The following is a 57334-nucleotide window of genomic DNA, read 5'->3' on the forward strand; positions in this document are numbered from 1 at the left end:
TAGGACGACCATCGTCGGATCCACGCCGAGGCTTCCGGCGGCGCTAGACCTTCAGATGCTCGATGAGGCGGCAAACGCAGAGGCGGGAAACCCAGCAAGGTTGCTCGTCCACAGTGCAAGGGTGCTACGGCCGGCCCTGCGGGAGCATCTCGGCTGGGTCGCGGGTGGCCGTGAGATCACATTGATGCCGGAGAACGCGATCGGCGGGTGGTGGTAGGCGTGCCAGTCAACTTCTCTCCGATGGAGCAGCCCTCCCCCGGTAGCCGGATGCTCTTCATCTCAGCGAGCATTCCCGACCCCTCGCGATGGTCCGGGTCTTTTGATGCGCTGGAGATCACGAACGCGGTGGTCGCTCTTGCCCGCGCGTGTCTTACCCGCGGCTATGGAGTCGTGACCGCCGCTCACCCCACAATTGCGCCCCTTCTTCTCTACGTCGCCGCGGAGTTCCCTCCGGCGGATCGTGGCGGGCGCGTGCGCGTATATCAGTCGATGCTCTTCGAGGATGTACTACCGGCCGCCACTCGACGATTCGAGGCCGACGGCATCGGGAATGTGATCTGGACCGAGGCTGCTGACGGAGAGTCACCGGAACCAGGGGAGTGGGATGGGAGCCTTCGGCGCATGAGGGAACAGATGCTGCGAGAAACCGAGCCCGCAGCCGCAGTCTTCATCGGGGGGATGGAAGGAATCCCGGCGGAACTCGACCTGTTCTCGAGCATCTTCCCTGATCGGCCGACCTATGCCGCGGGCCGACCCGGTGGTGAGGCTCGCGACCTTGTCACTCACTCGCCGGAGCACCTGCAGAGTCGCCTGCGTGAGAGTGGGGCCTATCCGGCCTTGTGGTGGGCCGTTCTTGACGACCTTGACGGCCGTGACGGGTGAGCCGGACTAACTCGTCCGAAACTCTTCAAGCATTCGGCCGCTCTCCGACTGATTACGGTGACGGTGGCCTGAGAACATCGCGCTGTGAATGAAGCAGAGGAGCCGAACGGTGCACCTGCCCCAAGGCCGCTGACCAAGGACCAACGAAAACACCTCGACTTCATCCAGGCCGTCATCTCCCGGATCGCCTCGTCCTCTGCAGCCGCTAAGGGATGGGGCCTGACGGTGGCCATCGCCTTATTCGGTTTCTCAACGACGAAGGCGACCCCCGAGCTGGCGGGACTCGGCCTCGTGGTCGTCATCTTGTTCGGACTCCTCGACTCCCACTACCTCCGCGACGAACGACTATTCAGGATGCTGTTCGAAGACGCGAGGAGAGGCCGAGTCGAGGTCTACTCGATGGACAAGAATGCCTACTCTGAAGGGTGCAGCCGGTGGGACGTGCTCCGCTCCTGGTCGGTGGTTGGCTTCTACGCCCCCCTCATACTGGTAGGTGCTGCCGCGCTTGTATGGGCCATCGCGTGCTGATCTCAGGATCGGAACTCTCGACGTAGAGCTTCCCACGCGTCGTCCTTGTCGTCTTCTGAGTAGTGAGTCTCGGGGGGCCAGATGCGACCTACCGCATCGCCTTTCCACCGAGGTACGACGTGGACATGCAGGTGCATGACCGTCTGAGTCGCGGCCGCCCCATTGCTCTGAATCACGTTGAGACCGTCCGGCCTCATAGCCCGCCTCACGGCCCCAGCCAGCGTCACGGTCGCGCGCCCCAGTTCGGATGCCAGGTCCGGACTGACGTCCCAGATGTCGCGGGCGTGGGTGCGCGGGATCAGCAGTGTGTGCCCCAGCGTCGCGGGCTCCGGAGGGAAGAACGCCACAACCGATTCAGTGCGGAAGACCTCGCGCGTGTCCTCCTCCCCCCGAGCAGCGATCTTGCAGAACGGGCAGTCGAGTTCAGTGGGCGGCGTCGTAGGCACTGTCGACCCAGGTACCCAGGTTGTTGTAGCCGTCGTTGTTCACCCAGTCGTAGGTCGGGTAGCCAGCGGGCAATGGGTTGGTCCCCTTGTAGTCGGTGTTCCCAGCAAAGTCCTTGATGCCGTGAATGTAGATGCCGAGTAACCCGTTTCCGCGCTCAATGCTTTTGTCGATCTCGTACTTCACCCAGCGACGAGATGCCGTCTGCGAGCCTATAAGGACGGCGGTCACGGAGGTGCCGATGAGTGCGTCGTCGATCAACTTCCGCACGGCAGCGTCGCCGCGCGTCTTCGCCGACTCCCAGATGGACGCCTCGATCCACTCCGGGGAAATCGATGACTTTAGCTTGGAACTATTGCGCACGACCGACGCTCGCTGTACATCTCGCTCGTAGTGAAAACTGAAGAAGGTTCTGTGGGCCATTCAGGGCTCCTCGCGTTGACGTTCACCACAAGTAGGTGGTTGTAGGTGACAATACCGGGAAAGCCGACACCGCCGGGAGATCTCCGATTGGCGTTTCGGCTGGTGCTCGCGACATCCACGCCGAATGCCCTCAGCATTTCAAGGACCCACAGACTCTGGTGGGGGGTTGGAACGAGCATGTCCATCTGGGCGCCATCAGAGCGACCGGTTCGCCGACAAGGCACCCGAGCAGGTCTGGGCGGTCCTGCTCGGGCGAGGACCGCTACGTCTGCTCGGCATCCACGATGTGCCGCATTCTGCACTGAACCATCCCGAACTCACGCCATTGCGACAACAGGTACTCGACCGCCTACATGTCCCCGCCAGCGTCTACACCACCGGCACCCGCTGAAGTGGGGGCCCAAACGCTCAACGAGAAGTGCGTGACATCAGACTCAGTCATGCGACGGTACGATTTTGCTGGGTGTCGAGCCAGCGAGCGACCGCAGGCACGAGTGATCCGTCGAGGTCGAGGGCGTCGAAGGATGTGTGCAATCGATGAGCCAACATGGCTACCGGAGGGCCGAGCCTCGACTCTCGAAAGATGAGACACGGAACGTCACGGGCGAACAGGTAGCCCAGCTCGACAGCCAGATTGTCAACGTGTCGTTCGTCGTCATCGAACACCGCGATGGCCAGCGAACAGTGATCCAGACAGAGCTTGACGTTGGTCCAAAGCTCACCAGAGTAGTCGCGGTCGTCAGCGCGAATGGCGTGGAGACCGCGGTTCTCGATCGACGAGCGGATCAGATCGTGGATGCGGGTGCGTAAAGGGCTGGGGTCGAGGCGCATCGCTACGAAGACGTTGCGGCCAGCGTCAGGATGGTCCGTCTGAAAGTGGCTGAGGGCAAGAGAGGTCATGGCGTATGGATACTCCACCATCGCATTAGACCGCTGGGATTGCGAGGCACCACAGCCGCTCACCCGCCTTACCTCTCGTCCATCAGTTCTGCCCGGCGTGCTTCAACCTCGGCGCGAACGGTAGACAGGTCGCGCCTTGCCTCGGGATCGAGCATGAGCGCTTCCATGTCCTCCAAGCCTTCCAGCATGGTGTCGGCCCGGAACAACTCTGACATATCCGTGACGAGGTCCGCCAAGTATCGCTCCACGACGCCTGACTCGCGAGTCAGGAGAGCCAGCTCGATGGCGCAGGCGTAGTCCCAGTACTCTGGGTCTGGCAACGCCAGCCTCCGACGGACGCAGAAGCGAACGACTGGGGCGAGTTCGTCTGCCTCATCGGTTCGCCCTGCTCGACGAAGCAGGGTGACGGCGTTCACGCCTGGATAAGGGTCTCGTAGATCAATCTCGAAGCCCCGCTTGTATGCATCGGCAGCACGATTGAGAAGGCCGACGGATCGAAGCGGACTCACACCTCGCACGGCCCTCCAATGCCGCTTGAAGGTACCACCCAGCAAGCCGAATGACTCAGCGTTTGGTCGTCGACGAATTAGGGCATTCAAGATTTCAACTGATTCGTCGAATCGACTCAAGCGCGCCAGCGCGAGTGCCTGCTGTTCTTGAACGAGCCACACCTCCGCCAACTCAGGAGCCATTGAGTCCACGATCTCGATCATTTCCTGCCATCCGTTGACCGACCGGAACGCCAGCAGAAGGCCGACCACACTTTCTGATTCGACCTCTGACATGGCGCCGAGCTCACTCCGCACCTGACGCAAAGTCTCGATTCCACTCTTGGCCGCACTGGCAATTGTCTGAGCGACCTCGCTCTCCCGCTCGATCGCATCGAGCATAAGATCCACTCTTCGGTGGTCGACGTCTGGGACTGGCAAGCCTGCGACAAGTTGATGAACCGGGCTGTCGGTCCTGCGCAAGCGCGCGTCCACGAGGCGTCGAGTTAGGTTGCTTCGTAACAATGCAATTTCAGCGGCGTCGTCCATGATGCGGGCTGTGTACGGTATTGCCGTGGCCTCAGCCACATCAAGCGGAAGGGGCACCCCGTCTCGGAACATCAGCACTGTCGACCAAGGCCGCAGCGCATGTCGTACGCCTAGCTCGTAGAAGACATTCGGATTAGCGGAGGACAAGTCCGCCACGGCGTACTCGCACAGCGCGAGCCGTTCAAACATGGTCTTGTGGAAGACCCCGCCCAGAGTCTCCTCATCTGCTCGGTGGGCGCGAAGGCCTGCGTCGTCGACCGCTGGCGCGATGACACGTGCGTAGACTTCGTCGTAATCAACGTCCATCTGTTCGTTGGCTCGCACCCGGAAGGGCATCACTACGAAGCACAACGGTCGACGTGGCACGGGGCTCCCCAAAGCAGCAAGACAAGACTAGTGTGATCGAATCTAGCGATTCGCAACGACGCCGTCGAGACCGGGAGTATGAAGTTGCCCTATCAGGCGATTATTGAGCACCTCATGACGGTCCAAGATGTCACGAACCGGTTGGCGGCAGAATCCGCCAACGTCGAGACTTGGCCTGCGGCCTTGGCCATGGGTCTGGCTGTCCACGTGATTTCACTCGCGAGCCTCGACGCGTACTACCTAGGGTTGGTGAGACGTTACCGCGGCCCCTTCGCGGATGAGGTGGGGACCGAGGTCACTACTTCGAAAATGAGCGTCGGCGAGGCGCAGTTCCTCAACACTACCAAATCAGGTTACGTATCAAAAGTCCGCTGCTTCGACAGCGGCTTGACGTTTGCCGTCATCATGGGCGCTGCGTTCTGGTCACTACCGGAGAACTGAGATGGCGATCAGCATCTTCCTCAGCCGCCCAACGCCACATGAGCAGGGTCAGCAACGATTGCTAGACCAAGTATCACGGCATCTCGAACGCCGGGGGCTGGCGCCAAGGACCATCGGTTACACCGATTATGGGCGGCATCCGATGAACGACATTCGGGGCGTCTTGGCGGATTGCAACGGATTATTTGCCTTGGCGTTTCGCCGCACGCAGATCATCCGCGGTCATGACCGGCCAAAAAATACGGTAAATAAGGAAAACCGATTCGCTTCTCCCGGACCCATACGCGATGTGTGGTTGACCACCCCATACCTGCACATCGAGGCCTCCATCGCCTTCTCGATGGGCCTGCCCATCGTCCTCTTCGTCGAAGAGGGGGTACGGATGGAGGGCGCCCTCGAGAACGGAATTTTGACGGGGTATCCGCCGCTGTTCAATTGCGATACGGCGCAGCATCGACGTGACTTCCTGGAATCAGAGCCTTGGCTTCAACTCACCAACTCCTGGGAGAGCGAGGTCCGGGAAGTCGTACGGTGCAAGGGACGGCCCCCGCAACTTTACTCTCCCTAGCCCGGATCGTTCATGTGTCGTCATCTAACGACCGACCCGGACGCGCGAAAGTGCCTGTCACGCAAGGAGATACTGGACTTGTCGACGGTTCAGTAAACTTGATATGACTGCGCCTCGCAGATGAAGCGTACGACGTGGGCGTCCGGGTTGTCTGTCCCGGCCCACGTGATCGGGGTGATAGCCCTCGCGGTTAGCGTCGCGACCCGTCTGCTGGCGGACCAGGTGATCGCGTGGCTGTCGAGGGCGACCGCGCGGGCCTCGTTCCAGCCGTTGCATGACCCGGCCAGGTGCTCGGCTGGGACGCGTCGAGGTGGCACGAGGGCGAAAGGCCCTGCGACTCGATGCCCATCGGGACGTTCAAGCGCGCGCAGAGGTTGACCTCCGTGCTGGGCCGGCTCTCCGAGCTGGCCCAGTAGAGTGTCGAACTGCTCGCTGGTGACGGTCTGCCGTGTACCGGGCCATCACCTCGACGAACACCGTGACGTCACACTCGCGCGCGTGCCGCGCGCGTGCCGCGCGCGTGCCGCGCGCGGGCCGCCGCGGCAGCGGCATCCGGATGCCGCCGACGAATCCCGGGCCCCGATCGTCCGCATTGGGTTCTAGCCTGTCGGTATGCCAGCCGTGATCTCGACCGACGACCTGACCGTCCGCCCGCTGGCCGCCGACACCTGGCCTGCCTTCGCCGAGCTGGTCGAGCGGCACAACGGTATCTTCGGCGGCTGCTGGTGTACCTATTTCCACTCACTGTCGCGCGACAAAGACCGCACCTACGAGAGCAACCGCGACCTCAAGTGCAACCTCGTCGAGAAGGGCTGCGCACACGCCGCGCTCGTGTTCGACGGCGACGAGGCTGTGGCGTGGGCGGAGTTCGGGCCGCCCGACGAGCTGCCCAACATCCACCACCGCAAGGAATACGAAGCGACACAGGCAAGCTCGCCCGACTACCGCGTCACCTGCATCTTCGTCGACCGGCGCTACCGCCGGCACGGCCTGGCCGCCCTCGCCCTCAAAGGAGCGCTCGACCTGATCGCCCAGGCGGGAGGCGGGGTGGTTGAGGGCTACCCGCACGACATGGCGAAGCAGCCGGACGGCAAGAAGATGTCGGCGTCGTTCCTCTACAACGGCACGAGAAAGATGTACCACGAGGCCGGCTTCACCTTCGACCGATCCAAGGGCCTGAAGAACTGCGTCATGACCCTGACGGTGCCGCCGGCTTGACCGCCCGGCCCGCGGCACCCCTCCGAAAGAAGGTCAGGCCAGCACGATGCTCCTGGTCAGGTGGCGCGGGGAGTCGGGCTCAAGGCCCGCCAGCTCGGCGCGCAGCAGGCAGAGGCGGTGCACCCGCACCAGTTCGGCGAGCGGGTGGAGGTCGCGGTGCTCGAAGTGGGCACCGGTCGCGGCGACCTGATCGGCCAGACCCCCCGGAACCTCGCCGAAGGCCCACACGGCGCGGCCGGTCGTCGCGATGCTGATCGGCCCGTGACGGTACTCCGTGGCGGGGTAGCTCTCCGCCCAGAACTGGGCTGTCTCGCGTAGCTTGAGCGCGGCCTCGTTGGCCAGGCCGACGGTCCAGCCGGTGCCGAGAAAGGTCACCTGCTCGACGGCGCGCAGCGCGCCCACAGCGTCGTCGACGCTCTCGGCGAGCACGGAGCGGGCGTCGGCGATCGCCGGGGCGAGGTCGTCGCCGAGGGAGGCGAGCAGCAGGGCGAGGTTCGTGGTCGCGAAGCGCGTCTGCACGACCGACTCCTCGTCGGCCTCCGACAGCAGAATCGTGTGGTCGCTCTCGTCGGCCACCGGGGTGCCGGCCGTCGCCACAATGCTGGTGTGGTTGATCTCCAGCTGCTTGAGCCGGTGGATCACCGCGATGATCTCCGACGTGGTGCCCGAGCGGCAGATCACGACGGCCCGGTCGTAGCCGCGCTCGAGGTGGTGCTCCGAGGCGGCGAACGCGTCGGTGACGCCCTGCCCCAGCGACTCCCGGCGCTCGGCGTAGGCCTGCGCCATGAAGAACGACGTTCCGCAGCCGATGACCGCGACGCGCTCGCCGGCCTGAGGCAGGATGCCGCTCACCTCGGCCAGGCGCCCGACGGCCTGGGCCCAGGCGTCGGGCTGGCTGAACAGCTCACGCTCGAGGTGGCTGCTCGGCGTGGATGTCTGGTCGGTGGTGGGGTCGGTGCTCATGGTCCTCCGTCAGCGTGGCGATTGATACTGATTGATTGACAGTCTAAATGAGCAGAGATGTGAATGTCCACTGCGCGATGTGCACTCTAGACTCGGGGCCGTGACCCCGCATCAAGCCGATCCCGCCCCCTCGCCACGCACCCGCTCGGCGCGCTGGTCGGTGATGCTCGACCAGCTGGCCACCCGGGGTCGTCTCTCCGTGGCGGAGGGCGCCGAGCTGCTCGGCGTCAGTGAGGCCACGGTGCGCCGCGACTTCCATGAGCTCGCCCACCGCCAGCTCGCAACCCGCAACCACGGCGGCATCGTCGCGACGTCGGTCGCCTACGAGCTGCCCTACCGCTACCGCAGCGCCGCGGCCGACGACGACCACACGCGCATCGGAGCGCTCGCGGCATCCCTCGTCGAACAAGCCCAGGTCATCGCCCTCAACGGCGGCACCACCACCACCGCCACGGCCCGCGCGATCACCGCCACCGAACGCGACCCCAAGAGCGAGCCGCTCACGATCGTCACGAACGCCCTCAACATCGCCACCGAGGTCGTGCTGCGCCCGCACGTGCGGTGCATCTCCCTCGGCGGCCTCGCCCGCCCCGAGTCGTACGAGGTCAGCGGCGCCATCGCGATGACCACGATGGAGCAGCTCTGGTTCGACGTCGCCGTCTTCGGCGTCGACGGGCTCACCGCGGCTGAGGGCGCCATGTGCACCCACGACGACGAGGCGCTGATCGTGCGCACCATGATGGAACGCGCCCGCACCTCCATCTGCGTCGCGGCCGGGGCGAAGATCGGCGCCCGGGCGCTCACCTCGATCTGCGCTGCCAAGAAGGTCACCGACCTCGTCACCACCCATGCGGCGGATGCCGGTGAGCTCGACCGGCTGCGAGCCGCCGGCGTCACGGTGCACCTCGCCTGACCACCATCAAGAAGATTCGCTTCAACGGCTGATGATCGGATGAGTAGAGGAGCGGTGACGGTGACTTCACGAGTGCTGTATCAGGACGTCATTCCTTACGACACCCCCTCCAGCATCGAGGCCCTCGCCGGGCCCTGTGGGGGTGTGCTCGTGCTGCCGATCACCGTTCACTGGGGCCCAGAACCGACTGCCGACTTGTCCACCCCCGATGGCGTGGAGAAGGCTTACGAGAGCCTGGTGCGCGAAGGAACCACGCAGCAGCAAGAAGAACTTCTCGACGCAGAGCTGCTGCGACGGGTATGGCCCGGTCTGCGCCTGCCTCAGCGTTGCCGTGACCTCTGGGAATCGCGGTTTCCTGACCTGGCCCGTTCGTAACGATGCCGTCGGGGGAGGCACACCAGCGCCCGGGGGCGGGCCGACCTTCAGCGGCATCCGGGATGACGTCGGCAATTCCAGAGCCTCAATCGCGCGCCTTGGGTTCCGGCCGGTCGGTACGCCCAGCCCTCGTGAGTTCGGGTCAGGCCCTGGGCGCGGTGGTATCCCATGGATTGAGGCATGGGACGCCGAGGGGTTGGAAGTGCTTGATGTTCCGCGTCACGACGGCCATCCCTGCGGACTCCGCGACAGCGGCGATGAGGGCGTCGTCGAACGGGGCGTGCTCGGGAACACGGTAGGTCGCCAGAATCCTGGCTGCCGACAGGTCGAACGGCAGCACCCGGTCGGCGAAAGTGGGCAAGACGTTCTCCTCGAACCAGCGTCGCAGCACCGCTCCCTGTTCAGCGTCGGATCGCTCTTTGGCTATCACCCCGCGCTCGAGCTCTGCGACCGTGAATGCTGAGACGAACTGGTCACCAACGGGAACCGACGCCGCCCACCCCTCGACGGGCGGGTTGCGCCCTCGGACCCGCAGCGCGGACACCACGTTGGTGTCCAACAGGTACTTCACAAGTGCGCTGACCGAGCTGTCAGGCCGAGGCGCTCGGGCTCGAACTCGATGTCGGCACCTTCGTCAGTGCCCAGGAGGTCAACGATGGTGAGGCGCTCACCTTCCAGCGCCCGAGAGAGCATGTCGCGCGCCTCTGCCTCGACCGACCGGTTACGTTGCTTAGCCCGCGCGCGAAGCGCGGCCTTGGTCCCCGCGGGAAGGTTGCGAATGAGGATCTGTTCCATGACGACCTCCTCTGATATCGACTCGATGATATCACTGCCCTGAATTGCTGTGGCGCCACGACAGCTTCAGCGCCGGCGTCACAGTGCACCTCGCCTGAGCGGTATCCGCCCTCGCGCGCTCGTCGACGAATCCTGCAGAGTGGTGTCCCATGGGTCACATCGAAGCGCAACGCGATCAACCGGTGACACTGTTCACCGGTCGCCGCATCCTGGCCCTCGACGGCACCGAGCCGGAGTGCCTCGCTGTGCAGAACGGGCTCATCGTCGCCACCGGCGCCCGAACCGAGCTGCGCGACCGGTTCCCGGGTAGCGCCGCGGTCGACCTCGGTGGCGTCGTGATCCCTGGCCTCAACGACGCGCACTGCCACCCCTCGCAGGCCGCGCTGGCCCGGGTACGGGTCGACCTCAGCCGCGCCACGCAGGTGGACGAGGTGGTGCTCGCCCTGCGCGCTCGGGCTGCTGAGACACCCGCCGGCACGTGGATGGTCGGTCAGGGGCTCGACGAGCATCTCGTCACCGATGGCGCGGTCGACCGTGCCGTGTTGGACACGGTCAGCTCGACCCACCCGGTCGTCGTCATCCAGTACACGTTCCACCGCGCGGTGACGAACACGCGCGGGCTGGCCCTGCTCGGCTACGAGCGCCCGTCGGACGCACCGCCCGGCGGGCAGCTGCTCGCCGACCCCGACGGCAGGCTGAACGGATGGCTGCTCGAACGCGCCTGGCTCGACCCCTGGCTTCCGGGCCGTGAGACCGCCACCATCGCGCCGGCCGGAGGTATCGATGACCAGGTGCAGGCCTTGGCCTCGGTCAACGCCGAGCTGCACGCCGTGGGCATCACCTCGTACTGCGACGCCATCGTGACGCCGCTCGAACAGGCCCTCTACGCGGAGGCGCTGGCCAGGGGCGCACTGACCCCACGCGTCGGGATGCTGCTGTGGCACACGTATTTCGACGCGGCCACCTGGAACGCCGACGACCGCCACGACCTGCGCATGGTGGGCGTGAAGATGATGCTCGACGGGGCCCTCTCCGGCGGCACATGCCTCTGCCAACAGCCGTACGCCAGCGCCACGGGCACCGACAACGGCCTCCAGATTCTGGGCGACGCTGACTTTCACGAGCGGTTCCGCCTGCTGCACGAGGCGGGCGTCCGGGTGGCCGTGCACGCGAACGGGGACCTGGCCGTGAGCAAGGTGCTCGACGTGGTGGAAGAGGTTCGTCGCACCGGCAACAGCGCTGACCACCCTGCTGATCCGGGCCCGCAGCATCGGGTGGAGCACTGCAGCATTGTCAGCCCCGAGGTGATCGAGCGGCTGCGCGCCAACCACCTGGTGGCGGTGCCGTTCGGTGCGTTCCCGATGCTGTTCGGCGACGCCCTGCGCCGCTTCTACGGAGATGATCGGATGGAGCGGGTCTGCGCCCACCGCGCCTTGCTCGACGCCGGCATCGAAGTGGCGGGCTCGTCGGACTACCCGATCATCTCGGCGAACCCGATGCTGGCGGTGCAGAGCATGGTCACGCGCCGCACCATCGACGGCCGCTCCGTAGGACTGGGGCAACGGGTGAGCGTGCTCGAGGCCCTCGGCGTCTACACCCGCGGATCGGCCCACGCCACCGGGGAAGCCGATGTGAAAGGCCAGCTGACGCAAGGCCAGTACGCCGACTTCGCCGTGCTGCAACAGGACCCGACTCAGGTAGACCCTCACGAGCTGGCCCAGGTGCAGGTCGACTCGACGTGGGTGGGTGGCGAGTGCGTCTGGCACCGGCCCGCCTGACGGCCCGGCTCACCGGCATCCAGACCCGTTCGAGGTAGGACGCGACCGCATACGGTCGCTGATCACCTCGAACCGGGGTCGCTGAGCCTCCCTGAGACTTCGATGGCACGCTGCTCGAGGGGCAGTTCGATGCCAGCCCCCTCGCACGCTGCGACCACCGCGACGATGGCCGCGTGACGCGCCCGCCACACGTCACCGCTGCGCGGCTCGTGCCAGTAGCGCACCCGCACGGTGACCCACGACGGTGCGAGCACCTCGACCCAGGCCTCCGGCGCCGGTTGGGCGTGAACCTCGGGCACGGCACCCAACGCCTCGATCACGACCGTGCACGCCTGTTGCAAATCGGTGCCGTAGGCGACGCCCAGCTCGAAGTCGGTGCGCCTGGCGCCGTTCACCGTGAGGTTGGTCAGGGGGTTCTTCAGCACGCCGCCGTTGGGCAGCAGCACCCGCAGCCCGTCGTGGGTGTCGATGGCCGTGTGTCGCAGGTTCAGCTCGACGACGGTGCCCTCGAAGTCGCCGCTGACGATCTGGTCGCCGGGGCTGAACGGGTTGCGAAAGCCCATCAGCACCCCCGAGATGTAGTTCTCGGCGATGTCACGCAGGGCGAACGCCACGGCGATCCCGAGGATGCCGGCCCCGCCCAGCACCGGCCCCAGGTCGAGGCCGATGATGCGCAACGCGATGTAGAGGCCGGTTGCAGCGATGACCGAGAACACCACCCGGGCCATGATCTGCACCGACGAGGTGACCGTGTGGTGGCGGTGGTCGACGCGGCGTACGAACCAGCGCGCCAACGCTGCAAGCAGGAGAGCGATGACGAAGGTGACGGCGGCCCAGAACCAGTTGCCGAAACCGATCCCGTCGACCGCCAGAACGAGAGCCACAGCGGCTGGCATCATCGGCACCTCTTTCGTTGGCCACCGATGCTAGTCGGTGCGTTCCGCAGGGCCGGGAGCCGCACTACCCCTGCGGGATTCCGCGCCGGTGGAAGGCGACGAAGCCGACCACGACGAGCACGACCGTGACCGCGGTCATCACGGCGAGAGCCATGACCGGGATGGCGCCCACGGGCGGGTTGCCCACGTGCGTGGTCGGCGCCAGGTCGAGCACCCACGGGCGGAGGTTCAGCCCCGGGCCGAGAAAGGCGATGAACGCGACGACCGCGTAGCCGGCCCAGGCGAGCCCGAACCAGCGAGGCCGCAGCCCGTAGAGGGCCAACGCCAGCCCGGCCAGTAGGGCCTCGGCGGGCAGGTAGGCCAGCCCGGCATCCATCGAGCGACCGATCTCGGCGCCGTCGCCCAACGAAAGGGCCGCGGTGAGGCCCAGCACCAGTGACGAGCTGACCACGATCAGCAGCAGCCCCCCGATTACCACCACGGTGTGCGCGCCCAACCAGTGCCTCCGCGACAGGGTGCCGCCGAGCCGCGTCTCGAGCCGGCCCTGCGCCTCCTCCGCCCGCAGCGTGCCGACGGCCTGCACGGCATACCCGGTCGCGATGATGGCCAGGAACAGCTGCGAGGTCGCGACGAAGCCGTCCAACGGCCGGGTCGCGCCGACGCCCAGAGCCGTCGCGAGGGCGGGGTTGCCGGCCATCGCGTCGACGAGCTGGCGGGCGAGCGCGCCCATCATGGCCATGAACAACGCGCCCCCGGCGAGCCAGCCCAGCGTGCCCGGCCGGTGGATCCGCATCGCCAGCCCGACCGGATGCCGCAGCCACCCCGAGGCTCGCGCCGGCCCAGCCCCGCCCATCACCAGAGCGCTGCCCAGGTCTCGGCGGGAGGCCAGCCGCAACGCGACGCCAGCGAGCAGGGCACCGACCACGAGGGGTATGCCGAGGGCCCACCAGCGCTGGTCACCGAAAGGGGCCGTCTTCTCGGCCCAACCCAGTGGAGAGAGCCAGGTGACCCAGGAGGAGGTCACGTCACCGACCCCGCGCAGCACGTACGAGGCAGCCAGCACGACCAGCGCGCCGGTGTAGACGCCGCGGGCATGCCTGGTCAGCTGCGCCATCAGGGCCGCTAGCGCGGCGAAGACGAAGGCCAGGGCGCCGAGCGAGAGGGCGTAGAGCACGGCGCCGGCGACCGGCACCCCGTAGACGGCTAGCCCGAGCGCGAAGAGCACTGCGGTGACGAGGATGGTCGCGCTCGCCCAGATCAGGGCCGCCAGCGCCGGTTCGTGCCGGGCGATGCGCCCCCCGAGCAGCAGCTCGAGACGACCCGACTCCTCCTCGCGGCGGGTGGCACGGGCGACCAGGCTGATGCCGAGCAACGGCATGAGAAACGCTGCCATAAAACCGAACTCGTCTTGGATCACACCGCCGAGGGAGTCGATGCCCTCGACCTTGCCGTTGATCGCGGCCAGCGCGTTGCCCGCCGTGACCGCCGCGGCGTAGCTGTGGATCTTGGCTGGCGTGTCGTAGAGCCCGGCGATGCCGGCGGCCGTGCCGACCATGCTCGCGGCCAGCACCACGACCCACACGAGGGCGCTGCGCCGCTGTACCCGCCCGATGATGCGCAGCATGGTGGCCAGGCCGCCCGGCTGGCCGCTCGCACCGTGGGGCCGGGCGCTCGGGTGGGTCGCCTGCTGCGGGCGGGTGCCGGCATCCGTGCTCATCGCGAGGCCGCCAGTCGCTCGCCACGAGCCTCTGCAACGGTGTCGTCGTCGCTCTCGTCCCCGAAGTTCTGCAGAAACAGGGCGTCGAGGCTCGGCGGCGTGACCGTGAGTGTGTGGATGCCGCTCTCGTGCAGGGTGCCGATGACGGCATCCAGGTCGTCAGCGTCGATGGTGAACCGGGAGTCGAACAGCTCGCCGCGCCGCTCGCTCTGGTGGTCGGCGAGACCGGCGCTGTCGGCGAGCCCGACGGGATCGCCGACGGTGACGGCGTGCACCGTCGTGCGCGTGTGCCGCCGTAGGTCGGCGAGGGTTCCGGTGATGACCGTGCGGCCCCGCCGGATGATGCTCACCCGGTCGGCCAGTGCCTCCACCTCGCCCATGATGTGGCTCGAGAGCAGCACGGTGACGCCGTCGTCCCGCCGCTCGCGCACGCACTGCTGGAAGGCCGCCTCCATGAGCGGGTCGAGGCCCGAGGTGGGTTCGTCAAGCACCAGCAGCTCGGCATCGGCGGCGAGGGCGGCGATCAGCGCCACCTTCTGGCGGTTGCCCTTGGAGTAGTCGCGCACCCGCTTGGTCGGGTCGAGGTCAAACCGGTCGATCAGGTCGGCGCGCCGCTGCTCGTCGACCCGCGCGTGGGTGGCGCCCAGCACGTCGAGACACTGACCGCCGGTCAGCCCCGGCCAGAGGGCGACGTCACCGGCGACGTAGGCCAGCCGTGCGTGCAGGTGCGGGGCGTCGTGCCACGGGTCGCCCCCGAACAGCTCCACCCGGCCGGAGGTGGCCCTCATCAGGCCGAGCAGCACCCGGATCGTCGTCGACTTGCCGGCCCCGTTGGGCCCGAGAAACCCGTGCACCTCACCGGGCTGAACGAGCAGGTCGAGCCCGTCGAGGGCCCGCACGCTGCCGAAGACCTTGGTGAGCGCCTCGATGCGGATGACGGGAACGGTGGCGGTCATGACGGTGCCTCCTCGGGCGGTTCGTTCGGTATGTTCGATGTGTTCGGGGCCGAACCGGGCGGCTCCGCCGGAGGGGCCGCGAAGGCGCCCTCCAGATAGATCGCGGAGGCCTGCCTGGCCCACCGGTCGAGGCCGGCGGGTGTCAACGGGTCGTCGCCGATGGCCGTGGCGATCTGGTTGCGCAACAGAATCACCGCGAGGTCGTTGACCAGCAGGAACGCCGCGCGCACGTCGGGGTCATCGCTCGGCCGGGCGGCGCCGAGGGTGACCATGGCGTCGAGCAACCGGCGGGTGGCGCCGAACCAACGGCCGAAGATGGCGGCCCCGGCGGGGTCGTTGGTCAGCAGCAGCCGGCGCAGGTAGGCCGGCAGCGGAGAGCCGGGCGGCAGCATCCGCGAGAACGCCTCGGCCACCGACGTCGTGGCCTCGCCGCCGGTCAGCATCTCGGCGACGTCGTGGTCATCGAGCTCGGCGAAGACCCGGTCGAACGCGTCGATCGCGTGCGTGTCGACCGCGCCGCGCAAACCGTCTTTGCTGCCGAAGTGGTGCACCACGAGCGCGGGGGAGACGCCGGCCGCGGTGGCGATCTCGCGCACGGTCACCGCGTCGTGGCCCCGCTCGGCGAAGAGGCGCAGGGCGGCGTTGCGGATGCCGGCCCGCGCGGTGAGGTCCCCATCGTCGACTACCGAACTCATGTTCAATATACTAAACGCTTGTTCAGCAACCTTCAAGAGGCATTCGCGGTCGCCTCAGCACCGGGGTCGTGGCTGCCAGCTCAAGCGGCAAGGCGGTGCTGCGCCTGGTCAGCGCTGGGAGTGGCGAGGCGGGGTCGAGTCGCGCACCACGACGCTGCCCTTGACCCGACGACGCCTGGGGGAGCCGGCGGGTGCCTCGGCGACCAGGCTCATGGCCTGCTCGCCGAGCTCGGTGAGCGGCAGACGCACCGTCGTCAGTGACGGGCTGATGTCGCGCAGGGTGGCGATGTCGTCGAAGCCGGCCAGGGCAAGGTCGTCGGGCAGGCGGATACCGCGGTCTCGGCAGGCCGCAATCGCCCCCATCGCCATCACGTCGTTCACGGCGAAGACGCAGTCGAGTTCACCTGCGCTGTCGAGCAGTTCGGTCATGGCCCGGTAGCCGCCGTCACGGGTGAAGTCGCCGTGCACCGCCGTGGGTGCGGGGTGCCCCGCGGCGACGACACCCTGGGTGAAGCCACGATGCCGGTCTTGCGCGGTGATCAGGTCGGCCGGCCCGGCCAGCACGCCGAACCGGGAGTAGCCGAGGGCGGTGAGCTCGCGGGCGAGAGCAGTGGCACCGGCCCGGTTCTCGATGACGAGCGTGTCGACCGGCAGGCGGGCCTGGCTGATGGCCACGACCCGGCCACCGGCCTGTTCGAACGCCGCGATCTCGGCGTCGAGGGCACGGTCGCGTTCGGTGCGTCGGCTGCCGACGATGATGGCGGCCCGGCCCCGCTGCGCTCGCAGTGCCCGGAGGTAGCGCACCTCCTGCTCAGGCCGGCCCAGGGTGGCGCTCAGCATCACGAGCAGTCCGGCGTCGTCGGCCGCGCGCGAGACCCCCGACGCGATCGCCGAGAAGTAGGGGTCGGCGATGTCGTGCACGATGAGCCCGACGACGGTGGTCGCCCCCTTGGCCATGGCCTGGGCCTGCGCGTTCGCGGAGTAGTCGAGCAGCTTTGCCGCCGCGGCCACGCGCTCGGCGAGGTCGGGCCGCACCGTGCGCTCACTACCGTTGAGCGCTCGCGAGGCTGTGGCGACGGAGACGCCAGCCTCACGGGCCACGTCGCTCAACGTCACTGCTGCACCGGCCTGCGCCACGGTGTCTCCTCACTGTTCGGGAATGCGCCTTCCGGGAAGTCTAGGGGGTGCAGCTCGTATGGGCCTGTTCGCTCGCAGGGCCCTTCACCACGGCAACCGGGTCCGCTACCCTAACTGGGTAAGCGCTTTCCCTCAGTGTCGTCCGTCGGAAGTACGGTCGCCGTCAGCAAGGAGCTTCCCGTGGCCAGCGACGACCCCACCCGCCCCAACATCCTCTTCGTGCTCACCGACGACCAGGGCCCCTGGGCCATGGGGTGCGCGGGAAACGACGAGATCCAGACCCCGGTGCTCGACCGTCTGGCCGCCGAGGGCACCCGGCTGGAGAACTTCTTTTGCGTCTCACCCGTGTGCTCACCCGCCCGGGCCAGTCTGCTGACCGGGCAGGTCCCCTCGGCGCACGGGGTGCACGACTATCTGACGGGCACCCACGTCGGCGCCGCCGCGACCGACTACCTCGCGGGTCAGACGCTCGTCACCGACGTGCTCGCCGACCACGGCTACCGGCTGGGCCTCTCAGGCAAGTGGCACCTCGGCGCCAACGACCGCCCCCGCAAGGGGTTCGTGCACTGGTACGCCCACGAGGCGGGGGGCAGCGCCTACCACGACGCGCCGATGTACCGCGACGGCATCCGGGAGTCGACGCCCGGCTACCTGACCGACGCTCTTGCCGAAGACGCGGCCGGCTTTGTGCGCGAGGCGGCGCAGCCCGACCAGCCCGAGCCGTTCTTTCTCAGCCTGAACTTCACCGCGCCGCACAGCCCGTGGGCCGGTCAGCACCCGCCGGAGGTCGAGGCCCTCTACGACGACTGCGCGTTCGCGTCGTGTCCCCAGGGCGAGCGGCATCCGTGGGCCACGATGGCGAACGGCTCACCCCTCGGCGGCGAGCCCGACACGCGAGCCGCACTGGTCGGCTACTTCGCGGCAGTGACGGCCATGGACTCAGCCCTCGGTCGGGTCGTGGCCGAGCTCGAACGGCTGGGCCTGCGCGAGAGCACGGTCATCGTCTTCAGCAGCGACAACGGCTTCAACGCCGGGCACCACGGCATCTGGGGCAAGGGCAACGGCACGTGGCCCCTCAACCTCTACGACAGCTCGGTCAAGGTGCCGGCCATCGTCAGCCAGCCGGGTCGGGTGGCGGCCGGGGTCGTGCGCACCGAGCTGCTCTCGGCCTACGACCTGGCGGCCACGCTGCTCGAGCTGGCGGGCCTCGACCCGTCGCCGATGCAGACCGGGCCCGGCCGCTCGTTCGCGCCGTTGCTGCTCACCCCGACGGATGCCGATGCCGACGCGGCAGCGCCCGCGCTAGAAGATGACGAGCGGGTGGTCGTGTTCGACGAGTACGGGCCTGCCCGCATGATCCGCAGCCGCGACTGGAAGCTCGTGCACCGTTGGCCCGACGGCCCGCACGAGCTCTACCACCTGGCGGCCGATCCGGGGGAGCGGGTCAACCTCGTCGATGACCCAGCCGCGCAAGAGGTGCGTCTAAGGCTCGCCGACGACCTGACGAGCTGGTTCGCGCGGCACGTCGTTCCCGAGCGAGACGGCCAGCAGCTGCCGGTCATCGGTACCGGCCAGGCCGCTCGAGCCGGGGAGCCCGACGCCTTCCAGGGCCCGCTATGGGATGCCGTCTCAGGCGGTTAGGCGTCGCGATGAGGTGCGTTCCTGGTGAGGTCGGAGGCAGTGACCTATCGGAAGCGAGGGTCGCTCACGCCGTAGCTGCGCAGGGTTGGGCGTAGGGCCAGGCTGTAGACGAGCCGCACCAGCCGGTTCAGCCCGAGCCCGTGGCGTTCCTCGTGAGCAACTCGCCCGAGACGGTGCATGATCCACGGCTCGAGCGGGCTGCGCACGTGGTGGTCGACCAGATCGATCCGGCACACGTGCTTGATGTTCTTGTACCCGTAGAGGTGCGGCACGACGAGGCGGTACGGCGCCCCGTGGGCGCGGCCGAGTGGCTCGCCATCACGGGTGTGCGCGAGCATGACGTCGTCACGCAGCAGCAGGGCCAGCGGGATGCTGGCCATCGCGCCGTCGAGCCCGGTGAAGACGACGCCGGCGGTGGTCGTGTCGGCGTGGGGCGCCAGAAGCTGAGACCAGAGGTCGGTAAAACTCCACCCGCTCCACCGGGTGTTCTGAACGCTCCACGTCATCACGCAGTGCAGGTCGAGCGCCTTCGTGGTCGCTGGGAGGGCGTCAAGGTCTTGTCGAGTCAGCGCCGTCGCCCGATCGGCCTGACCTGTGACCATGATCACCGGCTCCACCGTCAGGTCGAACGGCGTGTGCAGGTACTGCGGCAGGCCGAAGCGCGGGGCCGGGCCGATCAGCACTCGTTGGCCCGGGGCGTCACTGCCCAGGCCGCCAGACTGCTGTGGCTGCGGCCGGCCGCGGAGTCTAGAGCCGGAGACACGAGATCGGCGCGTTGCCTCGGGCTGCGTCGTCAGCATGACCGAACCGTAGCGCATAATAGAACCAATATTCTAGATCGGGATCACTAGAATGAGAGGGTGCCTCGCCCCGCCCGCTTCACCCATGACGACATCCTCGACGCCGCCCTCGCGGGGGTCGTCAGGCACGGGCCACGGGTCAACGTCGCCGACATCGCTGACGAGCTACAGGGGCCGGTCGGGTCGATCTACCACCGCTTCCCCTCCCGCGACGCCCTGATGGTGCGCCTCTGGCTGCGCAGTGTGGAGCGCTTTCAGGCGGGCCTCGCCCCGCTGGCCGCCCTTCCCGACGCGCACGAGGCGCTGCTCGCCATGGCGCGACACATCCCGCAGTTCTGCCGTACCCATCCCGACGAGGCAACTTGTCTCACGTTGTTCCGCCAAGACCGGCTGCTGGGCGAAGGCCCCGACGAGCTTCGCGACGTCGTCGCCACGATGAACGACACGGTGACCGCACTCCTGGCCGGCGTGACGAGGCGGCGATACGGCCGAGTCACCAAACGCCACCACCACTGCGTTCGGATGGCGACGGTCGTGGCTCCCTACGGACTCGTCAGGCCCTACCTCGGCGGGCCGATCCCGCTTCTCGTCGATGACGCCACGGCTGCGGCCGCCGACGCCATCCTGAACCTCGGCGACCATCCACCTCGGTCAGGGTAGCCGGGCCGCCCCCAACACCGGCGGGCTCTACGACACTGACCCGCCAGGTGAATCAGTGACGTAGCCAACGCACCCTCAGGGGCCACGTCAACCGCCGGCACGCGCTGCCCGCTCGCGTCTCACCCCGAAGGGCTTCTGCCTTCTCCAGTCGGCCTCGCGGATGCCGGCCCGCACTGGCCGAGGCGCAGTGGTGGGTCAGCCGTCGGCCGGGGCGCAGACACTGGTTGGATCGGGGGATGACTGAGCTTGCCCTGCCGGCATCCGACCTGTTCGAGACGTGGGCCGACTGCGTTCGCGAGTTCGGAGACGGGCGTCGCGACGGGTCAGGCGACTGGCAGATCCAGCACTTCGGCCCAGACCGCGCCACCTTCGAGGCCCTCCTCGAGCTGTACCGTACCGAGTCGAACCCTGCGGCGGTGTTGCCCGAGGGTCACGTGCACTGCGACTTCTACTGGATCGTCGAAAGCGCAGACAGCGCATCCAGTGCAGACAGCGCAGGCGGCGAAGAGGGTCGAAACGGCCCCGACATGGTGGGCTTCATGGCGGTGCGGCACTCGATCGAGACTGAGTTTCTGCGCACGCTGGCCGGTCACATCGGGTACTCGATCCGGCCCTCTCGCCGTCGGCGCGGTCACGCCGCCCGTGCTCTCGGCCTGGCGCTCGACCGAGCCCGCGAGATCGGCCTCGACCGCGTGCTCATCACCTGTGACCACGACAACGTGGGCTCGGCCCGCGTCATCGAGGGTCAGGGTGGCGTGCTCGACGGCGTGGCACACGACAACCGCCGCTACTGGGTCACGCTCTGACCTGCCCCGGTTCGAGGTAAACCGCCGCGCCTGAGCACGGGCGGACACCTCGAACCCGGGAGGCGTGGGGGGGTCTTGCTACGCCGGTGGGGCGAGGGCGTTGGTGACCCAGCGGCAGCCGGCCCCGCCCAGCACGCCCAGCGACGGCGCCTCGGGGTGCCAGGCCCGTTCGTACTCCCACGAGACCCATTCGGTCAGGGCTCGGTCGCGCACGAGCGCCAGGCACTCGTGCAGCGGCAGCACGCCCTCGCCGAGGGGGAGGGGCGCCAGGTCGTCGGCCGAGACGACGTCCTTGACCTGGAGATAGGCGAGCCGGCCCTCGAGCAACCGAGCGGTGTCTTCGGGGCTTTCGCCTCCGAGCCACGTGTGCAGCGCATCCCAGATGACCGCGACCGACTCGCACCCCTCGGCACCCAACAACCGCAGCACGTCGACGGCGGTGGGGTGGCTGTCGTGGGTCTCCAGAGCCACCTGCACACCGAGGCCCTCGCTTGATGCGACGATCGCGGCCAGCCGTCTGGCGGCGCGCTCCTCGACGGCAGTGGAGACCGGCACCCCTCTGGTGCCGCCGGGGAAGACGCGCACCCAGGGAGCAGCGAGGTCATGCGCCAGACGCACCTCGGCCCGCCCGGCCTCGACCACCGCGTCATCGTCGAGGTTGACGTCGCACAGCTTCACGTAGGAGGCGATCGAGAGGGCCTGCACCCCGGCGTCGTCGAGTGCCCGACGCCAACGGCGGCGGGCAGCCTCCGGGGCCGCGGTGCTGACGGTCGCGTCTGGCCCAGAACGCAGCTCGAGCCCTGAGTACCCCTGACCACCAGACAGGGTGGCCGCTTCAGCGAGCGAGAGCTCTGGGCAGCCCAGGGTGGACAGGGCGAGCAGCATCGATGCACTTCCGTTCCGAGTCGTTGGTGACCCCCATGGTAAGCGCTTGCCGCACACGCGCCATCCTCACCACGATTCCTACCGCCCAGAACCGAACGGGTGCCAGAAATGGTGAGCGGGCCCGAACCCGACGACGAAGGCCGGTCAGCCCAGCAGCCGAGCCGCGCCGCGAATGACGAAGAAGAACCCGGCTGCGACGCAGGCCACGACCAGCACCATCCGCCCCCAGCGGATGATGAGGTGGCGCACGGCCGCCAGGGACCGCTCGCCGACGTCGGGTGCGGCCATCGTGAGCGCCACGGGGGCCCAGGCCGGAACCGAGGCGATGCTGACCAGCACCCCGACGAGCAGGGCTCGACCGGCCAGACCGACGTTCGCGCTCGAGATCACCTTGGCGGCCGGCACCATCAGCGCGAGGGTCGTGACGTTCGTCGCCATCGAGAACACGCCGAACGGCAGGGCGGCTCGGGCGACCCTGGGATGGGTCCGTCTGGTGGTCGATGGCACGTGCCGGTGTCGCCCGAGGGCGACGATGAGGGCTGCGAGCCCGAGCAGTACCGCCCCGACGGCCAGGTCGAGCGACTCGCTGAGGCGCGGCTGGCTCGGGAGCTTGACGGCACGCCCGAGGACGACCATCGCCACGACGAGCACCAGCAGAGTGACGACCGCGCCCACCGCGTAGAGCGACCCGGTTCGACGGCCGTCGCGACGGGCGAGGAGCAGAGTCTGCTCAGTCAGCATGACCGGGCTGATGGCACCGGCCACCGCCAGTGGCACGATGATGGCCAACTCTCCCAGCACGGCAGCAACGTAGCAGTCTGCGTCAGACGCTACGGCGCCGCTGCGAACTGGGCAGGATGAGCACATGGAAACGCCACGATGGCTGGAGCGGTATCGCGACGGGGAACGCGAGCAGGTGTGGCACGAGCTGCGGCAGTACGGGCAGGGGGTGCGTGAACCAGGCGTCGATGCCGAGGCTCAGTCTGTCTGCGACGAGATGGCGCGCCGTGCGCGGCACAACATCGACGTGCTCGTCACGCGGCTGCGCGACCAGGGGTATCGCTTTCACACCAACGACGACGCGCAGGAACCGGTGGAGCCCCTGTTTCCCCCCGGAACCGAGGCGATCGCGCTGGTGGAGTGGCTGGAAACGACCGTGGGGGAGATTCCGATGGTCGTGTCGTCATGGTTGCGTCTGGTCGGTGACGTGTGGCTGGTCGGAACCCACCCGCTCTGGCCCCAGTCGGCCGCGGCCGACCCGCTGGTGGTCGAGCTGGAGGGTGCTCGCTACCCGGAAGCCTCGGTTCGCACCTACTACGAAGGGGAGCTCGACGCGTGGAAGGACTGGATCGCCGATGACCCCGACGCGGGCGGGTTCGTGCTTCCGGTGGCTCCCGACCGCCTCCACAAGGCCAACGTCAGCGGCGGTGGCCCGTACGGGTTCCGCCTCCCCGACGCCACTGCTGAAGGGCTCTTCATCGGTGAGGTCGCCATGCCCTTCGTCGCCTACCTGAACTGGGTCTTTCGCCACGGCGGGTTCCCGGGGCCGGCGTCAGGCGAACACCAGTGGCAGGTCCGCCAGAGCCTGGCCCAGGGCCTGCTGATGCTCTGAACCGGCCTCGCGGCGGCGACGCCGAGACCGGGGCACGACCGGGGCACGACCGGTGCCCGGCCCGACTCGCCTCATTCGCGCAGAGGTTGGCGCCCGACCCGGAAGATCCCCTGGTTCCCCGCGTCGGCGGGCCACAGATCTCGGCTCAACCAGCCGCAGTGGTGGCTTCGACCCTCGACGGTGACCACCGCACCGTCCGGGGTCCACTGCACGGTGACCCGCTCTGCCAGGGTCGGGTCGAAGTCGCACCCGAGATGGACGAGCCAGGCGAGGTGTGCGGCGCCCTCGGTGCCGGCCTCCGCCTCCAGCCAGGGCAGCCCCACGTGTTCGCCGAGCGCATGAGAGTGCGGCTGCGCCTCGACGCCCACCTCGAACCCCGCGTTGACACCCACCTCGAACCCCGCGTTGACACCCACCTCGAACCCCGCTTCTGTGGCCACGGCGGGTGCGGCATCCGCTGTCGTGATCGCGGCGAGCCCCGACACGAGACCGTCGGGTCGGGTGGCGCTCGCCCAGCCGGGGCCGCTGTCGGTGGTGAGGGGCGCATCCGCCGAGAGGGCCCACCCCGTGCACCGCACCGTCTGGTCGAGCACCCCTCGTAAACGGGCTACTCGCACCTCGGCGGCGCCCACGACGACGGTGGCGAGGTCGACCATCACGTCACGCCCCTGGGCGTCGAGTCGCCATCGGCTGACCGCGCTCTCGCGGTGCACGGCGCCGGCGAGCAACCCCCGGTGTCGGGCCGTAGACCCGCGCCTCCCGACGGTGACGGTGTTGTCGTCGAGCCCGTCGAGGCTCACCGCAACGGTGGCGCTGCTGTAGGCGAGGCGGCGGTAGAGCGGGTCGGGTCGCTGCGGGTGGCCGTCGGACCCGTGGTTGAGCAGGCGTGCGATGCCGTCGTCGCGGCGCCCGACCGCGAGCCAGCGTGGCCCGCCCATCGGTCGCAGCACGTCGTGCTGCTCGACGGGCATTGGCTCCTCGACGTCGACCCAGGCCGGATGCCGCTCACTGACTAGCAGCCCGAGGAACCCCTTGCTCGCCCACAGCGGGGAGCCGGCGGCGTTGTAGCTCTGCAGCAGGTCGGGAGCCGGTCGCTTCCAGCCCAGACCGAGCACCCCGTCGTCGAGCTCACCGGCGTCGACGAAGCCTCGGAGCATCCCGCTCGCGAGGCGGCGGGTGCGACCGGGGGCCAGCGGCGAGACGCCCTGCAGCTCACCCATCCAGAAGGGGGCGGCCATGCCCCACCGGTAGATCAGCGAGCGGCCTTGGAGCACAGCATTACCCGCGGCGTCGAAGAGATGCTGGTAGTCGTCGAGGAAGGTGCGCAACCGGGTGCGGTACACCTCGAACGAGGGGTTCGTGCCGACGGCGCCGCCGCCCGGCAGGCCACCGAGCAGCTGCTCGATGAAGAAGGGGTAGAGGTGAAAGGTCCAGCCGTTGTAGTGGTCGAACCGTCGACCGGTTCCGTCGCTGTACCAGCCGTCGCCGGCGTACCACTCGTCGATACGGTTCAGGGCGCCGTCGATGGCGACGCTGTCGTGGTCGGCGCCGACTGACGCGAGAAAGGCCTGCACGGTGGCGCCGAAGAGCACGTGGTTGTTGTCGGCGCACCACGACCCGCGAGCCCCTGACAGCCAGGCGACCAGCTGCGCCCGGGTGCGGTCGGGGAGGTGGTTCCACAGCCATGGCCGTGACCAGTGCAGCCCGAGCGCGACAGCGGTCGCCTCGACGAGCACCTGGTCGTGGTGGCCGATGCGGGGCCAGGCCTCAGGGTGCCCGGGTCGGGTTCCGGCATCCAGCGCCTGCGCGTATCGCTCGGCCAGGCCGGAGGGGCGATCGCCCTGGCTTCCGGCGAGCCGCAGGGCCCCGAGCAGAAAGGCGCGCGCGAAGCCCTCGAGCTCGTCGGTCGAATCGGCGGGGCTGTGGCCGGGGAAGCGAACCCGCGCCCCGGCCGGTGAGGCGTGCGCAGCCGCGCCGGCGATGAGGTGGTCGGCGCAGGCCTCCCAGTGCAACCGGGTCTAGCCGGATCGAGGCGACCGGAGGCGGTCGGGTTCGGGCAGGGCCAGCACGTCGTTCAGACAGCGGCTGCGGCAGTCGACCGGGTCGATGCGACCGCCACAGGCCGCCCGTCGTCTGCGGCGGAGTCGTAGGTGGCGAGCACGAGTTCGACGACGTGACGACTGTGCGCCAGGGTGACCGCGAAGGCGCCGCCCCGAACGGCCGATGCGAAGTCGGCCAGCTGCAGCCGGAACGCTTCCGGGATGTCGTCGCTCGACGGCTCGTGCAGCATCTCCGTCACGCCGTCGCGACGCAGCAGCGCACCCACGCGGGGGTTGGACACGAGGATGCCCTCGTCACCCACGACGGTCACCTCGTCGGTGGGTCGCGGGGTGTCGGACACGACCGTCACCGTGGCCTGCACCCCGTCTGTCAGGCGGAGTGTGACGGAGGCGTCGGTTTCGACCGGAACGCCGAAGCGGTTGAGGGTCGTGGCCGAGACAGTCGTCGCGGGGGAGCCGCCGAGCCAGACCACGCGGTCGAGACAGTGCGCGCCGATGTTCATCATGGCGCCGCCGCCGGCCAGGTCGCGGCGCAGGAACCAGGGCGACCGGCTGCCCGGGCGGTAGTCGGTGGTGCGGTAGTCGTGCACCAGGCGCACGGCGCCGATGGCCCCTCGCGAGATCGCCTGCGCCAGAGCGGTCTTCTCGGGGAGGTAGTGCTGGATGTGACCGACCCGCATCACCACGCCCGCCCGCTCCGCGGCATCCGTCATGGCGTCGCAGTCGGCGAGGGTGATCGCCATCGGCTTCTCGACGAGCACATGTTGACCGGCCTCGGCGGCGGCCACGGCCATCTCGCGGTGCAGGGAGTGCGGCGTGTTGACGATGACCGCGTCGGTGCTGCCGCTGGCGAGCAGGTCTCGGTAGTCGGTGAAGACTGCTGCCCCGATCGGCTTCGCCACGGCCGTGGCCGCCTCGAGCTGCAGGTCGCAGACCGCTGTCAGCTGCACGTCGGGCAACAGACCGGCGGCTCGTGCGTGCAGGGGGGCTACGGCGCCCGCTCCGATGATTCCGATGCGCATGAGGTTCTCTTTCCTTGGGGTCAGCGTCGGGGGGCAGCGGTGCGGGCGCCACACGAGGCCCTCACCACGATGCGAGGTCGCAGCTTGACCTGGTGGATGGGGCAGGCGTCACCCTCGGTGAGGCGTCGCAGCAGCACCTCTGCGGCCATGCGCCCGACCCGGAACTTGGGGGGCGCGACCGCGGTCAGGGGCACCTCGGCCAGGTCGGCCGTCTCGTCGTCGTAGGAGATGAGGGCGAGGTCGTTCGGCACCCGCAGGCCCTGCTGCCCTACGGCGCGGGCAATGAGCGTCGCCTCCCGGTCGCCGAACACCAGGGCGGCGCTCACTTTCGCGGTGACCAGGCGTTCGACCATGTCGATGGCCAGATCGTCGTTCCATTCCGCCTTGGGCGCGGTGAGATGCTCCTGGCGCTCGAGGCCCAGGTCAGACACAGCCGCCTCGAACCCCGTCGTCACCGACCCCACGGTCGGGTTGGCGCTGCGGGCCACGAGCGCGATTCGGGTGTGTCCGAGTCGGTGCAGGTGCCGCACGGCGTCGTAGGCGCCACCGGCGTGGTCGGAGCACACGAACTCGGAGCGGTCGGCGGCGCCACCGCCGATGACGTGACGCTCGACCAGAACGGTCGGCACGGGCAACGACATGAGCTCGTCGACCCGGGCCTGGGGGTCGGCCAGCCCGACGAGGGTGGGCACGATGAGCAGGCCGTCGACCTCGCTGTCGAGCAGGAACTGCAGGTCGCGGTGTTCCTCGTCCTCGTCGTAGTGGTAGGTCGAGAGCTGCATGCCGGCACCGGCCGACGAGAGGGCCTCCTCGATGCCGGCCAGCACGCGAGGGTAGTACTGCTGGGCGCTCGGCACGAGAACCCCGACCCGTCGACGCAGGCTCTGGGTGCGCGACTCCAGTGACTGCACGAAGCTGCCCGCCCCCTGGCGCCGGTCGACCAGACCCTGCTGCACCAGCTCGTCGAAGGCCCGGCGCACGGTGGTCAGCGACAGACCGGTGTCTTTGGCGAGCTGGCTCTCGGTGGGCAGCTTGCTGCCGGGCGCCCAGTCACCGGCGAGGATGCCGCGTCGCAGATCGCCGGCGAGCGACTGGAACTTCAGGTCGCGGGCGGCCGCATCACGTGCACTGACGTGATGACCGGAAGCGCTGCGTGCCATGTTTCCTCCTCGAGCCGCCGGCCCGCGAACGGTGACGGAGGGCAGATGGGTGGCCGACGCGGCCACTGGTCAGCCATTGTGGCAAGAATAAAGAGAGGAATAAAGAACTATTGGCTCCAACATTTCCTTCCACGCTGAAAACCGGGCTCGAGATCGGCGGAATCGGGGCCAGCTACGCGGTGCGCGACAGAGGCGGGAACAAAATGGGTCTGTATTACGTCTTGAATGCTCTCTCTCTGGTCCTCCACAGTGTTCACATCCCGCGGCACTGCCGCCCAGCACGCACCCCGAGGTGGAACCCATGTCTTCACGTTCAGCACGGTCACGCACCACGATCGCCGCGGTTGCCGCTCTGGCGCTCTCGATGGGCGTCGCTGCCTGCTCGAGCTCGGCCGACGGTGGGCAGGGCGACGGAAAGTCGCTCACCTACTGGTCGATGTGGAAGGTCGGTGAGCCGCAGCAGAAGGTGATCGCCGCCGCCATCACCGACTTCGAGAAGCAGACCGGCATCAAGGTCAACGCCCAGTGGCAGGGACGCTCCAACCTGCAGAAGCTGGTGCCGGCCCTCAACACCAACGCGGTGCCCGACCTCGTCGACGGGCCGTACATCAAGGCCTACCCGGCGCTCGTGGCCACGAACCAGGCTCTCGGGCTCAAGGCGGCCTACGCGACTGACGTCGACGGCAAGCCGGCCTCCTCCTTCGTGCCCGAGAAGTACCTCAAGACGATCAACATCAAGCTGCCCGACGGACAGCCCTGGATGCTGCCGTACCAGATCCAGTCGGACGCCATCTGGTTCAACGGCGCCGAGCACCCGGAGCTCAAGGCCAACCCGCCGAAGACGTGGGACGAGTTCGTCACCGACCTCGACAAGGTCAAGGCCAAGGGTGCCGAGGCCCCGATCGCTGCCGACGGCGACGTCGCCGGCTACAACGCGGCGTGGATCTCGACCCTGGTGGTGCGAAACGGTGGCCCCGGCAGCCTGATGAAGATCGCCGAGGACAAGACCGGTCAGGCCTGGAAGGCGCCGGAGGCGCTCGACGCGGCCAAGAAGGTGGAGCAGCTGGTCAAGGGCGGCTACTTCATCAACGGCTACTCCGCGAGCAAGTTCCCGCTGCAGCAGCAGCAGTGGGCCGTCAACAAGGCCGCGTTCATGTTCAACGGCTCCTGGCTGCCAACCGAGTCGAGCACCTACTCAGCCAAGGGCTTTGACTACCAGTCGTTCCCGTTCCCCACCACGGGCACCCACGACAGCATGCGCGTCGACTTCTCCGGGTTCATGGTGCCCAAGAAGGCCTCGAACGCGGAGGCTGCGCAGAAGTTCGCCGCCTTCTTCCTCGGCAAGAAGTACCAGGACATGTACGGCACGGAGGCGAAGGGCATCCCCGTTCGTGACGACGCGGCGGCGTCGCCTCAGCTGGCCGGCGTGCAGGCGGCCATCAAGTCGGCCACCTCCTACCACCAGCAGAACGACGGAGTGGCCTTCCCCGGCTACAACGAGAAGGTGTTCTGGCCCGCCAGCGACAAGCTCTTCCTCGGCAAGATGAGCGCACAGCAGTTCGTCGACGCCATGGCCACCGACCAGGCCGCCTACTGGAAGGCGCAGGGCAAGTGAGCGTCGAGGCGCGGGAACGGCCGTCCGACGCCGTCAACGCCCCGCGCTCGAAGCCCCGCAAGCGGGGTCGAGAGACCAATGGCACCCTGTCGCAGCAGCGCCGCAAGCTGCTGATCCCGTTCGTCGGGCCGGCGCTCACCTTCTACGTCGTGCTCTTCATCATCCCCACCGGCGCTGCCGTCTGGATCAGCCTGCACAACTGGGCCGGGTCGGGCCCGATGACGTGGACCGGGCTCAGCAACTACACCGCGCTCTTCCAGGACGAGCTGTTCAAGAAGTCGCTCTGGAACACCCTGCTGCTGCTCGTGGTGGTGGGAGTGGTGATGTTCGTGCTGAGCTTCGCGATGACGCTGGTGCTGCGCGACATGGCCGGTCGCAAGATCGCCCGCTCGATCATCTTCTTCCCGCACCTGATCAACGCGCTGGTCTACGGGGTGCTCGCCGGGTTCCTGTTCAACCCGGGCGGTCTGGTCAACACGCTGCTGAAGCCGTTCGGGGTGACCGAACCGCCGCAGTGGCTGGCGCAGGACAACCTCTTCCCGCTGATCATGCTCACCCTCACGTTCATGACGACCGGCTACTACACGACCATCCTGATGGCCGGCGTCGACCGTATCCCGCCCTACTACTACGAGGACTGTGCGATGGCCGGGGCCAACGCGTGGCAGCGGCTGCGCTACGTCATCCTGCCCCTGACCTGGGACGTGTTCGGCGTCTGCGCGGTGCTCTGGACCATCAGCTCGGTCAAGATCTTCGAGATCGTCTGGATCTTCGGCGGCAGCAGCGGCTCCGGCATTCCGCCCACCCAGACCTGGACGGCGGCGGTCTACACCTACGCCACCGCCTTCTCCGGTGAGTCCCTGCCCGCCTACGGCGCAGCCACCGCGAGCGCCATCATCTCGCTGGCCCTCGTCACCGTGCTGGTCGTGCTCATCCGACGCGTCATGCGACGCGACGTCATCGAGTTCTAGGAGTCTGCCGATGTCTCTCTCTCTTCGCGCTCCGTCCCTGCGCCGGCGACCGAGTCGCCCCTCGCTCAGTGGCGGCGGCCCGCTCCGCGCCGTCGGCATCGTGCTGCTCTGGCTCTTTGTCGCCCTCAACGTCGCGGGTCTGGTCTGGGTGGTCTTCCAGTCCTTCCGTGACACCCGGTCGATCCTCAGCTCGCCGTTCGGCCTCCCCGACTCGTGGTCGTTCGAGAACTTCTCCACGGCCTGGAAGGTGAGCGACTTCGCGACCGCGACCTTCAACAGTGTCTCGGTGGCGGTGATCTCGTCGGTGGTGACCGTGGCGTTGGCCGCCCCGGCCGCGTACTACCTCAGCCGGCACGAGTCGCGCCTCAACCGCAACCTCACCCTGTTCTTCATCCTCGGGCTGGGGGTGCCGGTGCAGGTCATCCTCATCCCGCTGTTCGTGATGCTCAACCAGGTGAGCCTCACCAACAGCCTGATCGGGCTCAACCTCGTCTACATCGGCATCTCGATGCCCTTCACGGTGTTCCTGCTGACCGGGTTCTTCCGATCGCTGCCGGCCGAGCTCGAAGAGGCGGCCGCTCTCGACGGAGCCTCCCCCATCGGCACCTTCCTGCGGGTCATGCTGCCCGTGGCGAAGGGCGGCATCCTCACCGCCTTTGTGCTACAGTTGATCTCGCACTGGAACGAGACGCTGCTCGCCCTCACGCTGCTTCAGTCGACCGACAAGTACACCCTGCCGGTCGCGCTCATCTCGTTCGTGCAGCAGCAGACCTACAGCGGCGCCGACTGGGGCGGCCTGTTCGCCGGCCTCTGCATCGTCATCCTGCCCCTGCTCGCCGTCTACCTGTGGCTCGGCCGCAAGCTGTCGGAGGGGCTGACCCTGGGCATGGGCAAATGAACCGGCCCAACCTGCTGGTCGTGCTCGCTGACCAGTTCAGGGCGTCGGCCATCGGCGCCCTCGGGCAGGACCCCACCCGCACCCCGGCCCTCGACCGGCTCGCCCTCGAGGGTCGGGTGCTGACCCACGCGGTCAGCACCTACCCGGTGTGCAGCCCGGCTCGCGCGATGCTGATGACCGGGCAGTACCCCTGGGCCAACGGTGTGCCGTTCAACGTCAACTCCGAGACCGCACCCTGGGGGGTCGGGCTGCGGCCCGACGCTCGCTGCTGGAGTGACGTGCTCGCCGACGACGGCTACCGGCTCGGCTACGTCGGCAAGTGGCACCTGACCCCGCCCACCCCCGCCGACGAGCAGTTCGGCGAGGGCCGGCGAGACGACGGAAAGGTCTGGGACGCCTGGACGCCACCGGCACAGCGCCACGGCTTCTCGTTCTGGTACTCGCACGGCTGCTGCGACCGGCACCTCGAACCGCACTACTGGCGCACCGAGACGCCCCACGACTCGCCCATCCAGATCGAACAGTGGTCGGCCGAGCACGAGACCGACGTCGCGATCGACTTTCTCCGGGTGGCCGCGTGGTCGCTCGACGAAGCCCCCCAACCGTTCGCGCTCATGGTCTCGCTCAACCCCCCGCACCAGCCCTTCGACGAGGTGCCGGATCGGTATCTTCCTCCGTACGCCGACCTGTCGCCCGCCGAGCTGCTGACGCGCCCCAACGTCGACCTCGACAGCGAGACCGGTCGGCAGGCAGGCGAGATCGCCCGCCATTACTACGCCGCCGTCACCGGCGTCGACGAGCAGGTCGGCCGGATGCTGCACGAGCTCGACCTGCTCGGGCTCGCCGACGACACGGTCGTGGTCTTCACCTCTGACCACGGCATGCAGCTCGGGAGTCACGACCTGCTCTACAAGAACGTCCCCTTCGAGGAGTCGGCCCGTGTTCCCTTCGTGGTGCGCTGGCCGGGTCACATCACGCCGGGTCACGACGGGATGCTGCTCGGCTCGGTCGACGTGGCCCCGACGTTGCTGGGCCTGCTCGGTCTGAGCGAGCAGATCCCCGATGAGGTTCAGGGCATCGACTGCTCGGGTGCCCTGCTGGGTGTCGACGATGCGCGACGCCCCGACTTCGCCCTCTACCTCGGGCCCGCCCGGGGGAACGGCGACCCCGACGTGCGCGGCCTGCGCACCGGCACCCACAAGCTCGTCGTCGAGCACCGACTCGAGTCGGGGCTGAGGGTGCGCCTGGTCGACCTCGTCGACGACCCGTACGAGCTCGTCGACGTGAGCGCCCGGCATCCCGATCTCACCGCGCAGCTGCTCGACGAGCTGGCCACCGCGCTCAAGAAGGTCGGCGACCCCTTTCCCGGTCTGCCACAGATGCGCGGCGCGGCGTGACGGCCCGCGCCTCAGGACCAGCGCGGCAACCCAACCTGCTGCTGCTCATGGCCGACCAGCACGCGGCGCACCTGCTCTCGTGTGCCGGCGCCACCCACGTCGCCACCCCGGCGCTCGACGCGCTCGCCGCCGGTGGCACCCGGTTCACTCGCGCCTACACGACCTTCCCGCTCTGCGTGCCCGCCCGGGCCAGCATGGTCACGGGGCGGCATCCGCACGAGCTCGGCCTGAGCGGTAACACCGTGACGGATGCCGGTGACGGCCCCCTCGAGCCGGCCCGCGACCCGGGCTCGCTGGGCCACCGGTTGCGCGAGCTGGGCTACGACACGGCCTACGCCGGCAAGTGGCACGCGCTACAGGCCTCGGCCGTGCCGGAGGACGGCTTCGAGGTCGTGGCGCCCTTCGGTGACCATGGGCTTGCCGAAGCCGCCTCGACCTGGCTGCAGTCGCGGTCGAGCGCAGAACGACCGTTCGCCCTGGTCGTGTCGTTCGACGACCCCCACACGATCTGTGAGTACGCCCGCCACCAGCCGATGCCCTACGGCGACGTTCCGCCGCCGCCCCCGACTCGCGACCTACCGCCGCTCCCCGCGAACCACGGTGTCGCGGCCTACGAGCCCGAGGCGCTGCGCCACGAACAGCGCGAGGCGGCAGCGATGTACGGCACCGCGGCGTACGGCCCCGACGACTGGCGCCGGTACCGCCACGCCTACGCGCGCCTGGTCGAACGGGCCGACGCCGGAGTCGGCATCGTGCTGGCCGCCCTTGAGGATGCCGGTCTCGCCGACGAGACGGTGGTCGTCTACACCAGCGACCACGGTGACGGCGACGCGTCACACGGGTGGAACCAGAAGACGGCGCTGTTCGAGGAGACCTGCCGTGTGCCCCTCATCGTGCGTGACCCCCGGCGACCGGAACAGGCGGCCACGAGCCCGGCGCTCGTCAGCGTCGGGCTCGATCTGCTGCCGACCGCGCTCTCCGTCGCCACGAGCCAGACCCGTCAGGCCGTGGGTCGAGGTATTCCGCCGGGCCAGGGCGCGGAGGAGCGCCTCGAACCCCCGGCTGCTGGGCTCGACCTCCTGAGGTTGCTCGACGGCGGTCACGGTCACGACGAGGTCGTGGTGGAGACCGCCTTCGGTGCCACCCCCGGCCGGGCTGGGCGGGCCCTGGTCACCGAGCGGTACAAGTACGTCGTCTTCGGTTGGGGCGCCCACCGTGAGCAGCTCTTCGACCTCGAGACCGACCCGGGCGAGATGCGAAACCTCGCCGCGGAGTCGGCGTTCGACCCCGTGCTGGCGCAGCTGCGCGGGCGTCTGCTGAACTGGTGTCGTCGAACCGGCGACACGCGGTTTCTCAAGCGGCTCGTGCTACCGGTCGACACCCCGCCCGAGGTGCACCGGGAGATCTTCGCCGTGCCGTACTGACCAGCCCCACCGCCACCTGCCCCACTGCCACCTGCCCCACCTGCCCACCCGTTCACCACCGCACCGGAGGTGCCCCGTGTCACGCCCGAACATCGTGCTCATCGTCTCGGACGACCACGGCTACGCCGACCGCAGTTCGCTGGGGGTCGTCGACGACGTTCAGACCCCAGGGCTCGACCGGCTCGCGGCAGAGGGCATGTCGTTCGGCCAGGCCTACGTCACCGCGCCGGTGTGCAGCCCGTCACGGTCGGCCCTGATCAGCGGTCAGCACCAGGGTCGGTGGGGCGCTCAGTGGTTCGCCGACAGCCGCTTTCCTGACCACCTGCCTTCGCTGGCCGAGCGGTTCGGTGAGCTGGGCTACCGCACGGCCTACCTCGGCAAGGTGCACTACGGCCCCGAGCAGGTCGGCGACCGCGCCACCCCTCCGCACCACGGCTTCGAGCACACCTTCTACGGGCTGGCCGGGCAGCAGATGGGTCGCCTGAACTACCTGCGCCACAGTGACGCGGCGGTCGCGGAGTACGGCGAGTTCGGCGCCTCGGCCAGCGCCGTGCAGCCGATGCTCGAGGGCGACGAGCCCGTCGACTGCGAGGAGTTTCTCACCACCGAGCTCGGTCGCCGCTCGCGCGAGTTCGTGGAGGGCTGTGCTGACCGCGACGAGCCGTTCTTTCTCATGCTCGCCTTCAACGCGGTGCACAACTTCTGCTGGCAGCTTCCCCCCGACGAGCTGCGCCGCCGTGGGCTGCCGTCGCGAGACGACTACCAGGGGGACGAGCCCGAGTACCTCGACTGGTACGACGGCCAGATCGCCCCCGAGCTCGATCACGGCCGCGACTACTACGTAGCTCAGCTCGAGCTGATGGACGCCGAGATCGGTCGACTGCTGGGCCAGCTCGACTCCTCCGGCATCGCCGACGACACCGTCGTGGTCTACCTCACCGACAACGGCGGATCCACGTGCAACTTCGCGTCGAACGCGCCGCTGCGCGGCACGAAGTACACGCTGTGGGAGGGCGGCATCCGGGTGCCGTTGCTCGTGCGCTGGCCCGGTGCACCGGTCAACGGTGGCGCGCAGTGCTCTGCCGTCGCCTCGTCGACCGACCTCTACCCGACGCTGCTCGACCTGGCCGGTGCCCCTGAGTCGGCCTACGACCACTGCGACGGAGTCAGCCTGCGTGGCGCACTCGAGGGTGAGTCGACCGCCGGTCACGAAGAGCTGCACTGGGACAACGGGTTCCAGTGGGCCGTGCGCGCCGGACGGTGGAAGATGGTGAGTGTGGACCAGGACAGCGACGGGGTGCGGGGCTTGCGACAGGTCGAGCACGCCGACCCGGGCCCTGCGGTGCGCCTTCACGACCTCGTTGCCGACCCCGGGGAGGCCCGCAACCTCGCGACCGAACGCCCAGACGTGCTGGCCGAGCTTGAGTCGGCCCACGCCAACTGGCGTACAACGGTTTTCGCCAGCCACTGCGAACCGTCGACCAGTGACGACCAGCTGTTCGAGCGGGGCTGACGTGGGATCGTGCTGCGCCCCGCCCGGGCCCCGTGAGCCCGCCGGCCCCGGGGTGGCGAGGGTCGCCGGCGAGGGGGTACTGAGCCCGGCCGTGTTGCCGACAGCGCTGCGTCCGGCATCCCCGATGGTCTCGGAGCCGGGTCTCGTCTCGCTGCCCGGCGGCTGGTTCCGAATGGGCGGGGCCGACCGCGACGCCAACCGTGGCGACGGTGAGGGTCCCGTTCGTGAGGTTCTCGTCTCACCGTTCCGGATCGGTACCGGTCAGGTCACCAACGCCGAGTTCAGCGCCTTCGTCGCCGCGACCGGATACCGCACGGGCGCTGAGCGGTTCGGCTGGTCGTTCGTCTTCGCCGGCTTCCTTCCGGCCGCCCTGCGCAGAGGCGCCCAGCGACCGGATGCCGCCCCGTGGTGGTGTCGCGTCGACGGCGCAACCTGGGCCTCGCCGGAAGGCCCGGCGAGCGACGTGCAGGACCGAGCGACCCACCCCGTCGTGCACGTCGACCACGACGACGCCCGCGCCTACTGCAGCTGGGCCGGGCTGCGGCTGCCCACCGAGGCCGAATGGGAGTACGCCGCGCGCGGTGGCCTCGACCAGGCGCGCTACCCGTGGGGCGAGCAGCTGACCCCTGACGGCGAGCATCGCTGCAACATCTGGCAGGGCCGGTTCCCGACCCGCAACACCATGGAGGACGGCTTCGCGGGCACCTGCCCGGTAGAGGCGTTCGCGCCCAACGCTCTCGGTCTCTTCGGCACGTCGGGCAACGTCTGGGAGTGGTGTGCCGACTGGTGGTCGACCGAACACCCGAGCGACCCCGCCTCGCTCCGAGACCCGGCCGGACCGGCATCCGGCAGCAGCAGAGTGATGCGCGGTGGCTCCTACCTCTGCCACGAGTCGTACTGCAACCGCTACCGGGTCGCGGCCCGCACGAGCAACGACCCGGGCTCGAGCAGCGGCAACGTCGGCTTCCGCGTGGCCGCCGACCACTGAGTCAGGCCCATCGCAGGCTGTGGTTGTGTGGGCCCTGCCCACGCGTTCCGGTCGCCGTCCCTTCGCGATCCCATCGCGGTCACCCGGGGGTCATCACCGCGCACCCGGCCACCGGAAAAGGGTGGTGGGGCACCCTTGTCAGATCTTCGTATACAACATATTGTTCGCAACAGCCTGCCCCACGAACGAGGAGACACCATGACCAACCGTGCTCCCGGGACCACCGGATCTCATCGGCGTCGCACCGCATTGATCGCGCTCGCCTCGGCGCTGACGGTCTCGATGGCCGCGGCCTGCTCCGCCGTGTCGACAGACGGTGGAGCCTCGCCCGGATCCAGCGGCGCCCAGCCCGGTGCCAACGGCGCGGCCGCCGGTGAGGCTTTCGGCTCACCGGCCAAGGCCGACGAGGTCAAGCAGGGCGGCAAGCTGGTGATGGCGTTGTCGGCCGAGCCCGACCAGCTCGACCCGACCCTGTCGCGCAGCCTCTACTCCCGCTACGTCTTCCACGCGATGTGCGAGAAGCTCTACGACGTCGACGCCGATGCCCGCATCGTTCCCCAGCTGGCGACCGCGCTGCCCACGGTCACCGACGGCGGCAAGACCGTGACCATCCCGGTGCGCGAGGGCGCCAAGTTCTCCGACGGATCCATCATGGATGCCGCAGCGGTGAAGGCCACCTTCGAGCGCAACCTCACCCTGGCCGGCTCCGGACGCAAGAGCGAGCTCGGGCCCATCACGAGTGTCGAGGCACCCAACGCCTCAACGGTGGTAGTGCACTACAAGGAGCCGTTCGCCCCACTGACCGCCGCCTTGGCCGACCGGGCCGGCATGGTGCTCAACCCGAAGACGACGAAGGCGCTCGGCAACCGCTTCTCCACCGACCCGTCGTGCGTCGGCCCCTTCAAGCTGGTCAAGCGGGTGCCGCAGAACTCGATCGAGCTGGCCAAGGACCCCAACTACTACGACGCTGACAAGGTTCACTTCGACTCGATCTCCTACCGCATCATCACCGACGCCAACATCCGCGCCGCCAACCTGCGTTCGGGTGACGTGCAGGTGGCGGACTCCCTCTCCGCCCAAGAGGTTCCCAACCTGCGCAACGAGAAGTCGCTCACGGTGCTGCAGTCGCAGTCACTCGGCTACCAGGGTGTGTCCTTCAACGTCGGAAACGTCGACGGTGTCGGCACCCCGGCCAAGAAGGTCAACCGTGCGAGCGCCAACGAGCCGAAGATCCGCGAGGCGTTCAAGTACGCCATCGACCGCGCCGGCCTGGTCAAGGTGATCTTCAACGACCTGGCGAGCGTGGCGTGCTCACCCATCTCGCCCAAGAGCGAGTTCAGCTCCGAGGCGGCACAGAGGTGCTCGCCGCACGATCCGGCGAAAGCCAAGCAGCTGCTGACCGAGGCCGGGGTCAAGATGCCCTACGAGGTCACCATGATCACCTCCAACAACCCCGACAGCCTGCGTCTGGCCCAAGCGCTGCAGTCCATGGTCAAGGAGGGTGGCTTCGACCTCAAGATCCAGCCGGTGGAGTACGCCACCCTGCTCGACCAGCAGGACCGCGGCGACTTCGAGCTACTCCAGCTGGGCTGGTCGGGCCGGATCGACCCCGACGCCAACATCACCAACTTCGTCGGCACCGGCGGTAGCCAGAACGTCTCGGGCTACAACAACGCCGATCTGGACGCCATCCTGACCAAGGCACGGCAGGGCCAGGACGTGGCCGAGCGTCGTGGCCTCTACGCCCAAGCGGTCGAGAAGGTACAGGCCGACAACCCGATCATCTACATCTACCGTCAGTTCAACCTCACGGGAGTAGCCAACACCGTCAAGGGCATTCAGGTGTTCCCGGACGGGGTGGTCCGGGTGGCGTTCGGCGGTTTCAGCAAGTAGCCCGCAGTGCGCACCTACCTACTGAACCGCGCCTGGCAGTCCCTGCTCACGCTGATCCTGGCCACGGTCGTGGTGTTCCTCGGAGTACGCGCTTTGCCCGGAGACCCTGCACTGGCCCTCGCCGGCGAGGACCGGTCACCCGAGACCCTCGCGGCGATTCGGCTCCAGTACGGGCTCGACCAGTCGATCCCCGTACAGTTCGGGCACTTCGTCAACAACATCCTGCACGGAGACCTCGGCACCTCCATCCGCACCGGCACGCCGGTGTCCTCGATGATGCGAACCGCCTTGCCGGTCACCCTCCAGCTGGCCGTGTTCGCGATCGTGCTTGCCACGATCGTCGGGGTCGGAGCAGGCGTCGTCGCGGCGGCCAAACGAGGCCGGCCGGCGGAGTGGGTCGCCAACGGCCTGGCCCTGATCGGGTTGTCCGTGCCGCACTTCTGGCTCGGACTCGTCGCGATCCTCTACCTGGCCGTGGCCACCGGCCTGTTCCCGGCTTCGGGCTTCGTACCGTTCACTGAGAACCCGGTAGAGAACCTGCATCACATCCTTCTGCCGGTCGTCATCCTGGGCACGGGCCTCTCCGCCGTCATCATGCGGCAGACGCGTTCGGCGACGCTCGACGCGTTGTCGGCGGACTACGTACGCACGGCCAAAGCCAAAGGGCTCAGGCCAAGCGCCGTGATCGGGCGACACGCACTGCGCAACAGCCTGATCGTGGTCGTCACCATCGCCGGCCTGCAGCTGGGCGAGCTGATCTCGGGGGCCGTCGTGACAGAGCAGATCTTCGGACTCCCCGGATTCGGCAAGATGACCCTTGACGCGGTGTTCCAACGCGACTACCCCGTCATCCAGGCGGTCGTGCTGGTGACGGCCACGGCGTACATCGCCATCAACTTCCTCGTCGACCTGCTCTACTCCCTGATCGATCCGCGCATCAGAGTCGGAGGCGAGGCAGCATGAGCACGACCGAGGCTCCCCTCACCCCCGGTCCTTCCGTCGCCGATGGAGATGCCGATGCCCCCCGCGAGGTAGGTCGCCGAAGGCGGATCGTGCGGAGGTTGATCGGCAATCCCTTGGCCGTCATCAGTTTCGCCGTGTTGCTCGTGGCGGTGGTCGTCGCCGTCTTTGCACCCTGGATCGCACCGTACTCGCCGGAGCAGACCGACTTTGCGCGCACCTTCGCCCCGCCCGGTACCTCCGGCCATCTGCTCGGTACCGATGACCTGGGTCGGGACGTGCTCTCCCGCCTGATCCTCGGCTCACGCGCCTCGCTGGAGGTCGGTCTGCTGGCGGTGGCGACGGCACTGGTAGTGGGGGTTCCTCTGGGCCTGGCCTCTGGCTACTTCCGCTCTCTCGATGCGGTGATCTCGCGCTTCACCGACCTGCTGTTGGCCTTCCCGTTCCTGATTCTGGCTGTCGGCCTGGCGGCCATCCGCGGCGCCAGTCTCGGCAATGCTGCCGTGGCGATCGGGATCGCCCAGATCCCCGGGTTCATTCGTCTGGTGCGGTCCGAGACTCTTCGGTTGAAGTCGTTGGACTTCGTCACGGCTTCCATCGTCGACGGCGCCGGTGACCTGTGGGTGTTGGGCAAGCACGTGTTGCCCAACGCGACCTCGGTCATTCTCGTGCAGGCAACCGTCGCGATCCCGGCAGCGATTCTGGGCGAGGCCGTCCTGTCTTTTCTCGGCCTCGGCATCCAGCCGCCCGACCCGAGCCTGGGCACCATGCTCGCGACGGCGCAGCAGTTTGCGGCTCGTGCCCCGTGGACGGCAATTCTGCCGGGCGTCACGATCATGGTGCTTGTGCTGGCCTTCAACATCTTCGGCGACAGCCTTCGTGACGCACTCGACCCCAAGGGGAGCAGGTCATGACCATCACGCCGCTCGAGGTCGATCACAGGAGTGGGTCAGGCTCCGGCTCGATCCTGGAGGTTCGCGACCTCACGGTCACCTTCACGACCGAGAGCGGCACCGTCTCCGCTGTCGACCACATCAGCCTTGACCTCCGCGAAGGTGAGATCGTCGGCATCGTCGGGGAGTCCGGCTGTGGCAAGAGCGTCACCGCCATGAGCCTGAGCGGACTGCTGCCCCGCAGTGCCCGAACCGCTGGCTCGGTGCGTTTGCACGGCACTGAGCTGATCGGCGCGAAAGAGCCGGTGCTGCGGGCGGTGCGGGGTCGAGACATCGCCTACATCTTCCAGGAGCCGATGAGCTCGCTGAATCCCGTTCTGACCGTTGGCCGCCAGATCAGCGAGGTTCTGCAGGTTCACGAGAGGCTCTCGAGGAAGCTCACTCGTGACCGGGTGATCGAGCTGCTGACTCTGGTCGGTATCCCCTCCCCGCTGCAGCGGATCGACAACTACCCTCACCAGCTCTCCGGCGGTATGCGCCAGCGCGTCATGATCGCCATGGCGGTGGCCTGCGATCCTAAGGTGTTGGTGGCCGATGAGCCGACCACGGCACTCGACGTCACGGTTCAAGCGGGCATCCTCGACATCCTTCGGGAGCTGCGCGATCGTCTCGGCACGGCCATCTTGATCATTACCCACGATCTCGGCGTGATCGCAGACATCGCCGACCGGGTCGTCGTCATGTACGCCGGGCGCGTCGTCGAGTCGGCCCCGGTCGACGAGCTGTTTGCGCGGCCGCAACACCACTACACGGCAGGGCTGCTCGCCGCGTCGCCTGCACCGGGGCGTCACGCGGGCACCGATCGGCTCCAGGAGATTCCCGGCCTCGTGCCGGTGCTCGCGGTCCAGCCGGATGCCTGCACGTTCGCGCCGCGGTGCCCCGCCGCTGACGCACAGTGCCTCGGGTCGGCCCCGCCGCTCACGTCCGACCAGAACGCCCTCGGTCTGCTTCCCGGCCACGCGTTCGCCTGTTGGCATCCCTGTGGGAAACCGCCCACCTCAGCCAAGGAGCTGAAGCCATGAGCGAGCCCGACATTGCGCTGCAGCTCGAAGACCTGGTCATGCACTTCGGGGCTGTGCGTGCCGTCGACGGAGTCTCGCTGACCATTCGGCAGGGCCAGGTGTTGGCGCTGGTCGGCGAGAGCGGGTCGGGAAAGTCGACGGTGGGCCGCTGCATCGTGCGCCTGCTGGAGCCCACGTCGGGAGTCGTCCGTATCGCGGGCGCAGACGTCACGCATCTCTCGCGCCGACAGATGCGTCAGTACAGCAAGAACGTCTCCATCGTGTTCCAGGATCCGGGCGGATCGCTGGACCCACGCATGCTCGTCGGTGACGTGGTGGGAGAGCCACTGCGGTTGCAGGAAGGTAGGCGGATGTCCCGCCGAGACCGCGCGGCGCGAGTGAGTGAAGAGCTCGGACGAGTGGGGTTGCGGCCCGAGGTGGCCAGGCGTTATCCGCACGAGCTCTCGGGTGGACAACGCCAACGAGTCAGCATCGCGAGGGCGCTGATCTCCTCACCGACGCTACTCGTCGCAGACGAGCCCACCAGTGCGCTCGACGTGTCGGTTCAGGCATCCGTGCTCAACCTGCTGGCAGACCTGCAGCACGACATCGGCTTCGCCTGCCTCTTCATCACCCACGACCTGTCGGCGGTGGAGTATCTAGCCGATGATGTTGCCGTCATGTATCTGGGGCAGCTATCCGAGACCGGTTCGCGGGAAAGAGTATTCGCGCACCCGGCGCATCCCTACACCCAGTCCTTGCTGGCCGCTGCCCCCATCGCGGACCCGCCTGTGCAACGGGCTCGCAGCCGGGTACTGCTCGGTGACGACCTGCCGTCGGCCCTTGACCCCCCGTCAGGGTGCCGCTTCCACACCCGCTGCCCGCTTGCCTTCGACCGCTGCGCCACTGAGGTGCCCGCCTTGCTGGCGATCGGGGACGGCACGGCATCGTGCCACCTGGTCCATGCCGACGGGACCGGGCCCGACGTGCGACTCACCCAGAATGCTAGGAGCCCCGCATGACCTTCACGACCCGGCCCACCCTCGAGGGGACCTTCGGGATGGTTTCCACGACACACTGGATCGCTTCGCAGTGCGCCATGCGCGCCCTCGAGCGAGGCGGCAACGCGTTCGACGCCGCTGTAGCCGCCGGCTTCGTTCTGCACGTGGTGGAACCGCACCTGAACGGACCGGGAGGAGAGGTCCCAGCCATCATCGCGACCAGCCAGGATCCGACCCCTCGGGTTCTGGCGGGTCAGGGCCCGGCGCCCTCAGGAGCCACGATCGAGCACTTCACCGGCTTGGGAATGCAGCTCATCCCCGGATCAGGCCCATTGGCGGCCGCCGTTCCGGGCGCGGTCGATGCCTGGCTGCTGCTCCTTCGCGACCACGGCACCCAGACCTTGGCGCAGGTGTTGGAGCCGGCGATCGGCTACGCCGGCGCCGGCCACCCACTCGTCGCCCGAGTGGGCGCCACCGTGGACAGCGTGCGGGACCTGTTCGAGAACGACTGGCCCACCTCCGCGGCTCTATGGCTGCAAGGGGGTCAGCCGCCCAAGGCCGGAGAGCTCTTCGCCAACCCCACCTACGCCCGCACGCTGCAGCGCCTGGTCGATGAAGGTGAAGCCGCCGGGAGCAGCCGAGAGGCGCAGATCGATGCCGCTCGTCGGGCCTGGAGCCAGGGCTTCGTCGCAGAAGCCGTCGATGCCCTCTCACGAAAGGCGTTCCGAGACTCCAGTGGCGAAGCACACTCGGGCCTGGTCACCGGCAGCGACATGGCCGCCTACGCCGCTACCTGGGAGACGCCCGCCGTCAGCAAGTGGCACGGATACTCCATCGCCAAGACCCAGCCCTGGGCGCAGGGCCCAACTTTGCTCCAGGCTCTCGCCATCGTCGATGCCCTGGATGACCCGGAGGCGTTCGATCCCTCCACCGCCAGGGGAATCCACCTGATCGCCGAGGCACTGAAACTGGCCTTCGCTGACCGGGAGGCCTGGTACGGCGACGGCGAGGACGTGCCGCTGAGCACGCTGTTGTCCGAGGAGTATGCCGCGCAACGCGCCACCCTGATCGCCGATCGGGCATCGGGGACCGTCCGGCCGGGCAGCCCTGACGGGCGTGAGCCACGCATCGCGGCCTACCTGATGGACCAGGACGCCCAGCGGAAGACGCCCGTGGATGCCACGACGGGCGAGCCGACCGTACGTCCGGATGGGGTCACTCGCGGCGACACGTGCCATGTCGACGTGGTGGACCGGTGGGGCAACATGATCTCGGCGACCCCGAGCGGCGGATGGCTGCAGAGCTCACCGACCATCCCAGAGCTCGGTTTCCCCTTGGGCAGCCGACTGCAGATGTTCTGGCTGGAAGAGGGCCTGGCCACGTCACTGCGGCCCGGACGCCGTCCCCGCAGCACCCTGACACCCACCATGGTGCACCGAGACGGCCTCCCGATCCTGGCCTGCGGCACGCCCGGCGGCGACTCGCAAGAACAGACCCAGCTGATCTTTCTGCTCCGGCACCTGATCGGCGGAGAGACTCTGCAGGAGGCTATCGACGCGCCCAGCTGGCACACCACCAGCGTGCCCGGTTCGTTCTACCCCCGTGAGATCGAACCTGCAGTGCTGACCCTGGAGGATCGAATCGGAGCAGATGTTCTGTCTGCTCTGTCGGGGATGGGCCACGACGTGCGCATCTCTGGAGCATGGACCCTGGGGCGCATGTGTGCGGTGACACGCGACCCCGAGACGGGAGTGGTTGCTGCGGGTGCCAACCCGCGGGGCATGCAGGGTTACGCCTGTGGCCGATAGGGGGTGCCGATACCGCCGCAGCTCAGGTGATCTGCACGGTGGTCAAGGCGGCGACCGAGGCAGCGTGCACGTGCGCCTTCGCCGCCTCTTCGGCCTGGTCCCCGTCGCCCGCCTCGATCGCGTCGACGAGCCGGATGTGTTCCACCCACGAATGGGGCGCACGATCTACGGCGCCGAGACGGAAGATCCAGTGCACCTGCAGATAGAGGCCGGTCGCGATAGAGGACAGCCACTTGTTGCCGCCAATCGAGACCACCAACAGATGCAGCTCGCTGTTGAGCTCAGCGACCTCCGAGAACGCGGCGCGGTCGGTGGCATCACGAGCGGCATCCAGCAGCCCACGCAGGGCGGCGATGTCCGTCGGGGTCGCGCGCTCGGCCGCGAGCCTGGCCGCCAGCGTCTCGAGTCGTTCTCTGGCCGCGAACATGTCAGAGATCATCGAGGCGTCCGGCACCGCAACAAAGACGCCGCGTCGAGGCACGATGGTGACAAAGCCCTCGGCTTCGACCACGCGCAAGGCCTCACGTACAGGGTTGCGCGATACCCCGAAGTCCTCGGCCAACCGGTCTTCGGTCAGCCGTTCTCCGGGGAGGTAGTCACCGTTGACGATGCCTTTGCGCAATGCCACGAGAACTTGGTCTCGTAACGGAACATGACGGCCCCCTATCGTGCCGGCGCTTTGAACTGCCACGTGCACTGCCTTTCCCCAGATGGCTACGAACCATGCCGCGCCGCTTCGACTGTATACGAAAGACAATCGTGAACATCCCTTGGGTAAGAAGAAGTGGCTCTGTTCGCCCGGGTACTGAGCAAACGGAGCAGCTGCGTCGTCGCCGTCACACCCTGGTCATGATCCTGACCTTGGTCACGGGCTGCGCTGACGCAACGGGATTCATTGCTCTGGGTAATGCCTTCTCATCGGTGATGACCGGGAACATGGTGTTGTTGGGGCTGTCGGCCGGCACCGCGGACGCGGCCTTGGCCATCACCTCCGGGAGCGCGATAGCGAGCTACGCCCTGGGAGTGCTCGTGGGTTCCCACTCGGCCGGCACGAAGCTGGAAGGCGACCCGGTGTGGCCGGCGGCCGTCACCCGCACCCTGATGATCGAGCTGTCGGTGATGGCGGCCTTCGGAGTCTTCTGGGAGCTCACTCTGGGTGATCGCACAACAGGGCAGCAGCTCTCGCTACTCTTGATCACCGCCGCGGCCATGGGAATCCAGAGCAGTGCGATCGAGCGGTTCGGCGTATCCGGGCTCTCGTCGACCTTCCTCACCGGAACACTCACCCGCGTGATCAGCGGCATCAGCGCTCGGCATTCACTCAGCACACTGTTGCCGAGCGTCCAGGTGCTCCTGGCGCTGGTGACCGGGGCCTGTGCGGGCGCGTTCGTCGTCACCCACATTCCGTGGCTCTCACCACTGCTGCTCGTCCTGCCCCTTGCGCTCGTGGTTGCCCTGTCGACCAGGCTCCGCAAGGCGGATGCCGTCAGCTAGAACCAGGGCGTTCCGCTGACGCAGGTGAACCCGTGTTGGCCAGCGCGTTGTGTAGGGCGTCGGCGCCAGGAGCGGTCGCTTCGGCGGTCGGATGGCGGTGGGCGTTGAGCACCCGCACGATGCGGCTGACGTCATGCTGTGGGAGCCCGCGGTTGTCGCGATTGTGGTCGATCAGGTGGTGGACGTCCTGAGGGGTGATGGACATGGCCTCTCCTTGAGGTCGCTGGGATAACTGGGGCGTGCCTCATCCCGCTTCCCGCCCCCCGGCGCGAGGTGGCTTTGACGTGCCGGCGGCCGAACGTGGTTCGGGCTGACATGGAGCGGGCGGCACAGGGGCGCGGCGAGGCGCCGGAGGCCTGGGGATCGTCGATGTGGGCGCCGCGATGGGCAGCAACACGTGCGACGGATCGTTCCCGGTGACTCGGTCACCCACCATGAGAAACACCCCTCCCCACCGCAGGTCTTCTCGACCAGAACGGTTGCCGGGTCTGGGGCAACGCTGCCTTCATTGGCTGCTCACTCGTCAGGCTGCCACCGGCCCCTCTGCGATGTCAATGGTCTGTGAGGAGGGACTCGCCGGTTCTGCGGTCCGCTCCGCCACGGGTCGGGCCGCTGATGCAAACGGCATCCTTCGCTTCCAACCCCCACAGGAGGAGGATGAGGATGAGATCGAGAACCAGCGCTCACCCAGGGGAACACTGTTCGCCGGAAAGGTAGCCAGCCATGATCTCTCAGCAGCGGGTGCTCATCAGGCTCGTCGAGCTGGCCGACACTCTTGTCGCGGAGTTCGACGTCATCGACTTCATGCACACCTTGGTCGAGACCAGCGTCGAGCTGCTGGGCGTGGATGCTGCCGGGCTGATGCTCAGCGACCGACGTGGCCACCTCGAGGTGGTCGCATCCTCCACCCACCAGGCCCGCCTCCTCGAGCTGTTCGAGCTGCAGCACGAAGAGGGCCCGTGCCTGGACTGCTACCGGGAGGGACGCACGGTCGCCAACCTCGATCCCGTGCAGGCCGAAGAGCGCTGGCCCGCGTTCGCGGCCGCCGTGCGGGAGGCACGCTTCGCCTCGGTTCACGCCGTGCCGTTGCGCCTGCGTGATGAGGTCATCGGCGCCATGAACCTCTTCCTGGCCGATCGCAGCACCTTGACCCCCGATGAGCTGTCGCTCGCCCAAGCGCTGGCCGACGTCGCCACGATCGGGCTGCTGCAGGAACGGGCGGTGCGCGAGCAACAGATCCTGGCGGAGCAGCTGCAGGGGGCGCTCACCAGCCGGACGCGCATCGAGCAGGCCAAAGGGGTGCTCGCCGAACGGCATCAGCTGACCCCCGAGGCGGCCTTCGTCGTCATGCGAACCCATGCGCGACGCAACGGCCGTCCCTTGCTCGCCATCGTAACCGAGGTCATCGACGGCACCTTCGACCAGTCCCTCCGCCCCGACGACTGAGCTGAACGAGGCTCCGTTGGCCCGACGCCGGCCTCATCGCGGCGGATCAGGTGCGAACGAGCGCCACCGGCGATGAGGGGCGTCGCTCGTGCGTGTCGTCTGTCGACAGTCGGAGGAGCGGGACGTGCATCGTGAAGCAGCTGCCCCGGCCGACCTCGCTCGTCACCCCGAGTGTGCCGCCCCGTGCCTCGACCAAGGCGCTCACGAGGGCGAGACCCAGACCGGTACCGCTGAGCTCTCCTGCGGTGCTGCCGGTCTCGAAGACCGCGAACACCCGCTCGCGGTCCGACTCCGGAATGCCCGCTCCGGTGTCGGCCACCGAGATCACGAGATCAGGTCCCTCCACCCGTGCGTCGACTCCGATGGTGTCGGTGCGGTCGGTGAAGCGCACGGCGTTCTCGATCAAGCAGTCCAGGGCTGCTTCCAGACGCTCGGGGTCGGCCAGCACCGCGCCGACCGAGCTCGACGAGCTCCAGTTGCGGTCCACCCCCGCCGACCATCGCGCCACCGCCGCGTGCACCACCTCGTCGAGATCGACCGTTTGGGCCTCACCGGGGGCATCGGCCCGAACGAGGTGCAGCAACGTCGTCACCGTGGCCGTGGCCTTGTCGATCTCACCCAGAACCAGGGCGGTGTCGGCGTGGACGGCGGGGTCGGTGCTGTCCTGCCGCATCATCTCCACCAGTGCTCTGGCCACGGTCAGCCGAGTGCGGACCTCGTGCGAGCCGAACCGGGCGGTCAGCTCCCGCTGCCCGGCCTGGACCCGCTCGTCCTCCAGCAGGTCAGCGATCGAGCACTGCGCCGCCCGGTGCCGGTTCACGTGCCAGATCAGCAGCCCGACTATCACGCCCATGAGGACGATCTCCGAACATTCGGCCCAGCCGATGGCCCCCATCTGGGCGTGCAGGATGAGAGGCAGACCCGTCGATCCGGTCACGGCGACGAAGGTGGCCGTTGTGGCGCGTCGTGACAACGGCAGCAAACCGTACAGCAGGGCGAAGCTGGCCCAGATGAGGTGGTAGGGAATTGTCTCACTGCCGACAAAGAGCACCATCAGCACGAGGTTGATCACGGCGAAGACGAGCCAGGCGCCCACCAGGGTGCGACGCACACGAGCGCTCGGGCCCGCCGTCGTCCCCGGCGACCACCGGTCTCGGGCCCACCGGTCGAGCGCCATCTGGTCGTGTTTCCCGACCGTCTTGCGCACGGCATCCTGGGTCGTCATGGCACCTTCCCGCGTCGCGGCTGACGCCGACAGCAGTGCCAACCTGCGTCGACGGTATCTGTGATGGCCTGGTGCCGTTGGGTTTTGGAGAAGGCAGTCGGATCGGCCCCCAACGCACCGGCCGGCGTCTAGCCTCGGACTGCGCCACCTGGCGTGGGGTGAACGGGGAGTGGTCATGGACGTGGAGGAGCTGGAGGCCAGACTGGCGGGTCAGGCCGGATCGGTGTTGCTCGTCGAGGACGACCGGCCTTTGGCCGCGGTGCTGGTTCGGCTGCTGAGCGGTGCGGGCTACGCGGTCGACACGGCCTTCGACGGCCAACGCGGGCTCCACCTGGCACTCAGCCGGCCGTACACGTTGATGGTGCTGGACCGGACCTTGCCGGCCATCGAAGGTCTCGACCTGCTGGCGAGGATCCGGTCGAGTGGTGTCACCGCGCCGGTCCTGGTGCTCTCTGCCCTGTCCTCCGCCCGGGATCGCGTGCAGGGACTCGACGCCGGGGCGGAGGACTACCTGACGAAACCGTTCGACACCGGTGAGCTGCTGGCGCGGTTGCGAGCACTGAGACGGCGGCACGCCGAGACCTCTTGTGACCTCACGCTCCCGTTCGGGCGGCTGGAGGTCGCGGGTCATCAGGTGGTGCGGCCCGACGGCGGCACGGTGACACTGACCACTCGGGAATGCGATCTGCTCGAGACGCTTGCCCGCCGGCCGCACCAGGTGTTCAGTCAGACGGAGCTGATGGACAGGGCTTTCCCGGAGGCGGTGGACGACGGTCTGGTGGGCGTGTACGTCCATCACCTGCGCCGAAAGCTGGGGGCGCGCGCCATCGAGACCGTGCGCGGCCTGGGCTATCGACTGGGCCGCGGCTGAGAACTTTGATCCCGACGGGAATTTAATCAACCGTTAAGAAAGTGCGCCCAGTCTCCTCCTCAGGTGACCGCTCGCACGGGCGAGTCGGCATCGCTCGCTAGGGGATACTATGGACCGTTTTAGCCACCTGCGCAAGGGTTCGAGGCGATTGTCGCCTCGGCCGGTCGCCGTCGTCGTGACCTCAATGCTCGTGCTGATGGGCACCGGCATCGCCCCGGTCTCCGGGCTGGGGAGTGTGTTCCGGCCCAGTTCGGCCGAGGCCAGGACGCCCACCAACGCCACCGACGAAGCGGTGGTGCCGCACTACTTCGGTCCGTATCCGAACTGGGCCAACAGCCCCCAGACGCTGGCGGACGCGATGGTGAAGATGAGTCTCGGCACCCCGACGCCGGTCTCTTTCGGTAACCCTCTGGTCGAGCGAGACTTCGCCACCGACTACGCCACGACGCCACCTGACCTGGGCCCCGTCCTGGTCGTGCTCAACCGCTCCCCGCTGCCGGCGGGCACCCTGAAGGACTTCCAGAGCTGGAACCAGGGCACGGCGGGCTCCAGCCCCCGCACCTCGGCCGGCGGCACGTTCCACGCCCTCGTCCTGCGGCCCTCGGGCACGGCGGGGGGTTACAGCGTCGTCTACGCGAGTGACAAGCTCACCGTGCCGGTGCCGACGGTGGTCACCGGCGAGGTCGAGACCTATCCGGTTCCGACCCCCGTGGCCGTCCAGAAGGGCGACGTCATCGGCTTCTACGGTCAGGGCGTGCCCGTCGTCACGGGCGGGGCCAACGCGGACACCATGAGCTACCCGGCCAGTGGCGACCCGAGCATGGCCACGAACGTTCCGCCGACGCAGGGCAGCGCGTTCACGCTCGGTGACCCCGGCTACCCCGACTACTCCCACGACCGGACGTACTCCTTCGCCGCCGACGTCACCCCGACGGTCACCGACCCCGGCACGGGCGCCGAGGCGACCGCCTCCGTCGACCCGAAGACCGGGGCAATCACGGGCGTCGACGTGACCAGCCCGGGGGCCGGCTACGCGATCCCGCCGACCGTGACGATCACCACTGCCGGGGTCACCCCGACCGCGGTGGCCAAGGCCACCGCCACCATCGCCACCGGCGTGATCAACGCGATCGACGTCAACGAGACCGGATACGGTTTCACCGCACCCAAGGTGACGCTCACCGGTGGTAACCCGACGGCGGGCTTCGAGGCCAAGGCCCTCGCGAGTGGTGTGGTCGACGACCTCAAGCTCACCGACGGTGGCTCGGGCTACCAGGCCCAGCCGCTGGTGACCTTGACCAAGCCCGACCTCCCCGGCGGGACCCAGGCCACCGCCAGTGCGACGATGAACGCCAGCGGTGTCGTCACCGGCGTCACGGTCGCCAACCCGGGTAGTGGCTACACCACTGCCCCCACCGTCACCGTCACCGACGCCAGCAAGAACGACCCCACCACGTTTGCCGCGGTCACGGCGACGATCGGCGTCACGAAGATCGATGTCACCGACGGCGGCCAGGGCTACGACTCCGCCCCCACCGTCACCATCACTGACACCGTCGGCACGGCCGACAAGGGCGCCAGCGCCACGGCGCAGGTTGCCGTCAAGGGGTCGGTCACCGGCATCACCGTGACCGCTCCCGGCGCGGGCTACCTCACCCCCGGCATCAAGAAGTTCGTCGACACCCTCCCCGGTCAGGGCGAGGCCAACGCCAACGACCTCGGCCAGTACATCCCGGTCGCCAAGCCTGACACCACCACCTATCCCGGCACCGACTACTACGAGATCGCGGTCGTGCAGTACCGGGAGAAGATGCACCGCGACCTGCCCGCCACGCTGCTGCGCGGCTACGTGCAGCTCTCGACGAGCGTCGTCCCCGGCAAGCACCTCCCTCTCGGGAACGCGAACCTCAACCCGGCCTCCGCCGACACTCCCGTCGCCGGGGGCTACACCGCGGTGGACAAGCCGCACTACCTCGGCCCGACGATCAACGCCACCAAGAACCGCCCGGTGCGGGTGCTCTTCCGCAACCTGCTGCCGACCGGTGTCGCCGGTGACCTGTTCCTTCCCGTCGACACCACGGTGATGGGCTCGGGGGCGGGTCCGAACATGATGCAGCTCGACGCGAACGGCGTGCCCAAGGACATGGCCACCGACGAGAAGAGTTCGACGGACGGCGTCCGCAACCCGATGTGCGGCCAGACGCCCAAGCCCACGACCTGCTACTCCGAGAACCGCGCCACCCTGCACCTGCACGGCGGCATCACGCCCTGGATCAGCGACGGCACTCCGCACCAGTGGACCACCCCGGTCGGGGAGAACACCGCCTACCCGAAGGGCGTCAGCGTCAGCAACGTGCCCGACATGCCAGACCCGGGCCCTGGCGCCGAGACGTTCTTCTACACCAACCAGCAGAGCGCGCGGATGATGTTCTACCACGACCACGCGTGGGGCATCACCCGGCTCAACGTGTATGCCGGTGAAGAAGCCGCTTACATGATCACCGACGACGCCGAGAAGGCGCTCATGGCTCCCGGCGGTGCGCTCGACGGCATCGGCACCGGCATCCCGCTGACCATCCAGGACAAGACCTTCGTGCCCAGCACGCAGCGGATGGCTCAGCTCGACCCCACGTGGGACGCCAAGAAGTGGGGCGGTGAGGGCAACCTCTGGCAGCCGCACGTCTACATGCCAGCCCAGAACCCCGGGGACCCCAGCGGCATGAGCTCATTCGGTCGCTGGTTCTACGGCCCGTGGTTCTGGCCGCCGGCCAAGGACGCCAAGTACCCGCCGATGGCGAACCCGTACTTCGACCCCACCTGTGACCCGGACGTCGCCGACTTCTGCGAGCCTGCCCTGGTTCCCTCGACGCCCAACAACTCGGTGGGCATGGAGGCCTTCCAAGACACCCCGGTCGTCAACGGCACGGCCTACCCGACCACGACGATGGACCCGAAGACCTACCGCTTCCGCATCCTCAACGGGTCGGACGACCGGGTCTGGAACCTGTCCTGGTATGTCGCTGACCCCGCCACCGGCACCGAGGTGGCCCTCAAGGCCAGCGAGGTCCAGGCGGCCCAGACCGACCCGAACGTCTCCCCGACCCCGGACACCACCAAGAGCCCGAAGGGCCCCGACTGGATCCAGATCGGCAACGAGGGCGGCTTCCTGCCGACCCCGGCTGTCGTGCCGGCCCACGAGACCACCTGGATCACCGACCCCACCCGGTTCGACGTGGGCAACGTCGACCAGCACTCCCTGCTCCTCGCGCCGGCCGAACGGGCCGACGTGGTGGTCGACTTCTCGGCCTACCGGGGCAAGACGCTCATCCTCTACAACGACGCCCCGGCCGCATTCCCGGGCCGGATCTCGACCTACGACTACTACGCCGGAGGGCCCGACCTGCGGCCGGCCGCCGCGGCGACCACCCTGCCGGGCTACGGTCCGGACACCCGGACGGTGATGCAGGTCAAGGTGTCCACCGCCGCCCCGGCACTGGCCTTCGACCGGCCCAACACGACGGCCGACCAGATGGGCAAGCTGATGGCTGCCTTCGACCACCACCTCGACGCCGCGGGCAAGCCCGCCGGGGTGTTCGAGTCCAGCCAGAACCCGATCGTCGTCGGCCAGGCCTCTTACAACAGGGCCCTCGGCACGACCTTCGCGGCCTCTGGTGCCTGCAACGCCACCGGTGCCCCCGCAACGACCAAGTGTGACGGCTTTGCTCGGATCGCCGAGCAGGGTGGGGACACCTTCAAGTTCGACACCCTCTCCGGAGCCAAGATGGGGGTGAAAATCGAGCCCAAGTCGGTCCACGACGAGATGAACTCGGCGAACTTCGACGAGTGGGGGCGGATGAGCAGCAACCTCGGGGTCGAGGCCCCAGGCGCGACACCACTGCTGCAGAACGTCATCCTCTACCCCTACGTGAACCCGGCCACCGAGATTCTCGACGGTATGAAGTCCACCGATCCCCTCAAGGTGACACCGGTCTCGCCGGCGGCACCCGACGGAACCCAGATCTGGAAGATCACCCACAACGGGGTCGACACCCACCCGCTGCACTTCCACCTCAACGACGTGCAGGTGCTCAACCGGGTGACGTGGGACAACATCATCATCCCGCCGGAAGCCACCGAGCTGGGCTGGAAGGACACCGTGCGCGTGAGTCCGCTCGAGGACACCATCATCGCGGTGCGTCCGATCGTGCCGAGGATTCCGTTCGGCATCCCCGACAGCAACCGACCGCTCAACCCGATGATGCCGCTCGGCGCCAAGGGCTCAGCCACCGGAGCCAACGGGTCGGAGGCGGGGTTCAACAACACCGACGTCAACGGTGACCCCCTCGCCCCCATCACCAACGCGATGACCAACTTCGGTTGGGAGTACGTCTGGCACTGCCACATCCTCAGTCACGAGGAGATGGACATGATGCGTCCGATCACCCTCCAGGTGCCGCGGACGACACCGGACAAGCCGGTGGTTCAGCTCGCCCGATCATCGACCGGGGTGGCCGTGACATGGACCGACGGAACACCGGTGTCATTCTCCGACCTGACGACGTGGGGCAACCCCAAGAACGAGATCGGATACCGCATCAGCCGGGCTCCCATCGTCAACGGGGTGGTGGGCACCTACGCCCAGGTCGGCACGGCTCTGGCCAACGTCACGAACTGGACCGACCTGACCGCCACCAGTGGCCAGTTCGCCTACCAGGTGACCGCCTACAACGCGTCCACGACTGCCGCGGTCTCGGCCCCGGTGACCACCGCGCCGCAGATCACCGCCGTCACCCCGATCTCGGGCGCCACGGGCGTCGCCACCAGCACCAAGGTGACGGCCACGTTCAGCGAGCCGGTAACGGGAGTCAGCGGATCGACCTTCACCCTCGCCCAGGGCACAACGACGGTGACCGCCACCGTCACCCTCGACCCGACCGGTCAGGTAGCCACCTTGACCCCGACGGCGGCGCTGAGCCAAGGAAAGGTCTACACGGCCACGCTGACCACGGGCATCACCAGTGCCACGGGTAGCGCCATCGCCGGTCAGAGCTGGAGCTTCACGACGCTCGGGTTGCTCGGCCCGGCGGTCACCTCGACCAACCCGCAGGACGGCGCCACCGGCGTCGTGGTGGGTCGAACGCCAGTCGTGGTCGTGTTCAACAGCAAGGTGACCGTGCCGAACGGGGCGTTCACGTTGAAACAGGGCGCGAACACCGTGCCGTCAGTGGTGAAGCTGAGCGGTGGCGGCACCATCGCGACGCTCACGCCGAACGCGTCACTGGTGGCAGGGGCGACCTACACCTGGTCACTCACGTCGGCCATCAAGAACACGGCTGGAGTCGCACTGACCGCCCAGACGGGAACCTTCACCACGGTGACCGGGGGGGCGGGGCCGGTGGTGACGGCACAGACCCCGTCGGCCGGCTCCACGGGGGTCCTTCGTGGGTCGGCGGTGTCGGTGACCTTCGACCAAGCGGTGACTGGGGTGTCCCGCAGCACCTTCACGCTGCGGCGCCCCGGGCTCGCGCCGGTGAACGCGGTGGTGACCTACGACGCCACGACCCACGTAGCCACCTTGAAGCCGTCAGCGAGACTGCGGGCCAGCACCGTCTTCCAGGTCACTCTGACCGGGGGGATCCAGAGCGCGAACGGGGCTCCCCTCACGGCCACCTCCTGGACGTTCACCACCGGCAAGAACTGACAGCCATCTGACCCGCACCGCCGCCCGGCCGCGTTCCCCCCGACGCGTACCCGGGCGGCGTTGTGGGTTTCACCAGTCAAGCAGCGTCAGGCAACCCGAGGAGACCACCATGACCAGCTCGACACCCTCCGGGGCCACGAACCGAGACTCAGCACTCAGCAGGGCCTGGGCCGCCCGGCTCCTCGGAGTGCTGCTCATGGCGCTCGCCCTGGGGCTGGGTCTCCCTGCGAAGTCGGCCTCGGCACACGCGGAGCTCGTGTCGACCGTGCCGAGCGCCGGCGCGGTGCTCTCGAGCTCGCCGAGCTCGGTGGAGCTCACCTTCGACGAGCCGGTCTTCCTCGTCCCCGACGGCTTGCAGCTCTACGACAGCAGCGGTGTTCAGCGCACGCTCCCCACGTCGTTGGCGGGGGCGACCGTGCGGGCCGTGCTGCCGGCTCACCTGGCCCACGGCAGCTACGTGGTCGGCTGGCGGGTGGTCTCCGACGACTCCCACCCCGAGTCAGGGGTGCTGGCCTTCACCGTCGGCGAGGCTTCCGCCCTCGCACCCACCGTGACGCCGGTTGACTCCCGACCGGTCGATCTGCTCCACGAGGGGCTGAACGCCCTCGGCTACCTCGGGCTGTTCAGCCTCGTGGGTCTGACGGTGTTCGACCTGATCGTCTCGCGCACCACTGCTCCTGGTCGCCGACTCCCGCGAATCGCAGGCCTGGTGGCCGTGATCTGCTACGCGGCATTGGTGCCCCTCACCGCCGTGCGGGAGGAGGGGGTCAGCCTCGGCGCTCTCGTGACCCCTGGGGCCGCCTCCCCTGACTGGGCGGGCGCGGCCGCCGCGACCTGGGCGCTCGCCAGCAGCGGGGTTGTGCTCATGCTGCTACGGACGCGGTTGCCCGCACGTGTTGGCCCCGTTGCCGGGGCGGTGGGGGCGGTGGCGGCCGTGACGTCGGTGCTCCCTGTGGGCCACACCCGAACCTTCGCGCCTGGTTGGCTGGTCATGGGAGCCGACCTCGTTCACGCATCGACGGCGGCGGTCTGGGTGGGCGGTCTCATCGCCCTCGTGCTCCATCTCGCCCGCGCCCGACGAGGGCAGGATGTCCCGGCCGGGGCCGCTGCCGTGGTCGGCCGGTTCTCAACCCTGGCGGGCGGTCTCGTCGTTCTTCTCGGCCTCACCGGGACGGCCCTGGGCGTGGTCATCGTCGGCTCGGTCCCCGCCCTGGTGGGTGGCCTCTACGGCCGACTGTTGCTGGCCAAGCTCGGCGTCGTTGCCCTGGTCGGTGCGATGGCGGCGTGGAACCGGTTCCGTCTCGTGCCACAGCTCGGGCGTGAAGGTCTCCCTTCCCGGGCCTGGCACCGACTGGCGTTAGCCCTCCGGCTCGAGGTCGTCGGGCTGGTGCTGGTCGTCTGTCTCACCTCGGTCCTCACCCTGCAGAACCCCCGGGCCGGTGCCACGCCCGAGGCGACGCCGACGGGGACCCCGGTTGTCGCCGTCCTCGACACCGGCCACCTGACCGGGCGTTTCACCCCCGGCCGGGTGGGGGTCAATGTCATCACCTTCGACCTGACCGACGCGGGGGGCCGCCCCATCGTTCCCCTCGACGTGCCGCAGGTCAGTGTGGCCGAGCCCAACCTGAGCCTGGGTCCACTAGTGGCCGACGTGCGGCCGAGTGGTGCGCCCGGTGGCTATCGGGCCGAAGTCGTCGTACCTGCGGCCGGGCAGTGGCAGATCACCACCGCCGTTCGGGTCAACGAGGTCGAGCAGCCGGCAGCCATCGCCACGGTCGTGGTGCTCAGCTCAGAAGGTGCCGGGGTGGGAGCGTCCGCCGACTAGCGGCCCTGACCGCACATCCGCCCACTCAACCTTCGCGCGCGGAGAGTGGCGTCGCGGTGTCGGCCAGATCGAGGTCGTACACACCCTGGGCCATCCGGTGGTGCTGCCTGCTGCGCGACGCAACGGTCGTCCCTTGCTCGCCGTCGCCGCAGATGATGTCATCGACGACGGCCTCGGTCAGCCAGTTTGGACTCATTCCAAAGAGACGTAGACCATTGACCGTCGCGGACGTGTTCCGTAATATGGTACCTAGTTTCCACCATGTGGAATTAATGAGTCGTCGTCCCGTCGCGGCCGCGACACCCGATCCCACGATGAATGGGTTCGGCACCTCGGTCTCGGAGGCAACGTCGAAGGTCGGCTCGGCCTGGTGAGAACGCGTCGACGACCGTGCGTGATCGCTCCTTGGTGTCCCCTGCGCGCAGAGAGATTGGTGAGACGAATGGATGAGAGTCGGACTGGGGCAGAGTCCTCGGCAGGCGGTTCCCCGGGTGAGCACCCCCCGCGTGGGGGCCACACCCGCGACGAGCACTTCGACGGTGAGCAGCTGCATCAGTCGGCCACGCTGATCGACGTCGACGTCGACCCGGCTCTGTTGGCCGGTCTCAGCCCCCGGCTCTACAACTCCGACCTGGCTCCCACCAAGCGGGCTGGGCGACGTTGGGGCTCCTA

At 68.3% G+C, this 57334-nt stretch carries 54 protein-coding genes (2 of these 54 running past the window's edge); 32 read left to right on the forward strand and 22 right to left on the reverse strand.

Annotation, left to right across the window (positions count from 1 at the left end):
- The 3 genes from BA895_RS22625 to BA895_RS22635 all read left to right on the forward strand — a co-directional run.
- Positions 1-217, forward strand: the final stretch of a protein-coding gene (locus BA895_RS22625; protein ID WP_070194144.1) for a toll/interleukin-1 receptor domain-containing protein. 935 nt of this gene lie to the left of the window's left edge; 217 of the gene's 1152 nt are visible here — the last part of the coding sequence; its start codon lies off the left edge, out of view; its stop codon occupies positions 215-217.
- A 50-nt stretch (positions 218-267) separates the two neighbouring features.
- Positions 268-882 (forward strand): hypothetical protein, encoded by a 615-nt coding sequence (locus BA895_RS22630; protein WP_139142845.1) that lies wholly within the window; start codon positions 268-270, stop codon positions 880-882.
- 84 nt (positions 883-966) lie between these two features.
- Positions 967-1410: a hypothetical protein gene (locus BA895_RS22635; RefSeq protein WP_070194146.1), complete on the forward strand. Its 444-nt coding sequence runs from the start codon at positions 967-969 to the stop codon at positions 1408-1410.
- A gap of 2 nt (positions 1411-1412) precedes the next feature.
- Here the strand turns inward: BA895_RS22635 and BA895_RS25020 are convergent, their stop codons facing one another.
- From BA895_RS25020 to BA895_RS22655, 4 genes are all read right to left on the reverse strand, one after another.
- Positions 1413-1856 (reverse strand): HIT family protein, encoded by a 444-nt coding sequence (locus tag BA895_RS25020; protein ID WP_070194147.1) that lies wholly within the window; start codon positions 1854-1856, stop codon positions 1413-1415.
- Positions 1834-2277: a TIR domain-containing protein gene (locus tag BA895_RS22645; protein WP_070194148.1), complete on the reverse strand. Its 444-nt coding sequence runs from the start codon at positions 2275-2277 to the stop codon at positions 1834-1836. The genes BA895_RS25020 and BA895_RS22645 overlap by 23 nt, the downstream gene beginning before the upstream one ends.
- Before the next feature lie 438 nt (positions 2278-2715).
- Positions 2716-3177: a hypothetical protein gene (locus BA895_RS22650; protein WP_070194149.1), complete on the reverse strand. Its 462-nt coding sequence runs from the start codon at positions 3175-3177 to the stop codon at positions 2716-2718.
- Positions 3178-3245: 68 nt separating this feature from the next.
- Positions 3246-4538: a TRAFs-binding domain-containing protein gene (locus BA895_RS22655; RefSeq protein WP_175442424.1), complete on the reverse strand. Its 1293-nt coding sequence runs from the start codon at positions 4536-4538 to the stop codon at positions 3246-3248.
- 120 nt (positions 4539-4658) lie between these two features.
- Between BA895_RS22655 and BA895_RS22660 the strand changes: the two genes are divergently transcribed.
- From BA895_RS22660 to BA895_RS22670, 3 genes are all read left to right on the forward strand, one after another.
- On the forward strand, positions 4659-5021 hold the full coding sequence (locus BA895_RS22660; protein WP_070194150.1) for a hypothetical protein: 363 nt from the start codon (positions 4659-4661) through the stop codon (positions 5019-5021).
- Between the two features lies 1 nt (position 5022).
- Positions 5023-5589 (forward strand): hypothetical protein, encoded by a 567-nt coding sequence (locus tag BA895_RS23780; RefSeq protein ID WP_070194151.1) that lies wholly within the window; start codon positions 5023-5025, stop codon positions 5587-5589.
- 612 nt (positions 5590-6201) lie between these two features.
- Positions 6202-6807, forward strand: coding sequence for a GNAT family N-acetyltransferase (locus tag BA895_RS22670; protein WP_070194152.1), 606 nt, complete (start codon positions 6202-6204; stop codon positions 6805-6807).
- 33 nt (positions 6808-6840) lie between these two features.
- On the opposite strand, the gene BA895_RS22675 is transcribed toward BA895_RS22670, so the two are convergent.
- Positions 6841-7770 carry an SIS domain-containing protein gene (locus tag BA895_RS22675; protein ID WP_070194153.1) on the reverse strand — a complete coding sequence of 310 codons (930 nt, stop codon included), beginning with the start codon at positions 7768-7770 and terminating at the stop codon, positions 6841-6843.
- A 100-nt stretch (positions 7771-7870) separates the two neighbouring features.
- On the opposite strand from BA895_RS22675, the gene BA895_RS22680 reads away from it, so the two are divergent.
- Both BA895_RS22680 and BA895_RS22685 read left to right on the forward strand, forming a co-directional pair.
- Entirely contained in the window at positions 7871-8683 is an 813-nt protein-coding gene (locus BA895_RS22680) for a DeoR/GlpR family DNA-binding transcription regulator (protein WP_254666619.1), read from the forward strand.
- Between the two features lie 60 nt (positions 8684-8743).
- Entirely contained in the window at positions 8744-9058 is a 315-nt protein-coding gene (locus BA895_RS22685) for a transcriptional regulator (RefSeq protein WP_139142846.1), read from the forward strand.
- Between the two features lie 142 nt (positions 9059-9200).
- On the opposite strand, the gene BA895_RS22690 is transcribed toward BA895_RS22685, so the two are convergent.
- Positions 9201-9617, reverse strand: a complete 417-nt coding sequence (locus BA895_RS22690) for a type II toxin-antitoxin system VapC family toxin (RefSeq protein ID WP_254666620.1) — start codon at positions 9615-9617, stop codon at positions 9201-9203.
- 8 nt (positions 9618-9625) lie between these two features.
- Positions 9626-9853 (reverse strand): antitoxin, encoded by a 228-nt coding sequence (locus tag BA895_RS22695; RefSeq protein WP_070194157.1) that lies wholly within the window; start codon positions 9851-9853, stop codon positions 9626-9628.
- A 149-nt stretch (positions 9854-10002) separates the two neighbouring features.
- Between BA895_RS22695 and BA895_RS22700 the strand changes: the two genes are divergently transcribed.
- Positions 10003-11631: an amidohydrolase gene (locus BA895_RS22700; protein ID WP_070194158.1), complete on the forward strand. Its 1629-nt coding sequence runs from the start codon at positions 10003-10005 to the stop codon at positions 11629-11631.
- Between the two features lie 62 nt (positions 11632-11693).
- Here BA895_RS22700 and BA895_RS22705 read toward each other — a convergent pair whose 3' ends face one another.
- The 5 genes from BA895_RS22705 to BA895_RS22725 form a co-directional block, all read right to left on the reverse strand.
- Complete coding sequence (locus BA895_RS22705; RefSeq protein ID WP_070194159.1) at positions 11694-12530, reverse strand: mechanosensitive ion channel family protein; 837 nt, start codon at positions 12528-12530, stop codon at positions 11694-11696.
- A gap of 61 nt (positions 12531-12591) precedes the next feature.
- On the reverse strand, positions 12592-14244 hold the full coding sequence (locus BA895_RS22710; RefSeq protein ID WP_070194160.1) for an ABC transporter permease: 1653 nt from the start codon (positions 14242-14244) through the stop codon (positions 12592-12594).
- Positions 14241-15200 (reverse strand): ABC transporter ATP-binding protein, encoded by a 960-nt coding sequence (locus BA895_RS22715; RefSeq protein ID WP_070194161.1) that lies wholly within the window; start codon positions 15198-15200, stop codon positions 14241-14243. The genes BA895_RS22710 and BA895_RS22715 overlap by 4 nt, the downstream gene beginning before the upstream one ends.
- On the reverse strand, positions 15197-15895 hold the full coding sequence (locus BA895_RS22720) for a TetR/AcrR family transcriptional regulator (RefSeq protein WP_070194162.1): 699 nt from the start codon (positions 15893-15895) through the stop codon (positions 15197-15199). Before BA895_RS22720 ends, BA895_RS22715 begins: the two co-directional genes overlap by 4 nt.
- A gap of 108 nt (positions 15896-16003) precedes the next feature.
- The gene (locus BA895_RS22725; RefSeq protein WP_070194163.1) at positions 16004-17032 is read right to left on the reverse strand and encodes a LacI family DNA-binding transcriptional regulator; all 1029 of its coding nucleotides are present in this window, start codon (positions 17030-17032) and stop codon (positions 16004-16006) included.
- A 180-nt stretch (positions 17033-17212) separates the two neighbouring features.
- Here BA895_RS22725 and BA895_RS22730 point away from each other — a divergent pair, with 180 nt between their 5' ends.
- Positions 17213-18673 (forward strand): sulfatase-like hydrolase/transferase, encoded by a 1461-nt coding sequence (locus BA895_RS22730; RefSeq protein ID WP_070194164.1) that lies wholly within the window; start codon positions 17213-17215, stop codon positions 18671-18673.
- A 44-nt stretch (positions 18674-18717) separates the two neighbouring features.
- On the opposite strand, the gene BA895_RS22735 is transcribed toward BA895_RS22730, so the two are convergent.
- Positions 18718-19473, reverse strand: a complete 756-nt coding sequence (locus BA895_RS22735) for a molybdopterin-dependent oxidoreductase (RefSeq protein ID WP_175442425.1) — start codon at positions 19471-19473, stop codon at positions 18718-18720.
- A gap of 60 nt (positions 19474-19533) precedes the next feature.
- Here BA895_RS22735 and BA895_RS22740 point away from each other — a divergent pair, with 60 nt between their 5' ends.
- Both BA895_RS22740 and BA895_RS22745 read left to right on the forward strand, forming a co-directional pair.
- Positions 19534-20133: a TetR/AcrR family transcriptional regulator gene (locus tag BA895_RS22740; RefSeq protein ID WP_070194166.1), complete on the forward strand. Its 600-nt coding sequence runs from the start codon at positions 19534-19536 to the stop codon at positions 20131-20133.
- A gap of 236 nt (positions 20134-20369) precedes the next feature.
- Positions 20370-20939 (forward strand): GNAT family N-acetyltransferase, encoded by a 570-nt coding sequence (locus BA895_RS22745; protein ID WP_070194167.1) that lies wholly within the window; start codon positions 20370-20372, stop codon positions 20937-20939.
- Positions 20940-21017: 78 nt separating this feature from the next.
- Here BA895_RS22745 and BA895_RS22750 read toward each other — a convergent pair whose 3' ends face one another.
- Positions 21018-21824 carry a sugar phosphate isomerase/epimerase gene (locus tag BA895_RS22750; protein ID WP_070194168.1) on the reverse strand — a complete coding sequence of 269 codons (807 nt, stop codon included), beginning with the start codon at positions 21822-21824 and terminating at the stop codon, positions 21018-21020.
- A 144-nt stretch (positions 21825-21968) separates the two neighbouring features.
- Complete coding sequence (locus BA895_RS22755) at positions 21969-22625, reverse strand: GAP family protein (RefSeq protein WP_070194169.1); 657 nt, start codon at positions 22623-22625, stop codon at positions 21969-21971.
- 64 nt (positions 22626-22689) lie between these two features.
- Between BA895_RS22755 and BA895_RS22760 the strand changes: the two genes are divergently transcribed.
- On the forward strand, positions 22690-23436 hold the full coding sequence (locus tag BA895_RS22760; protein ID WP_139142847.1) for a hypothetical protein: 747 nt from the start codon (positions 22690-22692) through the stop codon (positions 23434-23436).
- Positions 23437-23507: 71 nt separating this feature from the next.
- Here the strand turns inward: BA895_RS22760 and BA895_RS22765 are convergent, their stop codons facing one another.
- The 3 genes from BA895_RS22765 to BA895_RS22775 form a co-directional block, all read right to left on the reverse strand.
- The gene (locus tag BA895_RS22765; RefSeq protein WP_070194171.1) at positions 23508-25448 is read right to left on the reverse strand and encodes a DUF2264 domain-containing protein; all 1941 of its coding nucleotides are present in this window, start codon (positions 25446-25448) and stop codon (positions 23508-23510) included.
- Positions 25449-25510: 62 nt separating this feature from the next.
- Positions 25511-26518, reverse strand: coding sequence for a Gfo/Idh/MocA family protein (locus tag BA895_RS22770; RefSeq protein WP_070194211.1), 1008 nt, complete (start codon positions 26516-26518; stop codon positions 25511-25513).
- 20 nt (positions 26519-26538) lie between these two features.
- Positions 26539-27678, reverse strand: coding sequence for a substrate-binding domain-containing protein (locus BA895_RS22775; protein WP_070194172.1), 1140 nt, complete (start codon positions 27676-27678; stop codon positions 26539-26541).
- Between the two features lie 301 nt (positions 27679-27979).
- On the opposite strand from BA895_RS22775, the gene BA895_RS22780 reads away from it, so the two are divergent.
- From BA895_RS22780 to BA895_RS22840, 13 genes are all read left to right on the forward strand, one after another.
- A complete protein-coding gene (locus tag BA895_RS22780; RefSeq protein WP_070194173.1) occupies positions 27980-29293 on the forward strand; it encodes an ABC transporter substrate-binding protein in 1314 nt (437 codons plus the stop codon).
- Positions 29290-30264: a carbohydrate ABC transporter permease gene (locus BA895_RS22785; protein WP_083283698.1), complete on the forward strand. Its 975-nt coding sequence runs from the start codon at positions 29290-29292 to the stop codon at positions 30262-30264. Before BA895_RS22780 ends, BA895_RS22785 begins: the two co-directional genes overlap by 4 nt.
- Positions 30265-30274: 10 nt before the next feature.
- Complete coding sequence (locus BA895_RS22790; RefSeq protein WP_070194174.1) at positions 30275-31162, forward strand: carbohydrate ABC transporter permease; 888 nt, start codon at positions 30275-30277, stop codon at positions 31160-31162.
- On the forward strand, positions 31159-32559 hold the full coding sequence (locus BA895_RS22795; RefSeq protein WP_070194175.1) for a sulfatase: 1401 nt from the start codon (positions 31159-31161) through the stop codon (positions 32557-32559). Before BA895_RS22790 ends, BA895_RS22795 begins: the two co-directional genes overlap by 4 nt.
- On the forward strand, positions 32556-33983 hold the full coding sequence (locus BA895_RS22800) for a sulfatase (protein ID WP_070194176.1): 1428 nt from the start codon (positions 32556-32558) through the stop codon (positions 33981-33983). Before BA895_RS22795 ends, BA895_RS22800 begins: the two co-directional genes overlap by 4 nt.
- Positions 33984-34059: 76 nt before the next feature.
- Entirely contained in the window at positions 34060-35496 is a 1437-nt protein-coding gene (locus BA895_RS22805) for a sulfatase (RefSeq protein ID WP_070194177.1), read from the forward strand.
- A 91-nt stretch (positions 35497-35587) separates the two neighbouring features.
- Complete coding sequence (locus tag BA895_RS22810; RefSeq protein WP_254666621.1) at positions 35588-36484, forward strand: formylglycine-generating enzyme family protein; 897 nt, start codon at positions 35588-35590, stop codon at positions 36482-36484.
- A 198-nt stretch (positions 36485-36682) separates the two neighbouring features.
- On the forward strand, positions 36683-38377 hold the full coding sequence (locus BA895_RS22815) for an ABC transporter substrate-binding protein (protein ID WP_083283699.1): 1695 nt from the start codon (positions 36683-36685) through the stop codon (positions 38375-38377).
- A gap of 6 nt (positions 38378-38383) precedes the next feature.
- Positions 38384-39340, forward strand: coding sequence for an ABC transporter permease (locus tag BA895_RS22820; protein WP_070194179.1), 957 nt, complete (start codon positions 38384-38386; stop codon positions 39338-39340).
- Positions 39337-40251 (forward strand): ABC transporter permease, encoded by a 915-nt coding sequence (locus tag BA895_RS22825; protein ID WP_070194180.1) that lies wholly within the window; start codon positions 39337-39339, stop codon positions 40249-40251. The genes BA895_RS22820 and BA895_RS22825 overlap by 4 nt, the downstream gene beginning before the upstream one ends.
- Positions 40248-41312, forward strand: a complete 1065-nt coding sequence (locus tag BA895_RS22830) for an ABC transporter ATP-binding protein (RefSeq protein WP_070194181.1) — start codon at positions 40248-40250, stop codon at positions 41310-41312. The genes BA895_RS22825 and BA895_RS22830 overlap by 4 nt, the downstream gene beginning before the upstream one ends.
- Positions 41309-42313 carry an ABC transporter ATP-binding protein gene (locus tag BA895_RS22835; protein ID WP_070194182.1) on the forward strand — a complete coding sequence of 335 codons (1005 nt, stop codon included), beginning with the start codon at positions 41309-41311 and terminating at the stop codon, positions 42311-42313. Before BA895_RS22830 ends, BA895_RS22835 begins: the two co-directional genes overlap by 4 nt.
- Entirely contained in the window at positions 42310-44100 is a 1791-nt protein-coding gene (locus BA895_RS22840) for a gamma-glutamyltransferase family protein (RefSeq protein ID WP_070194183.1), read from the forward strand. Before BA895_RS22835 ends, BA895_RS22840 begins: the two co-directional genes overlap by 4 nt.
- 22 nt (positions 44101-44122) lie before the next feature.
- On the opposite strand, the gene BA895_RS22845 is transcribed toward BA895_RS22840, so the two are convergent.
- Positions 44123-44797, reverse strand: a complete 675-nt coding sequence (locus tag BA895_RS22845) for a GntR family transcriptional regulator (protein ID WP_371327748.1) — start codon at positions 44795-44797, stop codon at positions 44123-44125.
- A gap of 152 nt (positions 44798-44949) precedes the next feature.
- On the opposite strand from BA895_RS22845, the gene BA895_RS22850 reads away from it, so the two are divergent.
- Positions 44950-45594, forward strand: a complete 645-nt coding sequence (locus BA895_RS22850; RefSeq protein ID WP_070194185.1) for a YoaK family protein — start codon at positions 44950-44952, stop codon at positions 45592-45594.
- Here BA895_RS22850 and BA895_RS23785 read toward each other — a convergent pair.
- The gene (locus BA895_RS23785; protein ID WP_139142849.1) at positions 45587-45799 is read right to left on the reverse strand and encodes a hypothetical protein; all 213 of its coding nucleotides are present in this window, start codon (positions 45797-45799) and stop codon (positions 45587-45589) included. The genes BA895_RS22850 and BA895_RS23785 overlap by 8 nt on opposite strands.
- Positions 45800-46317: 518 nt before the next feature.
- Here BA895_RS23785 and BA895_RS22855 point away from each other — a divergent pair.
- Complete coding sequence (locus BA895_RS22855; protein ID WP_070194186.1) at positions 46318-47040, forward strand: GAF and ANTAR domain-containing protein; 723 nt, start codon at positions 46318-46320, stop codon at positions 47038-47040.
- A gap of 46 nt (positions 47041-47086) precedes the next feature.
- Here BA895_RS22855 and BA895_RS22860 read toward each other — a convergent pair whose 3' ends face one another.
- Positions 47087-48265, reverse strand: coding sequence for a HAMP domain-containing sensor histidine kinase (locus BA895_RS22860; RefSeq protein ID WP_070194187.1), 1179 nt, complete (start codon positions 48263-48265; stop codon positions 47087-47089).
- A 175-nt stretch (positions 48266-48440) separates the two neighbouring features.
- On the opposite strand from BA895_RS22860, the gene BA895_RS22865 reads away from it, so the two are divergent.
- From BA895_RS22865 to BA895_RS22875, 3 genes are all read left to right on the forward strand, one after another.
- Positions 48441-49136 carry a response regulator transcription factor gene (locus BA895_RS22865; protein ID WP_175442427.1) on the forward strand — a complete coding sequence of 232 codons (696 nt, stop codon included), beginning with the start codon at positions 48441-48443 and terminating at the stop codon, positions 49134-49136.
- Positions 49137-49245: 109 nt separating this feature from the next.
- Complete coding sequence (locus BA895_RS22870) at positions 49246-54837, forward strand: Ig-like domain-containing protein (RefSeq protein WP_139142851.1); 5592 nt, start codon at positions 49246-49248, stop codon at positions 54835-54837.
- Positions 54838-54946: 109 nt separating this feature from the next.
- Entirely contained in the window at positions 54947-56662 is a 1716-nt protein-coding gene (locus BA895_RS22875; protein ID WP_070194189.1) for a copper resistance CopC/CopD family protein, read from the forward strand.
- A gap of 25 nt (positions 56663-56687) precedes the next feature.
- On the opposite strand, the gene BA895_RS24105 is transcribed toward BA895_RS22875, so the two are convergent.
- Positions 56688-56858: a hypothetical protein gene (locus BA895_RS24105; RefSeq protein ID WP_175442428.1), complete on the reverse strand. Its 171-nt coding sequence runs from the start codon at positions 56856-56858 to the stop codon at positions 56688-56690.
- Positions 56859-57104: 246 nt separating this feature from the next.
- Here BA895_RS24105 and BA895_RS22880 point away from each other — a divergent pair, with 246 nt between their 5' ends.
- A protein-coding gene (locus BA895_RS22880) for an NCS1 family nucleobase:cation symporter-1 (RefSeq protein ID WP_139142852.1) crosses the window boundary here: on the forward strand, positions 57105-57334 show its beginning. It continues 1375 nt past the right edge of the window; 230 of the gene's 1605 nt are visible here — the first part of the coding sequence; the start codon lies at positions 57105-57107; the stop codon falls past the right edge of the window.

The sequence above is a fragment of the Humibacillus sp. DSM 29435 genome (assembly GCF_001758225.1).
Classification (GTDB): Bacteria; Actinomycetota; Actinomycetes; order Actinomycetales; family Dermatophilaceae; genus DSM-29435.

Coding starts and splice junctions, on each gene's coding strand:
- BA895_RS22630 (WP_139142845.1), top strand. CDS start 268: ATGCTCTTCATCTCAGCGAGCATTCCCGACCCCTCGCGATGGTCCGGG.
- BA895_RS22645 (WP_070194148.1), bottom strand. CDS start 2,277: ATGGCCCACAGAACCTTCTTCAGTTTTCACTACGAGCGAGATGTACAG.
- BA895_RS22650 (WP_070194149.1), bottom strand. CDS start 3,177: ATGACCTCTCTTGCCCTCAGCCACTTTCAGACGGACCATCCTGACGCT.
- BA895_RS22660 (WP_070194150.1), top strand. CDS start 4,659: ATGAAGTTGCCCTATCAGGCGATTATTGAGCACCTCATGACGGTCCAA.
- BA895_RS23780 (WP_070194151.1), top strand. CDS start 5,023: ATGGCGATCAGCATCTTCCTCAGCCGCCCAACGCCACATGAGCAGGGT.
- BA895_RS22670 (WP_070194152.1), top strand. CDS start 6,202: ATGCCAGCCGTGATCTCGACCGACGACCTGACCGTCCGCCCGCTGGCC.
- BA895_RS22675 (WP_070194153.1), bottom strand. CDS start 7,770: ATGAGCACCGACCCCACCACCGACCAGACATCCACGCCGAGCAGCCAC.
- BA895_RS22695 (WP_070194157.1), bottom strand. CDS start 9,853: ATGGAACAGATCCTCATTCGCAACCTTCCCGCGGGGACCAAGGCCGCG.
- BA895_RS22700 (WP_070194158.1), top strand. CDS start 10,003: ATGGGTCACATCGAAGCGCAACGCGATCAACCGGTGACACTGTTCACC.
- BA895_RS22705 (WP_070194159.1), bottom strand. CDS start 12,530: ATGATGCCAGCCGCTGTGGCTCTCGTTCTGGCGGTCGACGGGATCGGT.
- BA895_RS22710 (WP_070194160.1), bottom strand. CDS start 14,244: ATGAGCACGGATGCCGGCACCCGCCCGCAGCAGGCGACCCACCCGAGC.
- BA895_RS22715 (WP_070194161.1), bottom strand. CDS start 15,200: ATGACCGCCACCGTTCCCGTCATCCGCATCGAGGCGCTCACCAAGGTC.
- BA895_RS22720 (WP_070194162.1), bottom strand. CDS start 15,895: ATGAGTTCGGTAGTCGACGATGGGGACCTCACCGCGCGGGCCGGCATC.
- BA895_RS22735 (WP_175442425.1), bottom strand. CDS start 19,473: ATGCTGACGACGCAGCCCGAGGCAACGCGCCGATCTCGTGTCTCCGGC.
- BA895_RS22745 (WP_070194167.1), top strand. CDS start 20,370: ATGACTGAGCTTGCCCTGCCGGCATCCGACCTGTTCGAGACGTGGGCC.
- BA895_RS22750 (WP_070194168.1), bottom strand. CDS start 21,824: ATGCTGCTCGCCCTGTCCACCCTGGGCTGCCCAGAGCTCTCGCTCGCT.
- BA895_RS22760 (WP_139142847.1), top strand. CDS start 22,690: ATGGAAACGCCACGATGGCTGGAGCGGTATCGCGACGGGGAACGCGAG.
- BA895_RS22770 (WP_070194211.1), bottom strand. CDS start 26,518: ATGCGCATCGGAATCATCGGAGCGGGCGCCGTAGCCCCCCTGCACGCA.
- BA895_RS22775 (WP_070194172.1), bottom strand. CDS start 27,678: ATGGCACGCAGCGCTTCCGGTCATCACGTCAGTGCACGTGATGCGGCC.
- BA895_RS22780 (WP_070194173.1), top strand. CDS start 27,980: ATGTCTTCACGTTCAGCACGGTCACGCACCACGATCGCCGCGGTTGCC.
- BA895_RS22790 (WP_070194174.1), top strand. CDS start 30,275: ATGTCTCTCTCTCTTCGCGCTCCGTCCCTGCGCCGGCGACCGAGTCGC.
- BA895_RS22795 (WP_070194175.1), top strand. CDS start 31,159: ATGAACCGGCCCAACCTGCTGGTCGTGCTCGCTGACCAGTTCAGGGCG.
- BA895_RS22815 (WP_083283699.1), top strand. CDS start 36,683: ATGACCAACCGTGCTCCCGGGACCACCGGATCTCATCGGCGTCGCACC.
- BA895_RS22825 (WP_070194180.1), top strand. CDS start 39,337: ATGAGCACGACCGAGGCTCCCCTCACCCCCGGTCCTTCCGTCGCCGAT.
- BA895_RS22830 (WP_070194181.1), top strand. CDS start 40,248: ATGACCATCACGCCGCTCGAGGTCGATCACAGGAGTGGGTCAGGCTCC.
- BA895_RS22835 (WP_070194182.1), top strand. CDS start 41,309: ATGAGCGAGCCCGACATTGCGCTGCAGCTCGAAGACCTGGTCATGCAC.
- BA895_RS22840 (WP_070194183.1), top strand. CDS start 42,310: ATGACCTTCACGACCCGGCCCACCCTCGAGGGGACCTTCGGGATGGTT.
- BA895_RS22850 (WP_070194185.1), top strand. CDS start 44,950: ATGATCCTGACCTTGGTCACGGGCTGCGCTGACGCAACGGGATTCATT.
- BA895_RS23785 (WP_139142849.1), bottom strand. CDS start 45,799: ATGTCCATCACCCCTCAGGACGTCCACCACCTGATCGACCACAATCGC.
- BA895_RS22855 (WP_070194186.1), top strand. CDS start 46,318: ATGATCTCTCAGCAGCGGGTGCTCATCAGGCTCGTCGAGCTGGCCGAC.
- BA895_RS22860 (WP_070194187.1), bottom strand. CDS start 48,265: ATGACGACCCAGGATGCCGTGCGCAAGACGGTCGGGAAACACGACCAG.
- BA895_RS22865 (WP_175442427.1), top strand. CDS start 48,441: ATGGACGTGGAGGAGCTGGAGGCCAGACTGGCGGGTCAGGCCGGATCG.
- BA895_RS22870 (WP_139142851.1), top strand. CDS start 49,246: ATGGACCGTTTTAGCCACCTGCGCAAGGGTTCGAGGCGATTGTCGCCT.
- BA895_RS22875 (WP_070194189.1), top strand. CDS start 54,947: ATGACCAGCTCGACACCCTCCGGGGCCACGAACCGAGACTCAGCACTC.
- BA895_RS24105 (WP_175442428.1), bottom strand. CDS start 56,858: ATGAGTCCAAACTGGCTGACCGAGGCCGTCGTCGATGACATCATCTGC.